59 protein-coding genes, 3 tRNA genes and 1 pseudogene (1 of these 63 only partly in view) are annotated in these 56,805 nt (G+C 36.7%); 31 read left to right on the top strand and 32 right to left on the bottom strand.

Going from position 1 to position 56,805, the window contains the following annotated elements:
- Both C0Z22_RS09100 and C0Z22_RS09095 read right to left on the bottom strand, forming a co-directional pair.
- Positions 1-658: the 5' portion of a hypothetical protein gene (locus C0Z22_RS09100; RefSeq protein WP_103218053.1), read on the bottom strand. It extends 464 nt beyond the left edge of the window; only the first 658 of its 1,122 coding nucleotides appear in the window; it begins with the start codon at positions 656-658; its stop codon lies beyond the left edge, outside the window.
- A 94-nt stretch (positions 659-752) separates the two neighbouring features.
- Complete coding sequence (locus C0Z22_RS09095; protein WP_103218052.1) at positions 753-1,658, bottom strand: DUF6607 family protein; 906 nt, start codon at positions 1,656-1,658, stop codon at positions 753-755.
- Positions 1,659-1,853: 195 nt separating this feature from the next.
- Here C0Z22_RS09095 and C0Z22_RS09090 point away from each other — a divergent pair, with 195 nt between their 5' ends.
- Positions 1,854-4,079, top strand: a complete 2,226-nt coding sequence (locus tag C0Z22_RS09090; protein WP_103218051.1) for an NADP-dependent isocitrate dehydrogenase — start codon at positions 1,854-1,856, stop codon at positions 4,077-4,079.
- Positions 4,080-4,118: 39 nt separating this feature from the next.
- Here the strand turns inward: C0Z22_RS09090 and C0Z22_RS09085 are convergent, their stop codons facing one another.
- Together C0Z22_RS09085 and C0Z22_RS09080 are read right to left on the bottom strand one after the other, a co-directional pair.
- Complete coding sequence (locus tag C0Z22_RS09085) at positions 4,119-4,886, bottom strand: STAS/SEC14 domain-containing protein (protein ID WP_103218050.1); 768 nt, start codon at positions 4,884-4,886, stop codon at positions 4,119-4,121.
- Between the two features lie 84 nt (positions 4,887-4,970).
- Positions 4,971-6,170 carry a lytic murein transglycosylase gene (locus tag C0Z22_RS09080; RefSeq protein ID WP_146037855.1) on the bottom strand — a complete coding sequence of 400 codons (1,200 nt, stop codon included), beginning with the start codon at positions 6,168-6,170 and terminating at the stop codon, positions 4,971-4,973.
- A 225-nt stretch (positions 6,171-6,395) separates the two neighbouring features.
- On the opposite strand from C0Z22_RS09080, the gene C0Z22_RS09075 reads away from it, so the two are divergent.
- Positions 6,396-6,938 carry a hypothetical protein gene (locus tag C0Z22_RS09075; RefSeq protein ID WP_103218048.1) on the top strand — a complete coding sequence of 181 codons (543 nt, stop codon included), beginning with the start codon at positions 6,396-6,398 and terminating at the stop codon, positions 6,936-6,938.
- A 152-nt stretch (positions 6,939-7,090) separates the two neighbouring features.
- On the opposite strand, the gene C0Z22_RS09070 is transcribed toward C0Z22_RS09075, so the two are convergent.
- From C0Z22_RS09070 to C0Z22_RS09055, 4 genes are all read right to left on the bottom strand, one after another.
- Positions 7,091-7,167 (bottom strand) — tRNA-Arg (locus C0Z22_RS09070).
- A 40-nt stretch (positions 7,168-7,207) separates the two neighbouring features.
- Complete coding sequence (locus C0Z22_RS09065; protein WP_233189715.1) at positions 7,208-7,591, bottom strand: DUF2237 family protein; 384 nt, start codon at positions 7,589-7,591, stop codon at positions 7,208-7,210.
- 17 nt (positions 7,592-7,608) lie between these two features.
- Entirely contained in the window at positions 7,609-7,968 is a 360-nt protein-coding gene (locus C0Z22_RS09060; protein WP_103218047.1) for a hypothetical protein, read from the bottom strand.
- Positions 7,965-8,546 (bottom strand): RNA polymerase sigma factor, encoded by a 582-nt coding sequence (locus tag C0Z22_RS09055; protein ID WP_158246871.1) that lies wholly within the window; start codon positions 8,544-8,546, stop codon positions 7,965-7,967. Before C0Z22_RS09055 ends, C0Z22_RS09060 begins: the two co-directional genes overlap by 4 nt.
- A gap of 143 nt (positions 8,547-8,689) precedes the next feature.
- Between C0Z22_RS09055 and C0Z22_RS09050 the strand changes: the two genes are divergently transcribed.
- The gene (locus tag C0Z22_RS09050) at positions 8,690-9,220 is read left to right on the top strand and encodes a hypothetical protein (RefSeq protein ID WP_103218045.1); all 531 of its coding nucleotides are present in this window, start codon (positions 8,690-8,692) and stop codon (positions 9,218-9,220) included.
- A gap of 29 nt (positions 9,221-9,249) precedes the next feature.
- On the opposite strand, the gene C0Z22_RS09045 is transcribed toward C0Z22_RS09050, so the two are convergent.
- The 4 genes from C0Z22_RS09045 to C0Z22_RS09030 all read right to left on the bottom strand — a co-directional run bounded on the left by C0Z22_RS09045 (position 9,250) and on the right by C0Z22_RS09030 (position 14,091).
- A complete protein-coding gene (locus C0Z22_RS09045) occupies positions 9,250-9,987 on the bottom strand; it encodes a hypothetical protein (protein WP_103218044.1) in 738 nt (245 codons plus the stop codon).
- Positions 9,977-10,960 carry a lipoyl synthase gene (lipA, locus tag C0Z22_RS09040; protein WP_103218043.1) on the bottom strand — a complete coding sequence of 328 codons (984 nt, stop codon included), beginning with the start codon at positions 10,958-10,960 and terminating at the stop codon, positions 9,977-9,979. Before lipA ends, C0Z22_RS09045 begins: the two co-directional genes overlap by 11 nt.
- A gap of 83 nt (positions 10,961-11,043) precedes the next feature.
- Complete coding sequence (locus C0Z22_RS09035) at positions 11,044-13,347, bottom strand: RND family transporter (RefSeq protein WP_103218042.1); 2,304 nt, start codon at positions 13,345-13,347, stop codon at positions 11,044-11,046.
- Between the two features lie 186 nt (positions 13,348-13,533).
- A complete protein-coding gene (locus tag C0Z22_RS09030; protein ID WP_158246870.1) occupies positions 13,534-14,091 on the bottom strand; it encodes a pentapeptide repeat-containing protein in 558 nt (185 codons plus the stop codon).
- Positions 14,092-14,191: 100 nt separating this feature from the next.
- Here C0Z22_RS09030 and C0Z22_RS09025 point away from each other — a divergent pair, with 100 nt between their 5' ends.
- The 4 genes from C0Z22_RS09025 to C0Z22_RS09010 are packed head-to-tail and all read left to right on the top strand — an operon-like array spanning position 14,192 to position 18,144.
- Positions 14,192-15,085, top strand: a complete 894-nt coding sequence (locus tag C0Z22_RS09025; RefSeq protein WP_103218040.1) for a LysR family transcriptional regulator — start codon at positions 14,192-14,194, stop codon at positions 15,083-15,085.
- Between the two features lie 42 nt (positions 15,086-15,127).
- Entirely contained in the window at positions 15,128-17,020 is a 1,893-nt protein-coding gene (locus tag C0Z22_RS09020; RefSeq protein ID WP_103218039.1) for a hypothetical protein, read from the top strand.
- Positions 17,021-17,023: 3 nt separating this feature from the next.
- Positions 17,024-17,626, top strand: a complete 603-nt coding sequence (pdxH, locus tag C0Z22_RS09015; RefSeq protein ID WP_103218038.1) for a pyridoxamine 5'-phosphate oxidase — start codon at positions 17,024-17,026, stop codon at positions 17,624-17,626.
- A gap of 17 nt (positions 17,627-17,643) precedes the next feature.
- The gene (locus C0Z22_RS09010) at positions 17,644-18,144 is read left to right on the top strand and encodes a hypothetical protein (protein ID WP_146037854.1); all 501 of its coding nucleotides are present in this window, start codon (positions 17,644-17,646) and stop codon (positions 18,142-18,144) included.
- Here C0Z22_RS09010 and C0Z22_RS09005 read toward each other — a convergent pair.
- A complete protein-coding gene (locus C0Z22_RS09005) occupies positions 18,134-18,526 on the bottom strand; it encodes a hypothetical protein (RefSeq protein WP_103218036.1) in 393 nt (130 codons plus the stop codon). The two genes, C0Z22_RS09010 and C0Z22_RS09005, sit on opposite strands and share 11 nt — an antisense overlap.
- A 104-nt stretch (positions 18,527-18,630) precedes the next feature.
- Here C0Z22_RS09005 and C0Z22_RS09000 point away from each other — a divergent pair, with 104 nt between their 5' ends.
- The gene (locus tag C0Z22_RS09000) at positions 18,631-18,885 is read left to right on the top strand and encodes a hypothetical protein (protein WP_103218035.1); all 255 of its coding nucleotides are present in this window, start codon (positions 18,631-18,633) and stop codon (positions 18,883-18,885) included.
- Between the two features lie 24 nt (positions 18,886-18,909).
- On the opposite strand, the gene C0Z22_RS08995 is transcribed toward C0Z22_RS09000, so the two are convergent.
- Positions 18,910-19,485: a superoxide dismutase gene (locus tag C0Z22_RS08995; RefSeq protein WP_103218034.1), complete on the bottom strand. Its 576-nt coding sequence runs from the start codon at positions 19,483-19,485 to the stop codon at positions 18,910-18,912.
- A 168-nt stretch (positions 19,486-19,653) separates the two neighbouring features.
- Between C0Z22_RS08995 and C0Z22_RS08990 the strand changes: the two genes are divergently transcribed.
- The 6 genes from C0Z22_RS08990 (at position 19,654) to C0Z22_RS08965 (ending at position 24,355) form a co-directional block, all read left to right on the top strand.
- Positions 19,654-20,610 (top strand): hypothetical protein, encoded by a 957-nt coding sequence (locus tag C0Z22_RS08990; protein ID WP_146037853.1) that lies wholly within the window; start codon positions 19,654-19,656, stop codon positions 20,608-20,610.
- A 162-nt stretch (positions 20,611-20,772) separates the two neighbouring features.
- The gene (locus C0Z22_RS08985) at positions 20,773-21,255 is read left to right on the top strand and encodes an NADH-quinone oxidoreductase subunit B (protein WP_103218032.1); all 483 of its coding nucleotides are present in this window, start codon (positions 20,773-20,775) and stop codon (positions 21,253-21,255) included.
- Positions 21,248-21,883, top strand: a complete 636-nt coding sequence (locus C0Z22_RS08980) for an NADH-quinone oxidoreductase subunit C (RefSeq protein WP_103218031.1) — start codon at positions 21,248-21,250, stop codon at positions 21,881-21,883. Before C0Z22_RS08985 ends, C0Z22_RS08980 begins: the two co-directional genes overlap by 8 nt.
- A 21-nt stretch (positions 21,884-21,904) precedes the next feature.
- Positions 21,905-23,050 (top strand): NADH-quinone oxidoreductase subunit D, encoded by a 1,146-nt coding sequence (locus C0Z22_RS08975; RefSeq protein ID WP_103218030.1) that lies wholly within the window; start codon positions 21,905-21,907, stop codon positions 23,048-23,050.
- Positions 23,047-23,565 (top strand): 4Fe-4S binding protein, encoded by a 519-nt coding sequence (locus C0Z22_RS08970; protein WP_103218029.1) that lies wholly within the window; start codon positions 23,047-23,049, stop codon positions 23,563-23,565. The genes C0Z22_RS08975 and C0Z22_RS08970 overlap by 4 nt, the downstream gene beginning before the upstream one ends.
- Before the next feature lie 268 nt (positions 23,566-23,833).
- Positions 23,834-24,355, top strand: coding sequence for a hypothetical protein (locus C0Z22_RS08965; RefSeq protein WP_103218028.1), 522 nt, complete (start codon positions 23,834-23,836; stop codon positions 24,353-24,355).
- Positions 24,356-24,367: 12 nt separating this feature from the next.
- On the opposite strand, the gene C0Z22_RS08960 is transcribed toward C0Z22_RS08965, so the two are convergent.
- The 4 genes from C0Z22_RS08960 to C0Z22_RS08945 form a co-directional block, all read right to left on the bottom strand.
- Complete coding sequence (locus tag C0Z22_RS08960) at positions 24,368-25,087, bottom strand: 1-acylglycerol-3-phosphate O-acyltransferase (RefSeq protein WP_103218027.1); 720 nt, start codon at positions 25,085-25,087, stop codon at positions 24,368-24,370.
- Between the two features lie 77 nt (positions 25,088-25,164).
- The gene (locus C0Z22_RS08955) at positions 25,165-25,611 is read right to left on the bottom strand and encodes a DMT family transporter (RefSeq protein WP_103218026.1); all 447 of its coding nucleotides are present in this window, start codon (positions 25,609-25,611) and stop codon (positions 25,165-25,167) included.
- A 12-nt stretch (positions 25,612-25,623) separates the two neighbouring features.
- Positions 25,624-26,841, bottom strand: a complete 1,218-nt coding sequence (locus C0Z22_RS08950; protein ID WP_103218025.1) for a class I SAM-dependent rRNA methyltransferase — start codon at positions 26,839-26,841, stop codon at positions 25,624-25,626.
- Between the two features lie 2 nt (positions 26,842-26,843).
- Positions 26,844-27,134 (bottom strand): hypothetical protein, encoded by a 291-nt coding sequence (locus C0Z22_RS08945; RefSeq protein WP_103218024.1) that lies wholly within the window; start codon positions 27,132-27,134, stop codon positions 26,844-26,846.
- A 52-nt stretch (positions 27,135-27,186) separates the two neighbouring features.
- Here C0Z22_RS08945 and C0Z22_RS08940 point away from each other — a divergent pair, with 52 nt between their 5' ends.
- The 3 genes from C0Z22_RS08940 to C0Z22_RS08930 all read left to right on the top strand — a co-directional run bounded on the left by C0Z22_RS08940 (position 27,187) and on the right by C0Z22_RS08930 (position 30,872).
- Positions 27,187-28,047, top strand: coding sequence for a hypothetical protein (locus C0Z22_RS08940; protein WP_146037852.1), 861 nt, complete (start codon positions 27,187-27,189; stop codon positions 28,045-28,047).
- An 82-nt stretch (positions 28,048-28,129) separates the two neighbouring features.
- Positions 28,130-29,815 (top strand): energy-dependent translational throttle protein EttA, encoded by a 1,686-nt coding sequence (gene ettA / locus C0Z22_RS08935; protein ID WP_103218022.1) that lies wholly within the window; start codon positions 28,130-28,132, stop codon positions 29,813-29,815.
- Between the two features lie 16 nt (positions 29,816-29,831).
- Positions 29,832-30,872, top strand: a complete 1,041-nt coding sequence (locus C0Z22_RS08930) for an aspartate kinase (RefSeq protein WP_158246869.1) — start codon at positions 29,832-29,834, stop codon at positions 30,870-30,872.
- Here C0Z22_RS08930 and C0Z22_RS08925 read toward each other — a convergent pair.
- From C0Z22_RS08925 to C0Z22_RS16105, 7 genes are all read right to left on the bottom strand, one after another.
- The gene (locus C0Z22_RS08925; protein WP_103218020.1) at positions 30,802-31,968 is read right to left on the bottom strand and encodes an ATPase, T2SS/T4P/T4SS family; all 1,167 of its coding nucleotides are present in this window, start codon (positions 31,966-31,968) and stop codon (positions 30,802-30,804) included. The genes C0Z22_RS08930 and C0Z22_RS08925 overlap by 71 nt on opposite strands.
- 8 nt (positions 31,969-31,976) lie before the next feature.
- The gene (locus C0Z22_RS08920) at positions 31,977-33,239 is read right to left on the bottom strand and encodes a hypothetical protein (protein ID WP_158246868.1); all 1,263 of its coding nucleotides are present in this window, start codon (positions 33,237-33,239) and stop codon (positions 31,977-31,979) included.
- A gap of 247 nt (positions 33,240-33,486) precedes the next feature.
- Positions 33,487-33,777 carry a hypothetical protein gene (locus C0Z22_RS08915; RefSeq protein WP_103218018.1) on the bottom strand — a complete coding sequence of 97 codons (291 nt, stop codon included), beginning with the start codon at positions 33,775-33,777 and terminating at the stop codon, positions 33,487-33,489.
- On the bottom strand, positions 33,761-34,261 hold the full coding sequence (locus C0Z22_RS08910) for a hypothetical protein (protein WP_103218017.1): 501 nt from the start codon (positions 34,259-34,261) through the stop codon (positions 33,761-33,763). The genes C0Z22_RS08915 and C0Z22_RS08910 overlap by 17 nt, the downstream gene beginning before the upstream one ends.
- A gap of 36 nt (positions 34,262-34,297) precedes the next feature.
- Positions 34,298-34,933, bottom strand: a complete 636-nt coding sequence (locus tag C0Z22_RS08905; protein WP_103218016.1) for a hypothetical protein — start codon at positions 34,931-34,933, stop codon at positions 34,298-34,300.
- Complete coding sequence (locus tag C0Z22_RS08900; RefSeq protein WP_103218015.1) at positions 34,920-35,222, bottom strand: hypothetical protein; 303 nt, start codon at positions 35,220-35,222, stop codon at positions 34,920-34,922. The genes C0Z22_RS08905 and C0Z22_RS08900 overlap by 14 nt, the downstream gene beginning before the upstream one ends.
- A 9-nt stretch (positions 35,223-35,231) precedes the next feature.
- Positions 35,232-35,402, bottom strand: a complete 171-nt coding sequence (locus tag C0Z22_RS16105; protein WP_021268293.1) for a Flp family type IVb pilin — start codon at positions 35,400-35,402, stop codon at positions 35,232-35,234.
- A gap of 178 nt (positions 35,403-35,580) precedes the next feature.
- On the opposite strand from C0Z22_RS16105, the gene C0Z22_RS08890 reads away from it, so the two are divergent.
- The 3 genes from C0Z22_RS08890 (at position 35,581) to C0Z22_RS08880 (ending at position 37,638) form a co-directional block, all read left to right on the top strand.
- Complete coding sequence (locus tag C0Z22_RS08890) at positions 35,581-36,294, top strand: SPOR domain-containing protein (RefSeq protein ID WP_103218014.1); 714 nt, start codon at positions 35,581-35,583, stop codon at positions 36,292-36,294.
- A gap of 67 nt (positions 36,295-36,361) precedes the next feature.
- Positions 36,362-37,426, top strand: a complete 1,065-nt coding sequence (locus tag C0Z22_RS08885; protein WP_103218013.1) for a mannose-1-phosphate guanylyltransferase — start codon at positions 36,362-36,364, stop codon at positions 37,424-37,426.
- 8 nt (positions 37,427-37,434) lie between these two features.
- Positions 37,435-37,638, top strand: a complete 204-nt coding sequence (locus C0Z22_RS08880) for a hypothetical protein (RefSeq protein WP_103218012.1) — start codon at positions 37,435-37,437, stop codon at positions 37,636-37,638.
- A 35-nt stretch (positions 37,639-37,673) separates the two neighbouring features.
- Here the strand turns inward: C0Z22_RS08880 and queC are convergent, their stop codons facing one another.
- Both queC and C0Z22_RS08870 read right to left on the bottom strand, forming a co-directional pair.
- Complete coding sequence (gene queC, locus C0Z22_RS08875) at positions 37,674-38,369, bottom strand: 7-cyano-7-deazaguanine synthase QueC (protein ID WP_103218011.1); 696 nt, start codon at positions 38,367-38,369, stop codon at positions 37,674-37,676.
- A gap of 23 nt (positions 38,370-38,392) precedes the next feature.
- Positions 38,393-40,159: a phospho-sugar mutase gene (locus C0Z22_RS08870; RefSeq protein WP_103218010.1), complete on the bottom strand. Its 1,767-nt coding sequence runs from the start codon at positions 40,157-40,159 to the stop codon at positions 38,393-38,395.
- A gap of 124 nt (positions 40,160-40,283) precedes the next feature.
- Here C0Z22_RS08870 and C0Z22_RS08865 point away from each other — a divergent pair, with 124 nt between their 5' ends.
- Positions 40,284-40,532, top strand: a complete 249-nt coding sequence (locus C0Z22_RS08865; RefSeq protein WP_103218009.1) for a ferredoxin — start codon at positions 40,284-40,286, stop codon at positions 40,530-40,532.
- A 9-nt stretch (positions 40,533-40,541) separates the two neighbouring features.
- On the opposite strand, the gene C0Z22_RS08860 is transcribed toward C0Z22_RS08865, so the two are convergent.
- Positions 40,542-42,002, bottom strand: coding sequence for a hypothetical protein (locus tag C0Z22_RS08860; protein ID WP_103218008.1), 1,461 nt, complete (start codon positions 42,000-42,002; stop codon positions 40,542-40,544).
- Between the two features lie 135 nt (positions 42,003-42,137).
- On the opposite strand from C0Z22_RS08860, the gene C0Z22_RS08855 reads away from it, so the two are divergent.
- Positions 42,138-43,457, top strand: a complete 1,320-nt coding sequence (locus C0Z22_RS08855; protein WP_103218007.1) for a putative Na+/H+ antiporter — start codon at positions 42,138-42,140, stop codon at positions 43,455-43,457.
- 31 nt (positions 43,458-43,488) lie between these two features.
- Here the strand turns inward: C0Z22_RS08855 and C0Z22_RS08850 are convergent, their stop codons facing one another.
- Together C0Z22_RS08850 and C0Z22_RS08845 are read right to left on the bottom strand one after the other, a co-directional pair.
- Entirely contained in the window at positions 43,489-44,541 is a 1,053-nt protein-coding gene (locus C0Z22_RS08850) for a branched-chain amino acid aminotransferase (protein ID WP_103218006.1), read from the bottom strand.
- Between the two features lie 15 nt (positions 44,542-44,556).
- A complete protein-coding gene (locus tag C0Z22_RS08845) occupies positions 44,557-44,844 on the bottom strand; it encodes a hypothetical protein (RefSeq protein ID WP_103218005.1) in 288 nt (95 codons plus the stop codon).
- A 126-nt stretch (positions 44,845-44,970) separates the two neighbouring features.
- On the opposite strand from C0Z22_RS08845, the gene C0Z22_RS08840 reads away from it, so the two are divergent.
- Positions 44,971-45,047 (top strand) — tRNA-Val (locus C0Z22_RS08840).
- A 147-nt stretch (positions 45,048-45,194) separates the two neighbouring features.
- Here the strand turns inward: C0Z22_RS08840 and C0Z22_RS08835 are convergent.
- Entirely contained in the window at positions 45,195-46,073 is an 879-nt protein-coding gene (locus tag C0Z22_RS08835; RefSeq protein WP_146037850.1) for a sensor histidine kinase KdpD, read from the bottom strand.
- A gap of 126 nt (positions 46,074-46,199) precedes the next feature.
- On the opposite strand from C0Z22_RS08835, the gene C0Z22_RS08830 reads away from it, so the two are divergent.
- The 7 genes and pseudogenes from C0Z22_RS08830 to queG all read left to right on the top strand — a co-directional run bounded on the left by C0Z22_RS08830 (position 46,200) and on the right by queG (position 55,634).
- Positions 46,200-47,933 (top strand): ABC transporter ATP-binding protein, encoded by a 1,734-nt coding sequence (locus C0Z22_RS08830; RefSeq protein ID WP_103218003.1) that lies wholly within the window; start codon positions 46,200-46,202, stop codon positions 47,931-47,933.
- Positions 47,905-48,690 (top strand): annotated as a pseudogene (locus C0Z22_RS16415) (ABC transporter transmembrane domain-containing protein); the annotation flags it as partial. The gene C0Z22_RS08830 and the pseudogene C0Z22_RS16415, both read left to right, overlap by 29 nt.
- A gap of 228 nt (positions 48,691-48,918) precedes the next feature.
- Entirely contained in the window at positions 48,919-49,665 is a 747-nt protein-coding gene (locus C0Z22_RS16410; protein ID WP_370446912.1) for an ATP-binding cassette domain-containing protein, read from the top strand.
- 79 nt (positions 49,666-49,744) lie between these two features.
- On the top strand, positions 49,745-50,791 hold the full coding sequence (locus C0Z22_RS08820; RefSeq protein WP_103218001.1) for a thioredoxin domain-containing protein: 1,047 nt from the start codon (positions 49,745-49,747) through the stop codon (positions 50,789-50,791).
- Between the two features lie 142 nt (positions 50,792-50,933).
- A complete protein-coding gene (locus C0Z22_RS08815) occupies positions 50,934-52,904 on the top strand; it encodes a hypothetical protein (protein WP_103218000.1) in 1,971 nt (656 codons plus the stop codon).
- A gap of 43 nt (positions 52,905-52,947) precedes the next feature.
- On the top strand, positions 52,948-54,639 hold the full coding sequence (pyk, locus tag C0Z22_RS08810) for a pyruvate kinase (RefSeq protein ID WP_103217999.1): 1,692 nt from the start codon (positions 52,948-52,950) through the stop codon (positions 54,637-54,639).
- Positions 54,636-55,634 (top strand): tRNA epoxyqueuosine(34) reductase QueG, encoded by a 999-nt coding sequence (gene queG, locus C0Z22_RS08805; RefSeq protein ID WP_103217998.1) that lies wholly within the window; start codon positions 54,636-54,638, stop codon positions 55,632-55,634. The genes pyk and queG overlap by 4 nt, the downstream gene beginning before the upstream one ends.
- Here queG and C0Z22_RS08800 read toward each other — a convergent pair.
- A complete protein-coding gene (locus C0Z22_RS08800; RefSeq protein WP_158246867.1) occupies positions 55,626-56,408 on the bottom strand; it encodes an alpha/beta hydrolase in 783 nt (260 codons plus the stop codon). The two genes, queG and C0Z22_RS08800, sit on opposite strands and share 9 nt — an antisense overlap.
- A gap of 108 nt (positions 56,409-56,516) precedes the next feature.
- Between C0Z22_RS08800 and C0Z22_RS08795 the strand changes: the two genes are divergently transcribed.
- Positions 56,517-56,592 (top strand) — tRNA-Phe (locus C0Z22_RS08795).
- Positions 56,593-56,805: the final 213 nt, after the last annotated feature.

The raw sequence follows: 56,805 nt of genomic DNA, 5'->3' as shown, positions 1-56,805 counted from the left end.
TCATGTACTCATCAAAGTGTGCTACTTCTTCATCAATATGCTGGCAGACAATGTCTTGCCTTTTATCAAATGCAAGTAGGTCATAGAGGCCCGTCATTTTTGTATTGTCGTAGTAAGTGAGGTCTTGGATAAGATCACCAAGATTTATCTTCTTCTGTCTATCTAGTTCATTAAGAAGTTCTTTCTCTGCACTTGAGATACCATTGTCTGATTTATTTTTGGCAGCAACGAGTTGCCCTAATTCGTTAATAAGGGGGTAGTTCTCTTTAACTTTGTCTGGATTATTCTTTATGTACTCGATAGCGGCCGTAAGCTTTTGTTCGTCGCTAACATTCTTTATGCTGATATTCATTTCTGTAGCGTGTCGCTTATTAAGGATCCAAAAATTATCATATGATGAGTCTTTGTATAGTTTATCAAAATTTTCGATACTTTCATTTTCAAGGTATTTTGTCAGGGTCTCTCTTATTAGAAAGTCTTTGTAACGAGAACCTTCTACGATTTGAAGAACACGAGATGGCGTTTCTTGGGCAAGCTTATCCATACATTCATTTTGACATTCACCCAGCTCGTATTGAGTGCCATCTGGTGCATAGTAGAGCTTTGCCTGTGTAGAAAGTGTACAAAGTGTAAATAAAAAGAACAGATGCTTTTTCATAAGTGCCCATAATTGTTTAGTTCAAATTATATCTACCTATTTAAAAGCAATTGGAATGCCAAAAAGGGCCCCGCTAGGAGAGGCCCTGTTTTTTCTATCTAAGGATATGGTTTTGAATAATTGTTTTGATTTTTTGAGTTGATTCTTTTGAGTCGTAAGCAGGTCTTGTGCTCATTTGATCATCTAGTTCAAATAGTCTTGCCCATAGAGGAGCACCTGTTTTCTTAAAATCAATCTTCACTGAATCTTCAGAGTAAAGCTCTTTGTTCCATACATTAACGACGTCACGCCAGAAATACTTATGAGTCTTCCACCATTCAATCGCCGGTTGACAACGGCTATCATCAACTTTCTGGTAAGTATTGTAGCTCTTCTCCATTGCAAGTTTAAGCTCCATTCCATTTTCAAGCATATTAACTTTGATATTATCTTGGTCGTGAACGTGGCCATATGAAGTCTGTTCATGGCGATTTGTTCTTCTTAAAACGTTATAGTCTGATCTGATTGAGAATTCACGTCTTGGTAGAGGAGCATTAGCTGTACATTCCCAATATGAGTTTGTATCTGTGTGAATCCATGGTGCAGAACATTCATATCTTGGAGAGTCATCTACTTGATAGACTCTTTGTACCCAATTTCCTTGTGGGTTTTTTACGGCCTTGTTATTCCAATTACTAAAGCCTCTGTAATCGAGAGCATTCGCTGCTTCCCAGTCCCATTGCTGTCTCCAGTGCTTAACGATGGCATGTGGAGTAACTAGAATATGTTGAATATTAACCATGTCTTCATTTTCTGAATCGACAAAGATCCACTCAAGGGCCCCTGAGGCATAGCGATCGTAGAAGTCATAATCATTGCTATAGGCGAAAGTTTCAGACGATTGAAACTTAATGGCATAGCATCCTGTCATTTTTTTAATTTCTTGGATGTCTTTATTCTTATCAATTGTTAGTCCTGCAAGTGCTGGAAGTGCAAGAGCAAGAAGCACTAGAAATTTCATATTTTCTCCCTCGTAATTGGTTACATGTGATATTGAGGTTGGTTATTGAAACTTATGTATGGGTTCTCAAACTTATTTGAGGTAAATAATAAGGATTACTTTTCCGTGATGCGCAGCCAATGGACGAAGTAGTTGGTTTTATTATAGGATAAGACGTTTTATTATCAGTTCATAACAAATAACACGGGATGTAAAATGTCTAATGGATCAAAAATCATTTACACAATTACTGACGAAGCGCCAGCGCTAGCGACTCAGTCACTTCTTCCAATCGTAAAAGCTTTTACGAAGCATGCAGGTATCAATGTTGAAACTCGCGATATCTCTCTTGCAGGAAGAATTCTTGCTCACTTTCCAGAATTTCTTTCTGAAGAGCAAAAGCAATCAGATGATCTAGCTTACCTAGGTGAGTTAGCAAAACAAGCAGAAGCTAATATCATTAAGCTTCCAAATATTTCTGCATCAATTCCTCAGCTTTCAGCTGCAATTAAAGAACTTCAAGACCACGGTTTTAAAATTCCTAATTACCCAGATGCACCATCGACTGATGAAGAAAAAGACATTGCTTCTCGTTATGCGAAAGTTCTTGGTTCAGCAGTAAACCCAGTTCTTCGTGAGGGGAACTCTGACCGTCGTGTTGCTGGGCCGGTTAAAGAATATGCAAAAGCTAATCCACACAGAATGGGAGCTTGGTCAAAAGACTCTAAGTCACACGTTGCACACATGGATGCAAATGACTTTTATGGTTCTGAAAAATCAGCAATCATGCCTAAAGCAACTGATGTAAAAATCACTCTTAAGCAAAATGATGGATCTGAAGTAGTTCTAAAAGAAAAAGTATCTCTTCTTCAAGACGAAATCATCGATGCAGGTGTAATGAGTGCAAAAGCACTTAGAGAATTCTTCGCTAAGAATATTCAAGATGCGAAAGAAAAAGATATTCTTTTTTCTGTTCACCTAAAAGCAACAATGATGAAGGTAAGTGATCCTATTATGTTTGGTCACTGTGTTGAAGTTTACTTCAAAGACGTATTTGAAAAATATGCAGCTGAGTTCAAAGAGCTTGGTGTAAATTCTGCTAACGGACTTGGTTCTGTTTATTCTAAGCTTTCTGGCCTTCCTGCTGAAAAGAAAGCTGAGATCGAAGGTGCACTTGATCTAGCAATCGAGAATGGGCCACGTCTAGCAATGGTTGATTCTGATAAAGGAATCACAAACCTACACGTTCCATCTGATGTTATTATCGATGCTTCAATGCCTGCGGCAATTAGAACTTCTGGGCAAATGTGGAATAAAGATAATAAGCAAGAAGATACTAAATTCTGTATTCCAGATAGAAGCTACGCTCAAATGTACCAAGAAGTAATTTCGTTCTGTAAAGAGAACGGAGCATTTGATCCTAAGACAATGGGAACAGTTCCAAACGTTGGTCTTATGGCAAAGAAAGCTGAAGAGTATGGTTCACACGATAAGACATTTAAAATCCCAGCGGCAGGTGTTGTAGAGGTTACTGATTCAGAAGGTAACACAGTATTTACTCACGAGGTTTCAGAGGGTGATATCTGGAGAATGTGTCAAACTAAAGACGTTGCAGTACGTGACTGGGTTAAGCTTGGTGTAACTCGTGCTCGTCTTACTAATACTCCAGCAGTATTCTGGCTTGATGAAAACCGTGGCCACGACGCTAACCTAATTAAGAAAGTAAATGAGTACTTAAAAGATCACGATACAGCAGGACTTGAAATTAAAATCCTAGATCCTGTTAAAGCAATCCGTTACTCAATGGAGAGAATCATTAAAGGTGAAGATACTATTTCTGTGACAGGTAACGTTCTTCGTGACTACCTAACAGATCTTTTCCCAATTCTTGAACTTGGAACTTCTGCAAAGATGCTTTCAATTGTACCTCTTCTTGCAGGTGGTGGATTATTTGAAACTGGTGCCGGTGGATCAGCTCCTAAGCACGTACAACAATTTACTGGTGAAAATCACTTAAGATGGGACTCTCTAGGAGAGTTCTTAGCACTAGGTGTTTCTCTTGAAGATCTTGCAATTAAAACAGGTAATGCAAAGGCAACTGTTCTTGCAAAAACTCTAGATGAAGCAAATACTGCATTTCTAAAGAATGATAAGTCTCCATCAAGAAAAGTAGGTGAGCTTGATAATAGAGGTTCTCACTACTTCTTAGCTCAGTACTGGGCAAAAGCACTTGCTGATCAAAATGAAGATGCTGAGCTTAAAGAAATCTTTACTCCTGTTGCTTCAAACCTTGTTGAAAATGAAGCAAAGATTGTTGAAGAGTTAAATAGCGCACAAGGTGGAGCCGTTGATATGGGTGGTTACTATCATCCAAATTTAGAGCTTGTTGCAAAGGCAATGAGACCATCAGCTACTTTCAATTCAGTAATTGATTCACTATAGTCGCATATAAAAAAGGCCCTCTTGGTAGAGGGCCTTCTTTCATACGGCACGCATTGTATCTTTCGATTCAATATTTCTCAGCCAATTCCTTGCGTCGTTAATCGCACCGTACTCAAAGACTGCTACATCAACACTTTCTAAATGATCACTTACAACTGAGGCAGAGTTTCTAATCAACTCATTACTTGTGCAAATTCCAACCTTCTCAATGTGCTGTCGATTATCTTTAAGAAACTCAAAGTGTCTTAGGAGAGATCTTAAGTCATCCCAACCTGGAAATTGTTCTGAGTTTAGAATAATTCCTGAAATTACTTTTGTTTCTTTATAAACTTGATTAAGTAAGTTTTGAATCTTTTCAAAATCATTGACTCGCAATGGATGGTAAGAAGTTAGCGTAAGAATGTTGTCATTCTTATCGAAGTGAAATTCGATATCGGACTCTACTTCACGCATAAGCCAGTCTTTGGCCTCATCGAGTTCATTGATTTTATATGACTTAAAATCAATTGGAATGATTGGAGCAAATAATTTTACGGCCCCTGTTATTAGTGCACTATCTGTAACTACTGCACACCTTTTCATAACATTAAAATATTTTAGGCCCATGGCCGTATCTTCAAATACTGCCCCTGGAGTGTATCCTTCGTATGTTTCATTTAAGTAGAAGAGTACACCAACTTTTTCTTCTTTTTTTAGGGCCTCATCTAAAATCGGTTCAAGCACATTAATATAGTCGTCTTTTGTTATACGTCCTGATCCCTCGATACCGACGATACCCTTTTGTAATCCTTTCATTACTTTCAACATATATTCTCCTTTCCGGTGAAGTGTTTACTTAGATAGTGACTACTTCATCGGAAAGGGGATTGATGTTTTGACTTAAGATTTTATTTATTTTGCAAGAATTTGATCGGCCAAATCTTTAGTTAAATAGCCGTCTGGAATGATATCTTCTGATACTTGAAATCTTTGGATTGCTGCTGTCGTTTGTTTTCCTGGAATCCCATCAACTGGCCCAGCATCGAGACCTAACTCGTTTAATTTTGCTTGAATTTTCTTTGCCATTTCAAATGACATAAATGACTCTTCATCTAAATTAAACTTACTAAAATAATCACCACGTTTTGCAATAAGATCAGAAAGAATTCCAATCCCTAGAGCGTACTTTTCTGAATTATTCCATTTAAAGATAGTAAAGAAGTTAGGGTAAACAATAAATGCTGGCCCATTTGCTCCTTGTGGAAGGTAGATTGCAGTTTTCCCACTTGTGTAAGGCAGTTGAGTTCCACCTCTTAATGTGATTCCGCGATCTATCCAATACTGCAGATCTTCTTTATATTTTAATCCACTATGAAAGTAGTCAAAGTCGCTTGGTAGATCAATTTCATGTCCCCAGCTTTCATCACCATTCCAGCCAACTTTTGATAGGAAGTTTGCTGGAGAACCTAAGAAGTCACGTTGGTTTTCCCACATATTTATTTGGCCATCTTTATCGTAGTCAATGGCATAAGCTAGCATTGTTGAAGGCATGAATTGAGTCGAGCCCATCGCTCCTGCCCATGATCCCTGCATACGTTCACTAGGGTATGAGTAAATTCCCTTTTGCAGCATTGTAAGAGCATTAACTAATTCTCTCTTGAAAAATGCTGAGCGGCGACCATCATATGAAAGAGTCGCAAGAGAGCGGATAATATCGAGCTTGCCTGTAATCGAAGAAAAGTTTGTTTCAAGGGCCCAGAATGATAAGAGGAAGCGATCTTGAAAATTAAAATCGTTTTCAATATCGATAAAAATATCTTCAAGCTCGGCCTGATATCTTTGGCCTTTCTCGATTCTTGTCTCACTAATAACGATATCTAGGTATCGGCCAACACTCATGACAAACTCAGGTTGTCTGCGATCATATTTGATAACATCTTCATTAAAAGTAACACCATCAAAGGCATCATCTAGTAAGGCATACGAAAAACCATGCTCTTGATTAAGTTCAATCTTAAGCTCATTAAGCCAATCATTGAACTCAGTTGTAGGAGTAGTGGAAGTGGCAAAAATATTAATTGCCATAAGCGTTATTGTGATTAGTTTCTTCATTGGAAGAAGGTACACGTTGGGGTTCTCTATTTGAAGACGCAGGTAGTCTATTGTCAGTTTTTTTATGAATTAGCATTCTAAGTATCTAAAATCTTATTCTAGTTAAGTGTCTAAACTTTAGAACTCATAGAAACATTTTCAATTTAATCTAGAGTAAAGCTCATAAGTGCTACCTTATTTGTAATTCAATCGGACAAAAACACAGACACCCTAGGGAGACGAAAGATGAAAAAACTTATGTTGGCCACTGCACTTATCTGCTCATTTTCTTCATTTGCAAATGAACTTGACCTTAACCTAGAGGCACAAGCGATTCAAAATGTAGAAGAAAGATATGATGAGTCGGGACTATATTACGACGTAAGATTAAGTGTTCCTATTATACCAAGTGATATTACTGGGGCGGTAGGGTATCGCACTGAGAATGAGTTAATTGAAGTTGAAGCCTATGCTGGTGTACGTGCTATCCGTTATATCTCTGCTCATGATAAATCGTTACATATTCCTTATGGGGCAAGAGTTCGCGTTGCTATAGATAATTCTCGAAGTCTTTACTTAGAGTATCAAAGAGAGGAAGTCGCTGACTTTGGTAATGATGATGGCCTTCTTGAAAAAGAAAATATGTTTTCACTTATTAAGTATAATTCTGATAAGACAATGTACTTTGGTTGTGGTGTAGCAAAAAGTGTTCACCATGCTTGGAGTAATGAGAGTCATAGTCCGGAAGACTCGACTTATGTTGAGTGTAATTTTGGTCGAAAGTTTTAGTGCTTTAAAATTGCCCTTTGGGGCACTTTTGCCGCTTTTCAGATTTACCATATAACCGAAAGCCGCAAACTCGCTACGCTCGTTTTAGCTTCCTTGAGTCACATTCATCTGTGCTTCAAAACTGCCCTTTGGGGCACTTTTGCCGCACGATGTGGCGCGGCCGGGAGGACTCGAACCCCCGACATTCAGATCCGAAGTCTGACGTTCTATCCAACTGAACTACGGCCGCATTCGCTCTATTGTATTCGCTATCTTTAGGCCAGTAAAGCTTAAGCTTTGTTATAGGCCATCTCAGTTAGAAATTGCATTGGAATCACGGCCAGGGTTTCTTCATGGCACGCTTCAAGTATAATTGGACAGGCCTTTCCTGCTTTGTATGCGCTAAGCCATCTTCCTGCACATAAGCACCAGCGATCACCTGGTTTTAGACCTGCAAATTGAAATTGCGGCATAGGAGTTGATAGATCATTTCCATCGGCTTTTGAGAACTCAAGAAACTCTTCTGTAACGATACAGCAAACAGTGTGCATTCCTCGATCATCAATATCTGTACGACAAAAACCGTCACGCCAAAATCCAGTCATTGGTGTACACCCACACATTTGGAGGGGAGTACCTAATACATTGAGGTGGCCATTACTTTCACTTGTCACAGATATTCCTTGGTTTTTTAATAATCACTATATTCGCCGTCAACATCAATGTAATTATATGAGATGGCACTTAGTTCATCAATACTTTCTAAAACCTGGTCATCATTTGTAAAGTTACTTTCAATATAGGCCAAGTAATCTTTCACATTGCTGGCCGAGGAGCTCGGTTGCTCAAGGCTTAGGGTGACAACTACTGCAAGACAGATCGTAATGCTTGCTAGAGCTGCACATAACCACTGGGCCCTCTTCTTTTGCTTAGCTTTCAAATGAGATGTAAATTTTGTCTTGAACGCAGCATTCATCTCCTTTGGCGGATTAATTGCAGCTTTTGTTCTTAAATTTGTTTTCATATTCATTTCTTTATTTGAATCTTTCATAAAGACTCCAATTGTGTTTCAAGTATCTCTTTAAGTTTTAGTTTTGCTCTGTTTATTAAATTCTTAACGGCCTGTCTCGACTTTCCTAAAATCTCTGCAATTTCATCTCCAGTGTACTCATCCATCCACAGGGTAATGGCCTCTCTTTGTGTTGGAGGTAAGTTTGAAATTGCTTCAATTATTATTTCTGAATTGGCCTCTTCAATAAGCTTTTCAAGAGTCGATACTTGCTCATCTTCTATACCAATAATCACATTATCATCGGCAACATTTAATTCTTTTATTTTCTTTAAATAGTCATAACTCTTATTTCTTGCAATCGTCCAAAGCCATGTCGATACTTGATATTCTTTTCGATACATCTTTCTCTTGTCATATAAAGTGAAGAAAGCATCGTGAACAATCTCTTGGGCCTTTTGCTCATCGAGTAGGATATAATAAACATATTGATAAAGCTTTGTACTAAGCCTTTGGTAGAGGACCTCAAAAGCTTGGTGGTCATCATTTTTTGCAACAACTTCCATTAGGTCAGATGAGCCTAGTTTTGATTGCGAATTTGACCAGATAAAGTTCTTCATTATACGCATACCTATTATACGAATATTGCTTACAAAGGTTTCGCACTTTCAATAAAGTGCTATAATATTCACTAGTTACAGGACAGTGAAACCTTTTCCATTACCACCAGTATAACAGTTAACTGGATAAAAAGGAGAAAATGATGAAAACTCTTACTATATTAGCTTTAACTTTTTTATTAGCTTTTTCTACACTCGCAGATGGTGAAAAGAAAAGAGATCGAAAGCATAAGAAAGATAGAAGTGCACGTTATGAAAAGATGACTGAAATGGATGGTGATTTTTCTAAACTTTCTAAAGGGGATCTTAAGAAATTAGAAAGTGAATTTGCTAAGTTTCAAGATGAACAACATAAGAAGAAAGTGGCATTTGAGAAAAAAGTATTTTCAAAAAGAGAGAAGTTTTTAAAAGATAATGAAGCATTAATGCTAAAGCACTTAGATGAAATCTATGCTCTAAAGAAGAAGTTACAATTTGGTAAAAAAGAAGAAAATAAAAATATTAGAAAACAAATTAAAGAAAAGAGTAAAGAATTTAGAAAGTCGATGAAGCAACTACGACACAAAGACCAGCGCGATAGTATTAGAAGTATGAAAAAAGAATTCTTTGAAGAAATGAAGGTCGAAAGAAAAAAGTTTAAAGAGAAAATTAAATCTTATAGTAAGAAATCGTAATAAAGAGAGGGCCAATAGATGGCCCTTTTTTAATTCTTATATATTTCTTTTACGAGTTGATTAATAAAGCGCATACGATATTCTTCGTAGCTAGTATTAAGACCATCAGATGAGATATTTACAAGGGTATTATAAATATCACCAGGAAGGCCACAAGGGAATGTCATCATTAAGGCCTTATTCATCTTCTCTGATGGATAAATATTTAAGGCCATCCCGTGCATTGAAACAAAACGCTTAAGTTGGATGCCCATTGAAGCTACTTTCTTCTCACCATGCCAAAGTCCTAGGAGGGGGCGATCAAAGTCGAGATCATGAATCGTGTTATCACTCGTATTTATAGCGTTTACCGTACTTTTAAAGAGCTTGTTAATAAGCTCAATTGTTCTAAGCTTTTGTTGACCAATATGAACAATAGGGTAGACAATCACTTGTCCCGGATGATGGAAAGTTAGTCCTCCACCGCGCTTAATTTCCACAACAGGAACATCGATCTTTCCGACAAGGGCCTGATCAAAATCAACAAGTCCATGCTCTTCAATTTGATCTCTTTGAAGTCCTCTTCCCATTGTAAAGACTTCTGGGTGAGAGGTAATGATATAAACCATTTGCTCTGGATTATTGTAGATATATTCATTGGCCTTTTCTTGGAAAGCTAGCGCTTCTAGATAGTCCCAATTATCTTTGTGAAAAATATATATTTGGTTCTTCGACTCAAGTGAGTAATCTTTGATACCAAGATCATTAATTAAATTGTTAAACGTCATGACCTTTTGCCCTTAGGTGATCAAGGTAATCCGCTGCCTTGTAACTACTTCGAACCATAGGTCCTGAAGCAACAAATTCAAAGCCCATTTCATAGGCAATCTCTTTGTAGCGATCAAACTCCTGTGGCCTATAGTATCGATCAACGCTTAAGTGTCTCATCGTTGGGCGCATGTACTGACCAAACGTTACGATATCACAACCAACTTCTCTAAGGTCTTTGAGTGTCTCAAGAATTTCTTCATGAGTTTCACCAAGTCCTAGCATTAAGGAAGTCTTTGTCGAGATATGTGGATAATTTTCCTTATAGAACTTTAAGCAGTTTAAAGTCTTTTCATAGCCGGCGCGACGATCTCGCACATCGTGAGTTAGCCTTCTAACAGTTTCAACGTTTTGTGCGATAACAAAAGGGTTACTCTTAGCAAGAGTGTGCATATGTTCTTCGACTGCATTGAAGTCTGGAATTAGAACTTCAACAAGTGTCTCTGGATAGTCTTTATTGATTCTTTTAACGACGTTTGCAAAGTGGCCAGCTCCAAAGTCTGGAAGATCGTCACGATCAACACTTGTCACAACAAGGTACTTTAGTGACATTGTTTCAACCATCTTTGCAGCATTTTCGATTTCATTGAAGTCGACAATACCTTTTGGGTTTCCTGTATCAACATGACAGAACTTACAGGCACGAGTACAAGTACCACCTAGAATCATCATTGTTGCAGTCTTTGCAGACCAACACTCAGACATATTTGGACAACTTGCTTCTTCACAAACTGTGAAGAGTTGCTTTTCTCTTAATTCTTTTCTGACTTCTTTGAAGTTGTCACCAGTTGGGATCTTATTTCTCAACCACTCTGGCTTTCTTTCAAGGTTACGCGCTTCTTGTTTCTTTCCAACATTAAGACGTGCTTTCTTTTCTTGAATTTTCTTACGAGATTCTTCGTAATCCATTTGATTTACTTGGTTATCAGTCATTTATATAATCCTCAAAATATGTCCATGCTTATAGCAATTTTAAGCTCGTAAGTTAAGACATATGATGAGGACCTACGTGTTTTCTATACCTTAGCAGTTTCAGTCTCAACTTTTGAGCTCTTTAAACTTAGTAATGCAGCAGGTAAGATCACTAAGTCGGCCAATAGGGCAAGAGTTAGGATCACCGAGCAGTACACTCCAAATTTTTGATTTGGAACAAAATCACCTAAGTAGAAAAGTCCGAAGGCAATCGTTAACATTGTTGTTGTAAGCGCTAGTGCTTTACCTGTTTGGTGCATTGTTGATGCTAACGCATCATGGCCGTTCATTCCTTGAAGCATTTTTAACTTATAATTCGAAATGAAGTGGATGGTATCATCGACTGCAATACCTAAACACACGGCAAAGACGATAACGTTACCAATATTTAATTCATCACCTGCAAAGTACATAATTCCAGCGGCCACTGATAGTGGAAAGACATTTGGAATTAATGAAAGCATCGCTAATTTTAAATCCTTAAAGACAAATAATATAATTAAGAAAATGATAGGGAGTGAAATACTCATGGATGTTAAAAGAGTATTCACAACAAGGTCATTAACTCGATTGTAGATAGGAGATTGACCGGCTTCATAGATTGTAATGCCAATTTCATCAGCTTTCTTTAAGATTTTATCTGTTTTTGCAATAGCGGCCGTTGAATCATTTACATCCCACATAACAAGGACTCGAAAGCGGCGATTGTCAAGAGATAGCTGGTTTTTTAAATCAAGTCCTTGCGGTAGTCCTAAAGTATATAAGAATAATTGGTCTGCTACTGCACGACGTGTATCTGGAATTGCATAAAATTCTTCATTGTCACCATGAAGAGTTTTATTCATCTGTTTTACAATATCGAGGATTGAACTAACACGAATAATTTTTTCGTCTTTAAGCATCCACTGAACTAGTTCTTCTGACTTCTTTAAAAATGCAGGGTCTTTAACACCTTCTGCCTTCTCTGAGTCAAAAACAAGTTCAATCATTCTTGAGCCACCAAATTCTTTACGAACCATATTAAAGGCCTGCTTAACTGGCGTATGCTCATCAAAGTATTCGATAGGATCAGCGTTAATATAGTTTTGCATCCCAAAGTAAATTGAAGCGATTGTGATAATAGGAGTTAGGATATTGATTACAACCTTATGTTTTTCCGCAAACATGAAGATTCCATCAAAGGCATGGAATTTATCGTCTCGATCTCCAACTTTAAAGTGAACCTTCGTTAACAAGGCTCCCAGGAAGAAGTAAGTGTAGAACCACGCAATACAAGTTCCGATTCCTGATAGGATACCAAGATTGTAGATTGGTTTAATATCTGTTGAAGTTAGTGAGAAGAAACCAATTGCTGTCGTTAGAGTTGTGAGCAGTGTTGGAATAAAGTTCTTCTTTAAAGCTGCAACGGCAGCATCATGTTCATTCATTCTATCGAAAATATAGAAGTGTCTATAGGTAATTAAGATATGAATCGAATCAGCTAATCCAATTGCGATTAGGATTGCTGGCAGGGCCGCAATAATACTTGATAGTTCAATACCAAGATGTCCCTCAATTCCAAATGTCGTTATAATGGCAAGACCAACTAATGAGAATGGGAGAACTATTCCTAAGAGGTTTCTAAAGAATAAGAAAAGGATTAGAGAGAGAACTCCAACTACTATTGGAAAGACAACCATCATATCTCGATCAGATGCTCTTTGGAGTGACTCGTTGATAAAAGAGATTCCACCGAGATAGAATTTCACACCTTCTGTCTTATTGTACTTCTCAAGCAATGCTTCTGTATCAACAACAACCTGATCATAAGGAGGAGTACCTTCAAATGTATCAAGAAAGGCCCTAATATACGTAAAGCGTCCCGATTTAGAAATAATTGAGTTTACAAGCATGCGATCATTAGTTGCGTGCTCTTTTTTTAAATTTAAATTTTCTGGAGTTAGCTCAACTTCTTCATCTAAAAATGGTGTAATAAAAATATCATCATCTTCTGATTCTATTGAGTTGTGATTTGTTAAACTTTCAACACGAACAATATGCTTAATTTGCCAAAGATCACTTGTGATGTCTTGAATCGTCTTAATTGTATTTTCATCAAAAAGACCATCTTCCTTATAGACCATGATATCGATTGTATCCGAACTACCAAAAATCCCTTCATGCTCCTTAAGATCAATTAGACGTTGATCGTGCTCCATTAGCCAACCCTTTACAGAGTAGTTTGCGTGAATTTTCGGAAGGCCACTACTAATGGCAATGAAGAATAAGAATGAGATTAGAAGACAAGTTTTAGTATGATCGACAATATACTTTGAGACTCTTTCTGCTAGTGAGTGAACACGTTTCATATAATCAATTTCCTTTGAAGTTTGCTTAATTACTATATTAAGTTTTATGAAGAAAAGCTAAGAATTTTGGGGGGAGATTATAAGAAATACTTGATTGATGTAGACGCTCTAGCAAAATACTGTCGATACTCTCTACGTGTTCGAGAGTGAACATTGTGTGCTAGAGCGTTAGCGTAAAACTAGTTTTTAGTGGATTCCGATGAAATCCATTCCTAGCTTTTCAATGGCATTCTCTTTCAAGAATGGCATCTTCGTATTGATATTAAATTTAGCACCTTTAAGGTTGCAGTTAATGAAGATCGTTCCCGTTAAATCAACATTAGAAAAGTCACAATCTTTAAGGCTACAATTTTTGAAGGTAACTCCTCGTAGATTTGCCCATCTCATGCTTGTTGCCGCAAGATCACATTCTTCAAATGTACTATCTTCTAAATTTGTACATTCCAAGCTTACATCTTTTAAGTTAATTCTCTTAAAACGATTCTTTGCAAGGTTTGACCATGTGAAGTCAACACCCTCGTAATTTGAATTATTGTGCTTGGCGTATTTGATATTACATTTTCTTAGATCACTTTCGTTAAGATCCGAGTGACGGATGCTAATCTTATCTAGCATCGAGTTATCAAACGAACTCTTCTCAAGCTTAGAGGCACTGATTAATCGTAAGTTATCAACATTCCTAAGATTGATACGATTTTCATTTTGTTTTTTGATTGCTGTAAACATCGTGTTTTGCGTCGTCATTTCCATCCTCTTTGTAAAACTAGGAAGATAGTAGCGATTTTATTTAGCTATATTAAGTCAATTGTTTGTAAATTCGGAATTTCCGAACTATTGTATTTGCATGAACTGGAATCATCTCTATTGTTTTTATGAAGCTGCAAAGCACAAATCCGTAAAGAAAGCCGCTTTGAAAATGGGCCTTGCTTCGTCGACTGTGAGTGAGCAGATTAAAAAGCTTGAGCAAAATTATGGCGTCCAACTATTCGAAAGAAAAGTTAGAGAGATTGTTTTAACTAAAAAAGGTGAGGAAGTTTTCTCACACGCCAAAGGTGTTTTTTCAAATGGGATGCGTCTTGTTGATAACTTAACGCCACATGATGATGGTGGTTATGATGTGACTTTTTCCATTGAATCTCATTTGGAGTCTCCAAATATTGCAACGGTTTTAGCGGATTATTATTCAGCCTATAGTGATTTTGGCCATACAATCACTAAACGTTCTAAGAACTTCTCACAAACTATGTACTACCTTGAAAATGATACTGTTGATGTGGCCATTAGTGATAAGAAGTTATCAAACGAATTATACGAGAATTTCCTCGTTGCTCAAAACTACCTTAAATTCTATGCAAATGAGACGGTAGCCAAGAAATATGACCATCTTCCATTTGAAAAGTTAGTAAAAAAACTACCAATAGGTTTTCTTTCTTCAGATGAGAAAATGATTGTTAGTGCTAAACAAATTCTTAAGGATCAAAAAGTTTATCTAAAAGAAGCCTTCTTTAGTGAGCACCTCCATTATCTTTTAACACTTGCCCAACGAGGGGAAATCATCCTTGCTGCAATTGGCAATGAATCAATATACCAAGAACTCTATTGTCTTGGACCAGAGCATGACATTCATCTTCCAACATTTGCCATTATTAAAAAGCAGAATGAAAATTTACTATTCGCAAGAAAATTAAAAGATTTATTAATGATTGAAGCCGATGCCTCTCACTTAAATCTGCATTAATTTCTATTTGCCGAGCTGTTTAAAACTCGTTAGCATCTATCGATGAATAAAATTTCGCTTATTAAATCCATTGCAATGACAATATTGATCGCCCTTTCTCTACAATCAAGGGCCGAGGATATTGGTTTTCTTAAAGATGGAAAAATCAAAGATATTATCGTTAGGGAAATTGCTAACCTAAACTTATCAACAACAGTAAAGCTTCTTGATTGGAAGAAGATAAAGGGTGTAGGTGTCGGCCTTAAGTATGGCTACGAAATGACGCCATCGTACTTAAAAGGAAAGTTTGCTCGTGTTGATGAGTGGAGTATCAATCGTCATGTAAATCCTGGCTCATATATTGATGCTGTTACGCCAATTAATTTAACATTTTCAAAGAATGATCGTGTAACTTTCATTCGCCATTTCGAAGACCAAAAGAAAGCGATTTTAGCAGTTCCTTATTCTATCAATAAACTACCATATAACGCAGAAAGTACTCTAAAACGATTGGCCATTGGTGACTTCGTTAGTATTCCTGCTCAGATGACATTAAACTTCGGCATGAGCGCATCATATGGTTATGGTGATATTGTGGATGCTAGTGCATTTGCCAATGTTATTACTAGTGGTAATTACAATATCAATATTTACCGCATGGATGAGAGTAAGGTTCGTCTTAAAATCGTAACGAGAACTTCGACTGAAGCCAAAACAGGTGCTCAAGTAAAGAGTGATTTCTTTGTCGCGCTAGTTGAAAAAGTAAATGCTCCTGACTTTGTTTCTAAAAATTTCCAACTGAAATTAGTCGAATACAATTTAGGGCGTGGAATAGGTGAACAGTACGTTTTAGACTACATTTTTGATCTAAGCCTGCCACATGCTAGAGAAGCATTTGATCGTATTATCAAACCTAAGTATAAGCTTGATACAGATAAGATGATTGGACAGTATACTGGACGAAAGTATATTGAGGAAAAGTTAATCTCTGACTTTAGCCTAGCAAATGAAATTGCAACATTTGGTACAGGTGTAAAATTACTTTTTCAAGGATTCAATGAGTATAAGTTCAAGCGTCGTGGTTTTAAGCTTGGTATCTTTATTAGTGAAGTTGACTATGACTGGACTTATTATAAGAATAATATTTCTATTATAAATGGCCCTGATGCAGGTGAGTATTTCTTTCCAAACAAAGTCTACAAGTACAGTGAAGAGTTTAATATCCTTATTCATAAAAGAAAGGATAGGATCGAGGAGTCTTACTTCTCTTTCATTCCAAAAGATAGGGCGACTGAAACTTCTGTTGATTTCGGAACTAACTACATTAGAAAGGATCGATATTTCACAAGTGGAGAGTGGCGATCAACGAAGAAAAAGATCAAGGCCTTGGTTCCTAAATTTATCTTTTTAAAAATGGACTTCAAGGAATTAGATTCAATCAAGACTAATATTACAACCGAAGTTAAGTATCGTCTTGTACTTAGAAAAGAGATTTTTGACTATATTAAAGATGTACCTCTTGATCGAATAATTGATGAAGTTAACAAGATCAAAAAAGATCGTGGCTACCGAGTTGTTTCAAGAAATGGAAAAGGTGACCATATCATAAGTAAGATATTCTTTTGGCAAAGGGCGCATACTCGTCACGTTGCTAGGAGAATTCAAAAAATTCTTAACTCAGATGTCGAAAATATCTATATTAAATTGGAAAAGGTGATCGATAACATCGACAAGAATAATTTTCGTAAGTATTTTTATCGTGTTGTGCAAAGTCTTGTTCCTGTTGATGATCTGCCAAACTTAATGTTTTTTAAGTTGGATATCTTAGGTAACCGTACTCAGCCTGTACATTTTAAGTATGGAGAGCATGAGTTTCCTAAAATATATTATGAGATTTTAGATATTAACCGCGACTTTCACGACTCAAAAAGAGACTTTCAAATTATTACGGAGTAGGTTGTGAGTGATTACAAAAAATTTATAGGTGAGTACAAAGATTCTCCAGTTGAGATTTTTGAGAAATGGTTTAAAGAAGCTGTTGCTACAGAAGAGAATGGACCTGCATTTACACTTTCAACTGTCGATAGTGACGGGCTTCCAAATGCTAGAACTCTCTTATTAAAAGAAGTCTTAGATTTTAAACCATTATTTTTCACAAATTATGACTCTGTTAAGGCCAGCGAGATAGAGAATAATCCAAAAGTCGCTATGACTTTCTATTGGCATCGTCTTGGAAAACAAGTCAGAATTAGAGGTTCAATCTCTAAGTGTGATTCGCAAATTTCGAAGAAGTATTTTCATTCCCGTGCTCTCGAGAGCCAAGTGGCCAGCTTCATTTCTAAACAGTCTTCTTCAATTGAAGACAGAAGTAAATTAGAGCAAGAATATAATGCTGGTCTAGATCGCTATAAGGATGAAGTTCCTTATCCTGAAAACTGGGGTGGGTACCTAGTTGATATCCAGGAAATTACTTTCTTTATTTACGGAGAGTTCCGTTTAAATGATCGTTTTCAATTTATTAAAAAAGGTAATGAGTGGCATTCTCTAAGACTTTATCCATAATTATATTAACAATCTTCTTGTTGGTCTCTAATGGGAATGCATCAGAGCTATATGCTGGAGGTGGAGCATCCTTAAGTGGTGTTATCTCTGAATCTGATTACTATAACGGCGCTACCGCAATTTTTCCATCTGCCAATGTTGGAGTGAAATTTGGTGCTTTGGCCATTGAAGGTTTTTTTAGAAAGGGGACACTTTCTAATGATCATCAAGGCTTTAAGATCGATTTGGACACAAACCAATTTGGTTTTATGTTACGTCTATCTCCTGAAGAATGGCTTGATATGAACTTGGGAGGACATTGGACAATGGTGGAGGGAAGCTCTTCTGTTTATAATGGGCAAGTACTGACAGGTTTAGTTAATCGTACGTATAGCTCAGTTATTTTAGGAATGGGATTTAATATACCGCTTTCAAATCAGTTGCGTGTACGTACTGATATGAACTTCTATTCTGGAAAAGAAATTTTCTCTCTTTTTCAATTTGATATTTCTGTTGTTTATAGCTTTCTTACTTTTTAGATTGGCTGCTTGCTGGCAATCTTCCACTTTCTCTAGTGATAAACTTTGCAAGTTCTGGTGTTACAAGCCCACCCTTATCTAAGGCCGTTGCGAGTTTGTCATTACCAGTTTTAAGTGAACCAATATATTGTTTGGCTTGTTGATTTGCAGCAACTAGGGTTTGCATATTATCAAGTGCTGCTTGATATTCTGTTTTGATTTCTTGAATCGTTTCTTTATGGCGAGCGACCTCTTGCTTTAGATTCGCAATCTCTACCGCCTGACTAATGTGAGCATTTAGATTTTTTTCAAATTGAATTGCATCTTGATCTTTAAATTCACGACCAGCTTTGATTGTGAAAGCGATTAGAACAAGTAAGTTAGCAAAAATAATTTTTTTCATAAATATCTCCATTATTCCATGTACCTATCGACATAATAAAAAAAATCATTAATATTTTTCGAAAACATCCGAAATAATAAGTACTTATACTTTGGGGAAAGAGAATGTTTTTGATTGATGTAAATTTATTTGAAGATGAGTTCTACCTTCTGCCTGTTGAACAGAGGAAAGGTGACCAATATAAAATTGAGTGCCACTCAATTGAGTCGGCAAAATTACTACAAGAAACACTAGGCCAGATTAAGCATCTGCATCCAACTAAGGATAAATCTCGCTTCAGACTTTTGAGGAGAGAGAATCAATTTGGCTTTGAAGTGAAAGTTTTAAGTTATATTGAAGAAGAAAAAAAGGCCTCATAAGAGGCCTTTCATTTAATTAAATAATTAAAGATTTGAGTTTACGAAATCCCAATTAACAAGGTTCCAGAATGCGTTGATGTAATCTGGACGAGCATTTCTGTAATCAACATAGTAAGCATGTTCCCATACGTCGATTGTCATTAGTGCTGTGTGACCATCTGTCATTGGAGTTTCAGCATCGTCAGTATTAACGATTTCTAGTTCTCCACCCTTGTTCTTTACTAGCCAAGTCCAACCTGAAGCAAAGTTAGTTGCAGCTGCATTTGAGAATTCTTCTTTGAATTTATCAAATGAACCCCATTTTGCGTTGATAGCGTCAGCTACTGCACCAGTTGCCGCACCACCTGCGTTTGGAGCAAGACAGTTCCAGTAAAAAGTGTGGTTCCATACTTGAGCAGCATTGTTAAATAATCCACCACTTGATTTCATGATGATCTCTTCTAGAGTCATGTTTTCAAATTCAGTTCCTGGAATAGCTGCGTTAAGCTTAGTTACGTAAGCATTGTGGTGCTTTCCGTAGTGGTACTCAATTGTTTCAGCTGAGATATGAGGTGCTAGAGCGTCTTTTGCCCATGGTAGTTCTGGAAGTTTATGTTCCATTCTTTTCTCCTTAATTCTAGATTCTTAAAATGTTTTTTGAACAGCTCCATTCTAATGCGTTTGTTCTTTAAGTGCAAAACGCAATAAGTTATAGAAATTATTTTTGCCCTTTGGAAATTCTCCTCAAATTTTACTCAAGAATTTAACTTAGATGTCGATTTTAAGATAATGCATTTGCCTGGCCGTCTACCTACATTATTTTTTTCAATCTTAACGAGTTTTCTTGTTTGTTCTAGCGTTGCGGCAAGTAGTTGGGCAGAACGTGGTGGAGTAATTCGCTCGGCTACTAATAAGTATAGTGGAAATTGGAGAAAGCTTTCTTCCACTCAAGAAGGCAGTATCGAGCAGCTTATCGAAATTGTCTCAACTTCAAAGCTAGGAATTCAGCTCATTGACAAGGCCCGTTTAAGAGCTGCCAAGGATCGTAAGCGCCTAGAAGAGGTAATTGATAGTGGAGATGTATCGGTAACCGACACAACCCTTGTTCGAAAATTTAATCCAAGCTCTCCTGAGAGCGTGCGTTTTGAAACAAGATCAACTGTTTATATTGATAAGTCACATTCAACTAAAAATGCCGTTTTAGACCTTATCCATGAGCTCACTCACTATATTTATAAAAAACCTTTCAACCCTTATTTAAGTGAATTCTCAGTTTCTTCCTTTCTTAGCGATACTATTCAAGGCAAAGGCGGGGAAGTGGATGCTTTTATGGTCGAGTGTCGTGTTGGACGTGAAATCTATGGCCTTAAGGCAATTTCTCCACAGTGCCTAAATATTTTAGATGGAGAGGAGTTTTCAAGGGATCTTGCCATAAAGGAATTTTATAAATTAGGCGTTCATTATGATCAATTTAAGCATGAGGCAAGTAAACTAGGCATCTCTGATGAGATTATCCAGTTTAGTTCTCGTGAGGATTCAAGCCTAATATCTTCGGCTTGGTCAAAGCCATACCCAGTAGCAGTTATTGAGGAGTATGGGACCATTATGACTAAGGTCTGTCAAAATGATCTCAAGCGTATGACTTACCTTAGGGAGAGCCAAACCCGTTCAATAGCGAGTGCTAATAAGAAAGTTGGCCAAGTAGAGTCGAAATTTAATGCTCGTTGTCGTTCATATTTAGACTAAATTTTATTGACGACTGAACTCAATAATGTCTCTATGCACCAATGATCACTTACAAAAAACTCTCTTTTTTCCTCGGCTTTAATTGACTACAAAGCTAAGCATTGGTAATTTATAACCTAAGAATTTCATAATTTTATACATCTATAAAAAGGATTGCTGGCAATGCAAGATAGTGTTGTTTTATTAAAACTTGATGACTTCCTTAACTGGGGAAGAAAGAACTCTCTATGGCCAATGACGTTTGGTCTTGCTTGTTGTGCTATTGAAATGATGGCAACTGGTGGATCTAAGTATGACTTAGAAAGATTTGGTTGTGGTGCTTTCATGGCGACACCAAGACGTGCGGACTTAATGATTGTTGCAGGTACTGTAACACTTAAAATGGCCCCAAGAATTAAGACTCTTTACGAACAAATGGCCGAGCCGAAATATGTTATTTCGATGGGCTCATGTGCTAACAAAGGTGGGCCTTACTGGCAACACGGTTATCACGTTCTTAAAGGTGTTGATGAGATCGTTCCTGTTGACGTTTACGTTCCAGGTTGTCCTCCAAGACCTGAAGCCTTAATTGAAGGTTTAATGACACTTCAAAAGAAAGTTGCCAACGAAAGACTTCTTAAAGATAAGTGGGTGAAGCATGCTTAATGAATTAGTAACTTTTATTAATGATAAAGTGAGTGGTGCAAATGCTTCTTTAATTGAAAATGAAGCAGGTGATAAGCCAATCTTAATTGATGCTTCAAAGATTAAAGATGTTTGTTATGCACTAAGAGATAGCTCAGAATATCAATTCAACGTTCTTCAAGTTGTATCTGGTGTTGATTACGAAAATGAAATCGAAGTAAACTATATGCTAGCTTCGTTCATCACGAACTCTGATGATGTAATACTTAAAGTAAAACTTCCAAAAGCAAACAAAGATGATGTTCCAAAGATTGATTCTGTTTGTGATGTTTGGAAGTCAGCTAACTTCTTAGAGAGAGAAGTGTACGATATGAATGGTGTTGAATTTGTTGGACACCCAGATCATAGAAGAATTCTTTGTCCTGAAGATTGGGAAGGTTTCCCACTTCGTAAAGACTACGAAGTTCAAAAAGCTTGGCAAGGTTTCGAAGTAAATCCTGAACATAAAATGAATATTGCAGATCATGAGTTCTTTGCTAAGGCAAGAATTGATGCTGCTGAACCAAAGAAAATCTCTGGTTCATGGGATGGAAAGATTTCTACTGATTTAGAGGCAGCTCTAAATAAGAAGATGGAAGAAGCTAAATAATTAATTTTAAGGATATTTTTAATGGAAGATAATACATTAAAACAAGAACAAGAAGCCTTACATACTGATCTACTGACAGTAAATATGGGGCCTCAGCACCCTGCCACTCACGGGGTTTTACGTGTTGAGATTAAAACAGATTCTGAAATCGTTGTTGAAGCGACTCCATACCTAGGTTACCTACACCGTTGTATGGAAAAGCACAGCGAGAACTTAGACTATCGTGGGATTATTCCTTTCACTGACCGTATGGACTATCTTGGTGCTATGGGAATGGAATGGGGTTATGTTCACGGTGTAGAAAAAATGCTTGGAACTGAAGTTCCTGAAAGAGCAGAGTATATCAGAATCATCGTTGCGGAACTTCAAAGAATCGCATCTCACTTAATGTACTTTGGTACTTACGCAATCGACCTTGGGGCCTTCACTCCATTCTTATACGCTTTCCAAGATAGAGAGCAAATCCTAAGAATCTTTGAAGAGCTTTCAGGTGCCAGACTACTATACAATTACATTTGGATTGGTGGTGTTTGGAATGATATTAATGACGATCAACTTCGTCGTATCGATCAATTCTGTACAACGATGGAAGAAAGCATGAAGAAGTACCACGATCTAGTTGGTATGAACGCAATCTTCCGTAACAGAACTGCTAATGTTGGTATTGTAACTCCTGAGATGGCTTATGAGTACGGTGCAACTGGTGCTGTTCTTCGTGGTTCAGGTGTTGAGTGGGATCTTCGTAAGAAGAAGCCATATGGTTACTACGATAAGTTTGATTTTGATGTTGTTACTGGTAAAGGTGAAATGGGAACTGTTGGTGACTGTTGGGATCGTTACTATGTACGTGTATTCGAAATCTTTGAATCAATCAAAATCCTTCGTCAAGCTCTTGATGGAATTGAAGCTGGACCTGTTATGGGTAAAGTTCCAAAAATCATTAAGCTTCCAAAAGGTGAGATTTATACAAAAACTGAGTGTCCACGTGGAGAACTTGGTTACCACATCGTTTCAGATGGTGGAAAAACTCCTTACAGAGTTAAAGTTAAGTCTTCATGTTTTACTCACACTTCAATGCTACCTGAACTTGGTAAAGGTCAGATGATTGCAGACTTCGTTGCTACAATCGGAAGTATTGATATTGTTCTAGGAGAGGTTGACCGATGAGCACTGATACAACTTACCACGCAGGTGAGCAACTAACGTTAGGAAAATGGTTTAAGAATATCTGGACTGGTATTACTACTGTAACGAAAGGTCTTGGTATTACTTTTAAATATGTGTACGGTGTAAAGCCTGTAACAATTGAATACCCAGAAGTAAGAGAAGAGCTTCCAGCAAACTCTCGTTCACGTCTATTCAACGACGTTGAAAACTGTATTTCTTGTTACCAGTGTGCAACTGCTTGTCCAGTTGACTGTATTTACATTACAGCAGTTCGACGTGAAAAAGATGCTCCAGTACTTAAGACAAGTGGTGGAACACCAATTAAGTTAGATCTTCTTCAATATACAATCGATACAGCTCTTTGCTGTTACTGTGGTCTTTGTACTACTGTTTGTCCTACTGAGTGTCTAACTCACACGACAGACTATGAATTCTCTCAATATACTCTTGATGAGATGAAGTACGACTATCTAGCACCAGATATCAAAAAATGGCGTGAACGCATTGTAAAATAGAAATAAAAAAGGCTCCTAATGGAGCCTTTTTTATTTCTATGCGCAGACGCTTGAAGTGATTATTCTCAATAAATTCAAATAGCTTCAGCTATTTGATGTTTCCTCAGCGCAAAAATCTTCTTCATATAACCGAAAGACGCATGTCCAGGACGGACGGTATGTCGTCACTTCAATAGACACTGTTTAAGATATTTACAATCTAACTACTTAATATTCCGTTAAATTCTTGGCACACAAAGTGCAATTATATATGTATCTGGAGGGAATAATGAAAATGATTCTTAAAGTTACAATTGCACTATTTATCACTTTAAATGCTTTTTCATACCAGCAAATTTTTGCAACTTCAGGTGATCTAAAGATTAGAAGTCAGTACTATGGTGATCAAGATATTAGATCGATTAGAGTCTATGGTGATACAGTAAGTGCTTATTCTAAAGATCCAAACGGAAATGATTATAATGATGTTCTTTTCAAAGTTACGAAGGAATATGCACCGTACAAGGAATTCTTTTTTGATATTCTAGAAAAAGGTGACTTTGTTATTCTTCCAAATGAAACAGGTAAAATCGAAGATCTAAAATTAATCTACAAGGGTAAAAAGTATAGCTTTATTGAAGCGGCACTTTTTCTTAATAAGAAGGATATGTGTGGGTTAGGAATGGAGTGTCCAACAAGTAATGCGGCCATAAATGATGGAAGAAGAACTACTGCTCCAGGAACACAAGGTCCACTTAGAAGAGCTGATGCTAGAAAAGTTGATTACATGACAAGAGTAAATATCTTCTAATAAAAGACTTTATTAGGAAACTTCTTTAGATAATTTATTGATATGGGCAAGCATCATTTCACGAGTCTTGTCCATGAGCTCTCCAATATCATCCATTGTTAAACCCTGTGTCGAAATAGGCTCAAGTGCTTCAATGATAACCTTTCCAGGTTTGAGTTTTCTAAGATCAAATGACTTATCATATTCAGAAAATACAACAGGGTAAATTGGAAGTTGGCCTTGGATAGCAACAACGAATGGGCCTTTTTTAAATGGCAGTAATCCTCGTCCTTTTGAGCGAGTTCCTTCTGGCATAATCCAGACATTACAATTGTCTTCTTTAATTGTTCGAGCAACTTCGGCCATGGCCTTCCAGGCCTTAGTTCTATTTGTTCGATTAATCAGAATATTTCCAGCAAGGTAGTACATTTGACCAAAAATAGGGATCCAGACAAGAGACTGCTTCCCAAGAGAGACTGTTCTTTTTGGCAGGGCCGGCCCTACAAAGAAAATATCGAGATTTGATTGGTGATTAGAAATGATAACAGAATTTCTAATATCCTTGTGACTCTTCTTAACTCTTGCTTCAATTTTTATATTTAAAAAAAGGTGAGTTAGCCACGAGTAGTACTTAGCAATCATGTATGTGTTGCCACGATTTGCAGGACGAAACATGCATATTGGAATCCAAATTAGTGTTCCAATAACTAAGAATAATCCAGCAATGAATAGACGAAAATACATTAAAAGCATTTTTACTTTATAGCATAGGATTTATAGGTGTCAGACTATAAAATTAAAGTGTTTTTAACGCTATTTAAGAGTAACTGTTAAAATAGTGTAATTAAAATTACTGAGCCAATTGCCATTAAGATTCCAAGACCTTTTGGCACAGTAAGAGAGATATTCTCTACGAATACATCCCATAGAACACTTGTCACCATCTGTGCAGCGATTAGTCCGACAGTTGTTTTTACGGCACCAACTTCATAAATACCAAGCGGAAGACCCACAACAAATAAGAAGCCGAAGAACCCAGGAATGACATACCACCACTTAAATTGGAAGTCCTTTAAGCGAACGAATTCAGGAAAGAACTCTGGGTTATATTTAACAAAGAAGAAGAAACCAATACAAACAACTAGAGTAACAAAGTTACCAAGAAGGGCCATCCATGTAAGACCGATATCATTTGTCATTAATCGGTTTATGGCACCTTGAAGGATTCCGATACAACCAATAAATAGGGGAACAATTATGGCCAGGTTATTTGTCATTTATTTTTTCCTTTATTTCTTTAAAAGAGTTAGTCCTTTAAGGTAGTCGCCTTCAATAAAGCCTTTAAGTGACGGACAGTCACCAGTAAGTTTTAGTGATCCAGTGATACTAATCTTGCGGGTACCAATGTACTCTTTAATTTTATTTTCAAATTTCTTGCGTGTAATTGAATGTGTATTTAAAAAGATATGCGCTTTTCCACCTTTATTTAGAATCATATCAAATAGAGGAATCATATCTTTATATGCATCAATAGCTTTCGAAACTTTCTTTCCATCACTTGATGCACTTGGTGGATCGCAAATAATTAAATCAAACTTACGACCTTCTGCCTTAAACTTTTCTAGAGCCTTGATTGTTGGCATACAAAGTGATTCATGATTTTCACTCATTTCATTAAGAACAAGGTTCTCTTGTAGCCAATCAAGATACTTTTGAGAAAGATCCACACTTGTTACATCTGTTGCCCCCTGTTTCAGTCCAAACAGAGAATAAGCTCCAGTGTAGCTATATAGATTTAAAACACTCTTTCCTTCAAAGTCTTCTTTCACGCGGTCCCTAATTGCCGCCATATCTGTGTAGATTCCAATATCATAGAATTGGTTAAGCTTAATTTGATACTTAACTCCATATTCTTCAACGATAAAGTTATCTTCTTTTAGTTGCTTATTTGTCGCGCAATAAAATTCTTTCTTACGCTTTAGATTTCTTTTTTGAACCCAAAGAGTATCTTTAGGAAAAAAGTCTTTAACTATTTTTAGAACGTCATTTTCAAAGTGGTTCCAGAAGTTTGCATAAAATTGAATCAGAATTCTATCTTTTAAGCGAATAATAAAAAGACCTGGCAGATAATCAGACTCGCCAAAAGCAAGGTAGTAGTTTTCACGAGTATCAATATTCCCACGTGCTTCAAAACTTGCTTGCATGCGCTCTCTAAGTTCAAAGTAGAACTCTTTTGGGCCAATGTGAGATGAACCTTCACCAATACGCCAGATTCGTGCTAGCACACTATCGTGAGTCGGATCATTTAGCATAACAACAAACTTCGCATCGTCGTTCTTAACTTCATCAAGCTTTGCCGTAATAAAAGGAGAGCCCTTAGGAAACTTAAGAGAGTACTTATCTTTAGTAATCCAAGGATGACCTTTGAAGAGATATTTGATACTGGCAGGGTGTAGTTCTACCCTAGGTGTACGAATGCGTGGACGACCTGCGGTTTTCTTGTTCATTGTTACTTTTCTTTTTCTAACTTAATACGATATTGAAGGTTGTTCTCTAGTAAGAGAAGAAGTTTATTTGTTATCTCAAAAGGGTTTGAGAGTTCGAGAACACCAAATTCTTGTAAACGAAACTTTGTTTCAAGGTCCATGTCACGATATGGATCAAAATTTTGGCAAAAGAGTTTTAACTCTTCTAATAGTTCATCATTGAGATAGAAATCAGGGTGATTAATATCCTCTGATTGCTTATCAAAAGCGTGGTTTTCATTTCGAATGTGAAATAACTCTTCTTTATTTTCCATGGAGTATTGTTATTTCAGATACATAGCGTTACGTCAAGATAGGAGGTCTATTTTGGCAATAATATCTTTTTTATCAATCACTCTCTTAGCATTACTTATTCCTGCTGAAACCTTAATTGAAAGGTTTAACTCATTGAAATTTCGAATTCGATCTGAATATCAAAGAGGCAAGGACTTGTTAATAGAAGTATCCCAGCTCAATTTGATGGGGGACTTAACGCAACTTTCAAATTACAAGTTTTACGACTCATTAATTTGTGAGATTGCTCAGATTGCAAAAGAATTTGGCGCTGCAACAAGTCGAACTCTTGCAAAAATGCGCCACGCTCTCTCCAATGATCTTCAAATTGAGAAGAAGGCCGCAGGCACAATTAATGAAACACTCTTTCAATTTCTTATGGCAATGGGACTTACATTTGCCCTAAATATCTTTGCAACAAATATCCTTGGCCTCGCAACCGACTATACCTTCCTCGTTTTGGCCCTAATCTATAATCTTGTAGGTGTTCTTAGTTTCATCATGCTTATTAAGAAACTAAAGCGAAAATTTCTGGCCCCTATTAGTAAGATTCTAAATTCATATCTCATATTTAAGCTTATGTACGATGTTGGAACTCCCATCAATCAACTCATTCATCGTTCATCAATCAACTCAATTGTAGATTTAGATCAGGCCCTGGCCAAGGATCTCTTTCGAAGGCTCGCTGCACTAATTGAAGTAAAGAAACACCAAGGTGTGGATATTTGTGAAGACCTTGAATCCATTGAGATTAATCTTTGGGATGATTACCGAAGTGAAAATGAAGTTTTTTTACAACGATTAAAAATCTTCAAATTTATATGGCTTGTAGTCTTCTTCTTTGTGCCTTATGTCGCAAACTTTTTTCGTCTAATAAGTCACCTAAATCTTTAAGTTTGCAGGCACTCTGTAATTGATATTCTATCGTTTTATAGGTACTTTATTTGAGTAATTTTAAAACAAATGGAGTCAATCGATGGCCTATCAAAATGATAAGCAAATTATTTATTCAATGAACCGTGTTGGAAAAGTTTATAAGCAAAAGCACGTTTTAAAAGACATCTCTCTTTCATATTTTTATGGAGCAAAGATTGGTGTTCTTGGTCTTAACGGTGCTGGTAAGTCGACACTTCTTAAGATTATGGCAGGTCTTGATCAAGACCATCTAGGTGAAACACACTTAGCTAAAAATTATTCGGTTGGTTACCTTGAGCAGGAACCAAAACTTGATCCTGAATTAACAGTTAGAGAAGTTGTTCAGCAAGGTTGCCAAGAGACAGTTGATCTTCTTGCTCAATTTGATGAAATCTCTGCAAAATTTGCAGAGCCAATGTCTGATGACGAAATGAATAATCTTCTTGATAAACAAGCTAAGCTTCAAGATAAACTTGATGCTGCAGATGCTTGGACTCTTGATAGTCAACTAGACCTTGCAATGGAAGCACTAAATTGTCCTCCATCTGAAGCAAAGTGTGGAAACCTATCTGGTGGGGAAAAGAGAAGGGTTGCACTATGCCGTCTTCTACTCCAAAAACCTGATATTCTTCTTCTAGATGAGCCGACAAACCACCTTGATGCTGAAACAGTATGGTGGCTTGAAAGACACCTACAACAATATAAAGGAACAGTAATTGCAGTAACACACGATCGTTACTTCCTAGACAATGTTGCTGGTTGGATTCTAGAGCTTGACCGTGGACAAGGGATTCCATTCGAAGGAAACTACACTGGTTGGCTAGAGACAAAAGCAAAGCGTCTAGCTCAAGAAGAAAAGACTGAGTCGAAAAGACAAAAAGCAATGAAAGAAGAGCTTGAGTGGATTCGCTCAAACCCTAAAGCACGTCAGGCGAAGTCAAAAGCTCGTATTAAGGATTACGAAGAAAGAGCAAAAATCTCTAGTGAAAAGAGAAATGAAACAAATGACCTTTTCATTCCTGCAGGTCCTCGTCTAGGAAATAAAGTTATCGAAGCTCATGGCGTTTCAAAAGCATTCGACGACAGACTTCTATATGAAAATCTTGAGTTCTCACTTCCTCCTGGTGGAATCGTTGGGATTATCGGTCCAAACGGTGCTGGTAAAACAACGCTATTCAAAATGATTACTGGTCAAGAGAAGCCAACTTCTGGAACTTTCGATGTAGGTGATACTGTTAAGCTTGCTTACGTTGACCAGGGACGTGATTTAGATCCTGAAAAAACAATCTACGATGTTGTTGCTGATGGAACTGAGTTTATCAATGTTGGTGGCCAAGAAGTTAACTCTCGTGCCTATATTGCAAAATTCAACTTCTCTGGAGAAGACCAGAAGAAGAAAGTTTCTGAGCTTTCAGGTGGTGAGAGAAATCGCGTACACCTTGCAAAAGTTTTAAAAGAAGGTGGAAATGTTCTTCTACTGGATGAGCCAACAAACGATCTTGATGTAAATACTCTACAAGCTCTTGAAAAAGCACTTGTTGATTATGCTGGTTGTGCTGTTATCATTTCCCACGACCGTTTCTTCTTAGACCGTTTAGCAACACATATCCTTGCATTCGAAGGCGAGGGGAAAGTTGTATGGTTTGAAGGAAACTTTAACGAGTACGAAGAAGATAAGAGAAGACGTCTAGGAGATGCAGCAATGAATCCTAAGCGCTACACTTATAAGAAACTTACTAGAGATTAGAAAAGAGACTATAAGCTTGAGAAGTGTATATAAATTTGGTGGCAGTTCAATAAAAAGCGCTGCTGCCATTAAGCAGATTGCAGATTTAATTTTAGCGTGTCCAAATGATGCTCTTGTTGTTTTATCTGCGACGTATAATTCAACTAATGAGCTGGAGTCAATTTACTTTAGTGAAGACTCTAATTTATTAGTTGAAGACTTTTTCACAAAGCATAGAGTGATCATTGAAGAGTTAAACCTTCAAGTTGATCTCTCCAATTTTAAAGAAGAGTTGCTAAGCTATCTTACACTTCCCAAGTCTAGTTCGACTCTCGATTCTATCTACAGTATTGGAGAGCGTATCTCTACATCAATCCTTGCTAGTTATATCCAACAACAAGGAAGAGAACTTTTTCACGCAGATGCCCGTGACTATATTCTCACGAATCGCAATTTTAATGAGGCCAAGGTTCTCTTTAAGAATACAAAGGCAAATTGCAAAGATTTAAATAAGCACTCGCTAATTATCACACAAGGCTTTATCGCACGAACAACCGATGGCCAAACTTCAACTCTAGGCCGAGAGGGCTCAGATTATTCCGCAGCTATCTTTGCTTGGGCATTAGATGATGTACAAGAGCTTGTGATTTGGAAGGACGTTAAAGGTGTTTACGGCCATGATCCAAAGGTTCTTTCAAATGCACCTTTAATTCACAACCTAAGCTACCGACAGACAAAACTATTGACTAATAAAGGTGCTAAAATTCTTTTTCATCGAACGATGAACCCTTTAATCGAAGCAAATCTACCCCTTATTGTTAAAAGTGTATTCTACCCGAATGAAGCTGGAAGCTGTATTAGTGATGCTAAGGAAGATCATTTCTGTGCTATTTCAACAGAAAGAGATGAAGCCTCACGCAATTTTATTACGGTATTTGGCCTTCCTCTTGAAAATGCAAAGTTGTTGGAAAGGTCATTTGAAGTCGATGAAAATAACGATGATTACTTTACGCTAGAAGTTGATGGCCAAGATCTTCGTGAGTGGATAGACCTCTTTGGTGATCAGTTATTTTCTTAGCCTTTGAATAAAGTGTTGAGTAAATCGGACGATCTGCTTCACTACCGTGAACTTCTATAATTTCTTTTACTTCTTTATTTTCAACAAAGATCACGTTATCAACACTTTGACAGATCAGTCGTAAGATTTGATCGAAATCAATTCCGTTTTTACTCTCTGAGAAGATTGAAAATAATGTAGTAAGTCTGAGTAGTGTATCCTTTGCACTGTTAGCATGAATTGTACTCATCATACCTTTGTGCCCAGTATTCATTGCTAATAAAAATGGGATTACCTCACTTGATCTAATCTCTCCAAGAAGAATTCTCTTTGGAGACATCCTTAAAGCATAACTACAATAGTCTTTTAGACTCTTTCCCTCACTAGGATGTGATAAGAGGTGAGTTGAATTGGAAATATCTCCGTCAATCTCTGCAACATCTTCAATAATAACGTGATGTTCATTTTCAAAGCATAGCGCCTTACAAACTCTTAAAAAGCTAGTCTTTCCACTTGCCGTAGAGCCCGCAATAACAATATTCTTATAATCACTAACCAACTTTTCCACAATCTCATGTGCTTCTTTGTCTTTTGAAAAATCGGATATTTTGAAATTCTCTTTTGCATGAACTCTCAAAAATGCTTTTGCTTGTGCTTTAGGGGAAAGACATGGATGTGTGATACTCACTCGCAAGTCAATCTCATTGCCGTCAACTAATCGAGTATTCTTAAATGATGCAAATGGATTATTGAAGTTCCAATCAATTCCTAGTTTTTGAGTTAGAAAAACTAAGCTTAAGACAAAGTCTTCATTACTTAGAAATTCAACCTTTAAATTAAGATGATCCTTCTTTTGTACTTCGATATCACTAGGAGAGTGAATGATAAACTCATTGGCATCATACATTTTTAGAAGATCATCAATGTAACTTTGATGATAGACCTTGTTAAACCAGTCTTTGATTTCGTTTAGATTATCTAAGTCACTTTCTTGAAGATTATTTCTTTCGAGTGTTTCTAGAATAATTTCTTTAAAGTTCAGATGAATTGTTTTCTTTGCTTTCTCACTAAGTAGCATTTTAAATTCATTGAAAAAATACTGATTGATTTGTGACATTTTATTTCCTATTTAAGTTTCGCAATTGCAATGATTCTTTTATATGTTTTAAACTTTGTTGAAGATGAAAAGAGCTTTCCTAGAATAGGTACTTGGCCAAGGATAGGAAGTCTTCTTCCTGCGTTATCATCAGTTGTTAAGTCAATTTCAAACATTTGAATTGGAATTCCCTTTTCAATGAGAAAACTTGATTCTTGTGCACTCCCATTGATATACGTATCCCCATTCATTTGTCCCATTGGCCTAGTAAGTTTCGTTGCGTATTTCACTTTATAGCGATTATTTATTTTCTCTAAAAGTATCTCAATCTTAAGCCCTGCAAATCTCCACTGTGTATTATTTCCGTTGTTATTAGTCGTTGTCGTAAAGGGGATATCAGACCCCATTTGCACTGTTGTTTTATTACTTGTACGAAGTAGAATTTTTTGTGTCGCAAGTGTTGAGACATTATAATCTGTATCTCTAAGTACAATACTTTGACTCTTTGCAAGTGCTGAAGCTCCTTCGTCAAGAAGGTCTGCAAGGCCTACGTCAACTTGATCTAGTCCGAAATTTATTTCTTTTCCGTCCATTCTTTCAATTTGGATGATTCTCATTTCTAGTTTATGGTTCAAAATATTCTCAAACCTTTGAGATAGAAAAAACTTAACCATAAGTTTATTTTGAAGTGGTTTAAGAAATTTTATATCTTTCAATATCTCTTCGTTGGTGAAACAGTGAATATCGATCTTGTTCTTTTGGCAGCGTATATCGTCATAGTAGTTTTGAAAAAAGTGGTGATGAATCTCTGCGATGATTTTCTTTGCTACTTGATCTTTTAGTTCACCTTTGAAGATAATACTCTTATTTTTACTTAACAGCGGTCGTAGGACTAGGTACTGATCAAGTGTTGTAATATCTTGGGTAATAATTAATTTATCTCCCTTGATTTCACCATTGATGTCGAAATGACGTAGATTATTTAGAGCTTCGAGCACCTTAAATTGACCAGACTTTGAAAGTACATAGAATTCGAAGGTCTTCTTGTTGCCAGAGTTTAACCATAGTGTGACAATTGAGTGACCTTGCATTTTACCTTTAATAATGAGTTTTGATTGGGCCTGTAGCGACTTGCTCGATAAAACTTCTTTATTAGATATACTGTAGTTTAAAACATTGTTTAATGAGATTTCAGTTACTTGGCCTATGCCTAGGGTAATTTGCTTCAGGCCTGTAGCGTAAATATTGAAATTTACGACTGATACTAGGCCAATGACTTTGACAAAAGGCAAGAAACTTAGTAAAAACCTATACTCGAAAACTGTTTTTAATTTAGATTTAAATATATTGAGGAGATTTATCATGGTATCAAGAACTCGTATTACAAGAAACAAGCGTAATGCTAAAAAAACAAAAATGGGTGCTAAAAGAAAAGCGCATAACAGAAACAAGGGAACTACTCCTAAGTTTAAAATTCATCTAGATTAATATTTAATTATTTTTCAGATATAGAAAGAGGGCCAAGATGTTGGCCCTTTTTTATTGTCCAAAGGTATTCTGAAGAACTCTTTTGTCTTGTCTAACAATAAATGGTTCAGCTTCCTCGCCTTTAAAACATACGTGAAGTAGGGCACTCTTATAGATGTCTTCACATGGATTCTTCTTTTTAATAAATCGGAAGTCTTCTTTTTTCACTCCATTTTTTGCCATTAACTCGTTTAAAACTTCAAACATGTGGTTCTTTTCAGAGTCATATGTATAAACAATTACTTCACGTGCTTGAATACTTGTAACTAGTAGGATTGTAATAAGGCTAAATTTCAATTTCATAAGCTCCTCCTTTGGATTTAGGTAGATCAGTAACTGGATAGGAATCTAGCTCTAAAGTCTTGTATGGAGCAATTCTATTCAAATCTGAAATAGAAATTTTTACGAGATAGATAGGTATCTCTTCATCGTTGAGTTTTTTTACGATCTTTGCCTTATTAGTGATGTGTGTTGCGCCTGCATATAGGGACACGTATTCTTCACTACCTACAAGATTAGTCATTTCATTGATTTTAAGTTTTAGAAGTCTTTCATCTTTAGCTACTGAAATATGCTTTTCTGGAACTTCCTGTACCGATGGCATTGAAAGAATGTATGTAAATATATTAGTTAGAACTAGCGCAACCCAGAATCTTAGATAAAGCGCCTTTTTCATCTTCTCTTCTTTTTCTTTGTTAAAAAGCAGAGGTGAGGAAGTTGGCTCATTATTTGATTGAGTTCCAGGTTTTGATGAAGTTTTGGATTTCTCGTTGTTTAGAATTTTCAATTTTTATCTCCAGGTTAATCATAAGAATTAATGTACTTACAAAAATTGAAGTCCATAATAGTCCTTCAATTGTTGAATACCCTTTGGTGCCATGTGCTTTGACGAAAGAGTGAAATCGTCTAAAAGTCTTCCCTCTTCTAGTTTGAATTTTAGGGTAATCACGAAAGAATGATTTTCTGATAGGTTGCTCCCAGTATAGTGAAAGGGCATAAAAGCCTTCCATTTCTTTTCAAAGACTGCAGATGTATCGAGTCTTCTCCTGATCTTCCAGAGCTTGCTTCCTAGCGGATCTGTTCTTAGAAGAGCTAAAATATTTGTTGCCTCACATTCATCTATCGTTAAGAGTTTGAAGCGTAGAAAGTATCGAAGAGCGCTTTGCATATACTGCAAGCCTTTTGCTCCATATTTCATGAATGGCTTAAGCCATGCAGCTAAAGGGAAGAACTGTGCATAAAAGATACTCTTAAGCCCTACGTTTATATAAGAAATTCTTTTATAAAATGACTTATATTCAACAATGACTTTTTTCGAGCAGATATATGACTTATTGTAATATTTTATAATTTGTAGCTCTTCATAAGAACGGGCCATATTAGAGAATATGATGGCAATAAAGGCCATAAAAAATAATATAGCGACTAAGGAAGTACTTCCTCTTTCATTTAAGTCCATTTGAAAATCCTAAGCTATGCTTCTCTCTTCGATACTTCAGGTATTTTCCATTTTTATTTTTTACAAACTTAATCCGTGTTTTTGAATCAAGCCACCACTCAAGAGAGAGGAGACTTTTACAAGAGAATGTTTTTACTGATTTTTTATCATCATGTGATTTTATTAATGAATGTACATACGCTTGAAAAACAATACTATTTTTGCAACGATACTTTTCACTAACTGCACTGCTCACAAGAAAGACAAAAACAATTAGAGTAACGCTAAGAGCGTAAGATAGTATTTTCATGATTGTTTATTAATTTACTTTGATACTCTTTGTGATTTTATCGGATGCGTCTTCAAGTCTTTTTTGAACTCTAGTTCCGAGTGTTTTAACAGCAGTAATACAAATAATTCCAACTAGGCTTGTGATGATCATATATTCCATTACGCCTTGGCCTTTATTATTCTTTAAAATCTTCTTCATAATTTTTCTCCCTGTTAAACCTAGTTCATAAGATTTTTGGGTTTATAAAATAGAAAAAGTGCAGAGTCTTTAAGTTGAGTTAGAATGTCGGGATATATTTCACATATGAAATAAAGGATTATTTTTCCTAGTATTTTCAGCAAGTTGCTAATAATTGTGGAGAGATTAAAATATCCTTATGAACGATAAAAGTAACTTCTACGTATTTGAGAAAAAAGAAATCTTATTGGTTGTCATCTTTGTCATCCTGGTTGCCATTACTTCATTCTTCTTTGGCCTAAAGATTGGATCTAATTATGCTTTTGAAAAAGCTGGCCTTAGCAATAAGGAAGAGAAGGCGATTGTTGAGCCATTAGATGAAAAACAGAAGATTGAGCTAACATCTCCAGAAGAGGAGAAGGTTAAAGAAATAGTTCAAGATAAAGAGACCAAGAAAGTTTCTAAAGAAGAATTAAATAAGAGAATTGAAGAATCTTTAAAGCAGAAGATGGTTAATGAGTTTTCAAGTGAAAATAAAGATTTCAATGATGTTGGTGTTCAAGATACGCAAGTACAAGAGGTTGTAGAAGAGAAGGTTGTAGAGCCTGTTCAGCAACCAGCAGTTGAAAGTGAGACTATTCAAGAGTCAGCTTCTAAGACAGATGAATATACTGGAAAATACACAATTGTAGTTGGTTCATTTGAGTCAATTGATGACGCAAAGGAATTTGCAGAAGGTTTTCGAGTTCTTGGTTTTAGCCCAATTGTTAATGAAAAAGAAGTACCTGGTAAGGGAAATCGTTTTCGCGTAAGCCTTGGGGCATTTGAGAGAAGTATTGAAGCGAAGCAATATGTTAAGAAGCATCCTTCTCTTTTTGCAGGGCGTGATTATTTCTTTACAAAATTCGACTAACTCATCATTTAGAACATTTACATTTTTTATGATACGATGCCCTTATACAAATTAAGGGCATTTTTTTATGAATATTTACACACTAATTATGGCCGGTGGGAAGGGAACACGCCTTTGGCCTGAATCAACAGAATCAAAACCAAAACAGTATCTTTCACTGGTTGGAAATGAAACTTTACTTGCACAGACGCTTGAGCGTTTTGAGGAAAGTGTAGATTTGAAAAATCGCTTTATTATCACAACGCGTGATCAAGCTGAGCTAGCTATCTCTTGCTCAAAAAATCAAATTTTAGAAGAACATATAATCTATGAACCTGCGGGCCGAAATACTGCCCCTTGTATTCTCTTATCTCTTGCGGCCATTGAGGCAGCTGGGGCAAAAGATGAAGACATTATTGCAGTTATGCCTTCTGATCATGTGATCTTAAATAAGAGTGGCTTTAAATCCAGCTTTGATAAGGCCGTTAAACTATCAAGTGATACGCAAACAATTACAACAATCGGAATACCACCACATTTTCCTCACACTGGTTATGGCTATATTAAAACAAGTGAAGCTGTAGGTGATGGCTTTAAGGTTGATGAATTTGTTGAAAAACCAAATTTTGAAAAGGCTAAAGAGTATTTATCGACTGGAAAGTATGTTTGGAATGCGGGAATGTTTATGGCACCACTTGGTGTTTTTAAAGAAGAGTTCGCGGCCCACTCTGCTGAAATGTTTTCTTTCTATGAAGAATTAAAGGCATCTCTTGACGAGGAGGCCAAGCTTGAAGAAGTATATAATAAGATTCCAAAAGATTCGATTGACTATGCCATTATGGAAAAATCAAGCCGAATCAGTTTAGTAAAAGCTGAGTTTGATTGGAATGACCTTGGATCATGGGAAGCACTTGAACAAGTAGTTGACCGTGTCGAAGGAAACACTATAATTGATAGTAACGGAACTTTCTTAAAGGATGCGACAGGAAATATTATTTATGCTCCTAATAAGCATGTTTCTTTAATTAATGTTCAAGACTTAGTTGTGGTTTCAAATGATAGGGCCGTAATGATTGTGCCAAAAGATGATTCACAACGAGTAAAAGAAATTGTTCAACACTTAAAAGATAACAAACGCAAAGAATTATTATAGGAGAATTCATGGAAGTTGTTAAAAAAGTAGGCGAGTACACAATTGTTAAAAAAAGATCAGGACGTTTTGCTGTTAAAGCTGCAAATGGAAAGTTCGTAAACAAAGAAGAAAAAGTTAAAATTCTTCTAGATGCTGGTCTTATTACAGCTCCAGCTGTTAAGGTTGAAGAGCCTGCTGTAGAAGAAACTCAAGAAGAAGCAGTACAAGAATAGTATAAATAAAAAAGGCTCCTTATCGGAGCCTTTTTTTATAAGTAATTTGGTCTTTGATCATACTCAATCGGATCTTCAATTCCTGCCTTCTGAAAGCCTCTAAGCCTTAGAGCGCATGAATCACAAACTCCGCAAGCTTTATCTCCTCGAGCATAACAAGAATAAGAAAACTTAAGTGGTGCACCTAGGTCGACCGCTTTTTGCACAATCTCATTCTTTGCCATATCAATTACAGGAGTGATGATCTCAATATCACCATCTTTAGTTCCTTGCTTGATTAGCTCGTTATATGCAGCGTAGTAGCTTGGGCGACAGTCAGGGTAACCTGATGAATCTTCGTTAACTGCACCAATATAAATATTCTTAGCACCAACAACTTCAGACCAAGAAACGGCCATCGCGATGATGTGAGTATTTCTAAAAGGTACGTAGCTATCAGGGATTTCTTCTGAATCACCTTTATATTGTTTTACATCAATTCCATCATCAGTTAGAGAGCTTCCACCAATCTGCTTTAGAAATGAGACATCAATTACTTTACGTAGAGATTTATCGACTCCGTAAAAGTCAGCGATTTTTTGGAAACAATCCAATTCACGTTCTTCTGTTTTTTGTCCGTAGTTAAGGTGAAGAAACGCAAGGTTTTCATGTTTCTCATTTGCAATTGCAGCACAAACTAACGAATCCATACCACCACTAACTAATACAACTGCAAGTTTATCACTTTTCAAAATATAACTCCTAATCTACTGACTTATAGTCCTTCGGCCGTTTCGTTAATAAATGCCAGGATTTCGTCAGTAACTTTTTTTGCCTTTGCTTTTTTCTCAGCTAGACTTCCTTCTTTTTCTTGAATCATAATATAGAACTTAATTTTCGGCTCAGTTCCTGAAGGACGAAGGTAGAGGCGGTTTCCATTTTTGAAGTGGTAACCAATTACGTTACTTACTGGATAATCCAGTTTCGACTCTTCATTAGACTCAAGGTTTTTCACAATACCTGTTTGATAATCTTCTATAGCTTGAATCTCTTGTCCGCACAAGCTTGTAGGAGCTAAGTCTCTAAAATGACTCATGATTCGTGTAATTTTTTCGGACCCTTCTTTACCCTGATAAACAAGATTTAGGAGAGTTTCCTCACTAAAGCCAAATTCTTCGTAAATTTTATCGAGGGCCTGGATAAGGTTTAGCCCCTGTTTTTTGAAGTATAGAGTTACTTCAGACATGAAAGTAATTGAAGCAACACCATCTTTGTCGCGAACAAAATTATGCGGAAGATATCCAAAAGACTCTTCTGTTCCAAATAGGAAGTTTGCCGATGGATCTTCTTTTTCTATCTTATTCATTAGTCCACAAATCCACTTAAATCCTGTTAGTGTCGAGTAAGACTTTACTCCGTACTTATCAGCGATTAATTCTTGGAGTGGAGTTGTTACAACTGTTTTCACAAAATATGGGTTTGCTGGCATTGTGCCATTTTCTTTAAGATTGTGAAGCATGTAGTACAGCATTAGGATTCCGATTTGGTTTCCGTTGATATACTGAATCTCTCCTTCATGCTCAAATGCAACTCCAAGTCTATCTGTGTCTGGATCAGAGCCAAATGCTATATCTGCACCAGTTTCTTTCATAAGATCGACTGCCATCTTCATTGCCGAAGCATTTTCTGGGTTAGGTGAGCTTACTGTTGGAAAAGCTGAGTCTGGTTGTGCTTGCTCTTTAACAACTTCAACATTAGTAAAGCCAAGCTGTGCCAGAGCTGTCGTACAAGGAATTAATCCTGTTCCGTGAATAGGCGTGTAAACGATCTTTAAATCGTTACCGAATTCTTTACACATTTCAGGGTTAACTGTTTTTGATAGGATGTCGTTATAGAAGCTTTGCTCTACATCTTCGCCTACCCAGTTAATAAAACCTTCTTTTTCTGCTTGGTCAAAGTCGATGAATTTAACTGCATCGTATGAAGTAATATCATAGTAGCGATTGATAATATTTTTATCGTTTGGAGGAGTAACTTGCGCTCCATCATTCCAATAAACTTTGTAACCATTGTATTCTGGAGGGTTGTGAGAAGCTGTTACCATAACTCCTGCTTGACACTTATGGTACCTAACAGAGTATGAAAGCATTGGAACAGGATTTAGTCTTTTATAGATATAAGACTTAATTCCATTGGCCGCCATAACGCTACAAACTTCTTTGGCAAATTCAAAAGAGAATTTACGTGAGTCATAGCTTACAGCAATTGATGGATTTGTGATCCCAGTTTTAGAGCTGTGATCTAGTACTTCTCCAGCAAGGGCCTGCGTTGCACGGCGAACTGTATATTTATTAATACGATTATTTCCGGCACCAAGAATTGAGCGAAGCCCACCTGTTCCGAATTCGATATCTTTATAAAATCTTTCTTCGATCTCTTTCATATCATCAGCGTCAATTAGCTTTTGAATCTCTTGACGTGATTCCTCATCAAAGTATGAGTTATTTGCCCATTGAGCTGCTTTTTCAAGGCTCGTTGTCATTTCAGTATTCTCCTGTGAAATTTATATTTGAGTATCTTGTGCTATATTCTCAAATCTAGTAGACTTAGGCAAAATATAATCAATGAAATATTGTGTTGTGTGTTAATAAAATCAAGGAGTTAACATGGCAAATAAAGAAATGAAACATAAAGAAAATGTTGCTGGAAAGTGGTATTGCACAGATCCAGATGATGATAACGGCGAAGGATGCATTGCATGTAACGTATGTTACACAGGTGCTCCAGACTTTTTTGCTGAAGATGAAGATGGAAATGCATACGTTGTTAAGCAACCATCAACACCTGAAGAAGAAGAGCTATGCCAAGAGCAAATGGATGCTTGTCCAGTTGCTTCAATTGGTAATGATGGCTAATTAATTTAATTAGAATTTCATATCAAAAGAAATATAGGCAGAGGTGCGGTTGTAATCGATACCTCTGTCTTGCGTTGAGTGATTTAACTCCATAGTCACAGTAGCATTCTCAAATACCCCAAATGACCTTTTTGCACTGAAGTCAACTTCACCTTGAGCATTGATAACAGTTCCAGTTTTAATTATCGTTTTTCCTTGGAATCTGAAATCATTTGCAATCGTTGCCGTCTGATTAGTGTCGTAACTCATATCAGTTTCAATATCAAAATTTCTAAACTCTGGAGAAGCAACAGTTACTCCTGCTAGAAAGTAGCCGTCAGCTTTGGCCAAGGCCCTTGCTGTCGACTTCCCTTGATGTTTTAAGTCTAGGTTGATTTGTTGGCTATCTGATGAGATATCGGCATTGCCATCAATTGTAATATCATCACTGTAGCGATTAGAAAGATTAAGGTTTAATTGCTGCTTGTTTGGCTTGATATTAATTTCACCGTTTAGTGTTGTGTCTTCAGTTAGCTTACTGTTGAGGTTAACGTTTATTCTTTGCTTTTGGTCATTAATCTCGACCTTGCTTGTAAGTTTAGTTTCTTCTCCAAGCTTACTCTCTGTCTCCATCTCAATTAATGTTAATGAAGTAGGAACATAATAACTCTGCTCAAGTAGCAGTGCTTTATTAATCTTAACTTTTCCAATGAAGGTATCGTATTCTTGATCCTTAACTAGACTCATTTCAGAATCATAATTTGTCTCAAGAGTTACACCTTCAGGAATATTTCTTTCAACATCTGTAGGCTTTGTTGGATCAACAAAAGTGTCATGAGGGTAGTAGATTTGAAAGTATGGTTCTTGATCTTTTATAAAGACTACTTTGATAAAAATATCTTCGCCAACTTCGTCTTGAGATCGAAACCAAGTTATTCTAGTTAGTGTTCCTGAACGAGGAGCAATTGATAGGGAAGAGAATTCACTAAGAGCAATATCTGAAGTAAAAACTAGTTCGAAGTCATCAAAATCTCTTGTGTTATAGCGCTCTTTTCCGCTGTCAAAATCACTTTTAAGACAGCTAATTTCTCCAACCTTATCAACAGTTTCGATATAAGTTGCGATGGCCTTAAGTTTTAGTGCTTTTTGTTTGACCTTAATACTCGGTTCTTGAGAATTTTCATTGGCCTTGGCCACGATATCTGAAATATTAGAAGCGAGCTCGGCGATATCTCTACACTCGATACACAACTCTGAGGCCCCACTGTTATGCCTCGGAATATCGTCAGAAACAGCATCTTCATGCCTAACTGGAATATATTTAGGTGACTTTGATTTTGAAATTCTTACGATATCTTTGACAAGATCCTTGGCCTTGATTTGCTTACCATTAACTTCTATCTCTTCCTTAAAAAAACTAGGCTCTATGGCCAAAGCATTGACTACGACAGAGAAAGTGAGAATAGAGATAGCAAATCTATATAAAAACACAAATTCTTATCGGTGGCAGTTTAGAAAAAGTTTACGAAAATGGTAAATTATTTTAAGTGTCTTAAAATTTCAGTACTTGCGCACCTTTGCCGACAGGAATAAAATAAGGTAGATCACATTTACAAAGGAAGTTTCATGAATCCAACAAATCTACAGCTCGTAGGGACGATTCTATTTGCATGTGCAATTTTGCACACATTCTTAGTTTCTAAAATTCAACATTTAGCTCACAAGTATCCAGAAGGATCAATGATGGAGAACCTTCTTCACTTCTTAGGTGAAGTAGAAGCGGTATTCGGAATGTGGGCAGCTGCATTTATTGTGTACTATAGTGCTACGCAAGGATTTGCAGTTTATGATAGCGCACACCAAGTTGTTGGTGGAGCACTTAAATATCTTGAAAAAGATGTTAACTACACAGAGGCCGCATTCGTATTCGTTATTATGTGTATGGCGGGGACGAGACCAATTATTATGCTTGCAGAAAAAATCATTGGGATGATTGCAAAACTTATCCCAATGCCTGGTAAAATGGCATTCTACGTTTCAGCTCTTATTATCGGGCCGATTCTAGGATCTTTCATTACTGAACCTGCTGCAATGACAGTTACAGCTCTTATCCTTTTAGACTACTTCTTCTCAGACGAGAAAATGAGTTTAAAATTTAAGTATGCAACGATTGGTCTACTTTTTGTAAACGTTTCAATTGGTGGAACACTTTCTCACTTTGCTGCACCTCCTGTTCTAATGGTTGCTTCAAAATGGCACTGGGGATTTGTTCACATGATTACAAACTTTGGTTACAAAGCAACAATTTCGATCATTATTGGAACTCTTATAATTGCTTTCATGTTTAAAGATGAACTACAAGGCAAACTTGAAATTAAACAAAAGCATGAGAATTGGATGGCACCAACTTGGTGGATGACTTTAATTCATATCATCTTCATGGGATTAGTTGTTTTCTCTGCTCACCATATGGTTTTCTTCCTAGGTTTATTCCTATTCTTCCTAGGTTTCACAACTGTTACAAAAGAGTACCAAGACGAAATAAAGTTAAAAGAATCACTTCTTGTAGGTTTCTTCTTAGCTGGTCTTGTTACACTTGGTGGACAACAAGGTTGGTGGCTACAACCAATTCTATCTAAACTTGGTGACTTTGTTCTTTTCGTAGGTGCAACTTCACTTACTGCTATTACTGATAACGCTGCTCTTACATATCTAGGAACACTTGTTGATCTAACTGATTCTGCAAAGTATAACCTAGTTGCAGGTGCTGTTGCCGGTGGTGGTTTAACTGTTATTGCTAACGCTCCAAACCCAGCTGGTTTTGGTATCCTTAAAGGTACTTTTGGAAAAGATGGGATTAACCCAGGTAAGCTTCTTCTTGGAGCACTTTTCCCAACAATCCTTGCAATGGTTATGTTTCAAATTCTTCCAAATTTAGCGAAGTAGAAATACAAAGGGCCTCATCTGAGGCCCTTTTTTATAGATCAACTACCCAGTTAAATGGGTCTTCAATTGTTTTTTCTTGGATACCTAGAAGTGTTTCACGAAGCTCTTTTGACACTGGTCCAAACTCTTCTTGAATATTATAAAATTCACCAGACTCTTCATGTAAAGAGCAGATTGGGGTGATGATTGCGGCCGTTCCGCAAGAGAAGCACTCAGTACATTTCTTAGACTTAATATCTTCAATTAATTCATCAATGCTAATCTTTCTCTCGACAACTTTGTAACCCTTGTGACGTGCAATATCGATGAGTGAACGACGAGTAATTCCATCTAGGATTGTCTCAGTCAATTCTGGAGTGTGAATTTCACCATCAATTACAGCAAAGAAATTCATTCCACTTAATTCTTCAATCGATTTACGATCAGTTGCTGATAACCATAGTGTTTGGTGTAGTCCAAGTTTTAAAGTTCTTACACCTGCGTTAAGAGCACCGGCGTAGTTACCACCAGTCTTTGCCGTTCCCATTCCTCCCTGGCACGCACGAATCATATTTCTTTCAATTAAAAGCTTATAGCTTCCTCCTGAAAAGTAAGACTCAACAGGTGAGGCGATTACCATGAAAAGAAATTCTTCACTTGGCTTAATTCCTAGATTGTTTTCTGTGGCAATCATGAATGGCCTAATATAAAGAGATTCACCACCACGTTTCGGAATATAGTTTTCACCCATCTTTGTGACTGTATTTACAGCTGCAGTAAAGATATCTTTTGGTACTTCTGGCATGGCCATACGTCTTGCTGAGTGATTAAAGCGTTTGAAGTTTTCTAGTGGCCTAAAAAGGTTTGGGCCATTGCCTTTAAAGTTATAGGCCTTCATTCCTTCAAAAATTTCTTGTCCATAGTGAAGAACTTTACAAGTTGGATCGAGTTCTAATTTACCATAAGGCTTGATCTCAAGCTCTCCCCATTCTCCACGTTTATACTCACAAGTCGCCATAATCGGTAGTAGGACCTTTCCAAATCCCACGTGATCAGGCATTGAAAAATTCTCAATTGCTTTCTTTGCGCTATCTAAAATAATCATTCGAATTCCTTACTCTTATTTGCAGTGGTAACCAAGTCCGTAAACTTTCCAAGTGTTTCCTTCGTTTACAGATTCTTTGATCCAGATAGTGTCTCCACCCTCATCAGCAACTAAGTTGACGGCATGGTTAACAGCAAGATCCTTGATACCATTTTCATTTTCACCAACGACATTTGTAAAAGGCTTACAGCTTTTATGACGTGGCTTTTGATATGTTACTTTTACTTTCTCTCCAGCTGGAGTTAGTTTTGTTTTTGAAACAGCACAACTAGATAGAATTAATATCATAATAATATTTTTCATTATTCCTCCATGATTTTTAGTTATACTAGCAAAATTGCAACGATGTTGCTTAGGTTTGTGCGTCAATTTTATCTTTTGACGAGTTTGGTGAATTAGAATATTATTTTTCTACTTTAAGACACTTGTAGGACTATAGCTCAGTTGGTTAGAGCGCTACCTTGACATGGTAGAGGTCTGCAGTTCGAATCTGCATAGTCCTACCATCTTTGATACTTTCAATTACATTGCTTGATGATTTAGTTTGCTGATACCGATATCAACTCAGCGCCAAAACATGCCTTTGGGCATCTTTTGATCGCAGGTTGTAAAGTTCGAATCTGCATAGTCCTACCATCTTTTTCTCAATCTATTTATTGATTCGCTTCTCTTAAAGGCCTTCTCTTTGGTTTAGACTCTGTTTTTTCAACTGTATCCTGATTGCTCTTTGATGCGTTAACGAATGTCATTGTAAATGTTGATCCAATACCATCAATATTATTAAAGGCCTTAATATTTCCTCCGTAGAATTTCATATATTTTTTTACAACTGGAAGGCCAAAACCTGATCCTTCTTCGCCATGAGTTCCTTCGCGGTGAGTTTCATTAGTGAATGAGAAGAGGCTTTTTATCATTGACTCTGGGATTCCTATTCCTTGATCTGTTATATCCACACGGATCACTGAGTTTTGATGAGTTACCCTGACAACAACTTCAGATCCTTCTGGTGAAAACTTTGATGCATTAGTTAGAAGGTTACTAAAGACGCTGTGGCATAGTGACGAAGGCTCTGCCATGGCCTGGATACTGTGGTCATCAAATTCAACACGGATATGTTGACTCTTTTTTTCTAATCTTTTTCGGATAAGCTGAATTGAATTTTCAATAGATTCTTTTAATGGAACAGGCTCTAACTTTATATTTGATTTGCCTGACTCAATGGATTGTATTTTTCGAATATGTTGAATCAGTTCTGCCATATTTTCGATAACTCCGCTGACACGTCCTAGGTTTTGCAAGATTCCGTCTTTGTCTTTCATGGCAAGTAGGGAAGAGTCGCTTAGTAGTGAAAGGAGAGTTGTTGAGTTCGATAGATCGTGAAATAAAACGGAGAGTAAATGTTGTTTTTCTTCGAGCCTTCGCGAAAGGTCGCGACCTTCAACTTCAAGCTGTTTAATCTTAATGGCCTGATGAGTAATAACCATAATAGAACAGAGAATTAATATCATCAGCAGACTTACGAGATAGATCACTTTCTTTCCTTAAAAAACGTTTTTCTTAAAACTTCGTATTTTATGAAACCAATTAATTTTGTAGGATTTTAGCTAGCTTTATTCTCATAACCAAGTTTGAGAAGGTAAATTTAACTTAAATTAAGAATGTTTTTTCACATTTCACTAGGCCTTCCTTTAAACAGAAACGTGACTGATGATTGGATTTCAAGTAGACTTGCTGGAATGAAAGACTATCTTAATAAAAAGTTAACATCGCTGGTAATGACGCAGTTTGTTCACTACTGGTACTACTATATTGGGGCATTCATTTGTCTCTATCTAACTCACAAGATTCAAAGTGAACTTCCTTTTATTGCAAAAGATTTAGCAGAGAAAATTTCAAAAGGAATTTCTATTCCAGTGGGACATCTCTTCTTATTGGCCTTAGGAATTATTGTTTTTAGAACTTCTTCACGACTTCTCTTTTTCTATCCGGCCCGTGTCTTACAAAAGATCTTACGCTTTGATCTCATGAAGAAATTAGAAAAAGTGAGTCCTTCTCGTTATAAAGAATACCCGAAAGGTCAAATCTTTCAAATTATTGGTGGAGATCTTGAGCACGTAAGAGCATTAATTGGTTTCGCTCTTTTACAAATTGCTAATATCATCATTGCTCTTTCGATCCTTGTTCCAAAGCTATTAAGTTTCAATAAAGAGCTGTTTATTGCGCTACTACCGATGCTTGTGGCGTTTGTTCTCTTCAGTGCAATTGTTTCAACGAACCGTAAATTCTATCGCCAAACACAAGACCTTCAGGGTGATGTTCAAAATATCATTATTGAAACTTACGCAGGTAAAAAGACAATTAAAAACTTCCATGCGGAAAAAGCTTTTATTGATCTCTTTGCTAAGAAGTCAATGGAAGAGCTTGAGAATTTTTATGAGGCAGGTAAGCGTGTTGGCATTTCTATTCCACTTATGCCAACTGGAGTTGGTCTTTCATTAATTTGGGGTGCCTATATCATTTTTACGCAACAGCTTGGTGCATCTTCACTGATTTTATTCTCTGGTTTTGTTTATCTATTTTTAGAACCAATTATGTTCCTTGCTTGGATTGGAGTTGTCTTCACTCGCTCTGCTGGAGCGTGGGCAAGAGTAAGAGAGCTTGTTGCTGTACTTGATAAAGAGAGTGAACTTGAGGCAATGCTTAAAAGAGAATTCTCTTTTAAAGAAAAAGAAGAGTCTTTTGAATTACAGCTTCCATTTTGGGACAACGATATCAATTTAAAAATTTGGAAAAATACAAAGAATGCAATTGTCGGAAAAACTGGATGTGGAAAGTCTGAGTTACTCGTTAAAATTTCTGAGGTTTTAAAGATCCAAGAAAGAAGTACGAGTTATGTCGCTCAAGATCCGTATCTTTATAATGGAACAATTCTAGAAAACTTATCCCTGGGTAGAGACTTCAATGAAGAACAACTAGCGAAAGCTTATGATCTACTGAAGATCTTTGGACTCGATTACTTAGCTTCAGATCGCAAGAGTTTGTTTAACCTTGTTGTTGGAGAAAACGGAAAGAGATTATCAGGTGGACAAATCAAGCGAGTCTCTTTGATTAAGTCATTACTTTTTGAAAGTGAGTTTATTATTTGGGACGACCCTTTCTCATCAGTTGATGTCGTGCTTGAAAGAGAAATTTTGAATCAGCTCAATGCTATGAATATTTTTGAAGGTCGCACGCTCATTATGTCGACACACAGGTACACGACAGCGGTTCAATGTGATCACTTAAGTTTAATCTGTGAAAGTGAAGGCTTAAGAGAAGAGTCAAGTGTTATCGATTTTACACAAAAACAAGAAGGAGGAATTTATGAGCACTTTAGAAAACAACTCATCTAAATTCCTAGTATATAAAGGAAGTGGTAAGTATTTATTAAGCATGGTTGTATGTCTTATTATCTCAAGTGCTCTTGGTGCAGCACTACCACAATTAATCGCAAAACTTACTGCAAATTATGAAGTCGAAGAGGTTTATCGTCAGACTCTTGGAATTATGACATTTATCTTTTTGGCAACGGCCTTAAACCGTGCTGTTTATAACCTGATTATTAATCGTTATGTTGTAGGCCTTGTTCAATTCGTCCGCACTCATTGTTACGGTAAGTGGCTCTCAAGTGTTGAGCTTCAAACATCGAAAGAAAACCGCAATGATCGCTACCCTCAAGGAGAGGTCTTAGCGCGTATTATGAGCGATACGGAAAGCCTAAGGGAGCTTGTTACTTCTGGAACTTTTGGAATTGTCATTGATATCTTCTTCGTTGTTGCTTCTCTGATCAGTTTTGTAAGTTTAAATGCAATTGCCGGAGTGTATCTTGCAGTAATCCAATTTGGAGCCTGCTTTATTTTAATTTGGTGCTCTAAGTATATGCGTGCAGTTTTCTTAAGCGTGAGAAATTCACGTGCAAAACTTTACCGTGTTGTTGCGGATCTTATTGGCGGTGTTCGTGAGAATTACTACAACCCTGCAGATCAGTATACATCGAAGAAGTCCTTATTTGTCTTTGATGAATTTCTTAAGAAGATCCTATCTTCAAACGTTTGGGACGCATCGTACTACTCATTTGCCGAGTCTCTTTTTCCAGTCTTCTTAGCTTGTGCAATCTTTATCATCCCAAATAGTGGTATTACTCAAGTCGCATTGATCTTTGCTCTAATTGATTTAATTCAGCGCTCGATTAATCCTATTAAAGATGTCTCTTCGAAAGTTGCAAATATTCAAAGAGCAGCAACAGGAGTAGGGCGTATTAATGAATTTCTTGTTGATTTAGACAAGGAAAAGTCTTCAGATATCAATACAAAAAGACGCCAGTATGATGTTGAAAAGATGCATATTGAAATCCAAAAATTTACGTATCCTGCTAAAGGTGAGAATTCAACACCCTTTACTTTAGAAGATATCTCTTTTGATTGTCGCCAAGGTGATCTTATTGGGATTGTCGGATTATCTGGAAGTGGAAAATCGACTCTCTTAAATATCATGGCCGCTAATATTATTCCTGATGAAGGGAAGGTATTTGTTGAAAATCATAGCGGAGTTAAGAAAGAGTATAATTTTGATTATATTGATGACTTCAATGAGTATCGTGAATTGATTGGGATTGTTTCGCAAGATTCGCATATCTTTTCAGAAACAGTTGAATTTAATATTACGATGGGGCAAGCAGGTTTTGGAAGTTTTGATGCTTTCTGGAGTGAAGTTTGTGAACAGATTTCTTATCTATCGAGATGGGGAATAAAGCCTGATACAGTCCTTGATCAAAATGAGATCTCACTTGGTCAAAAGCAGCTTATATCGGCGATTCGCTCTTGTTACTTAAAGAAGCCTATTGTTCTATTCGACGAAATTTCTTCTTCATTAGATAGTGATCTTGAAGAAGCTCTACGTAAAATGATTCTCTTTGTTCAAAAGCAGGCCGTTACAATTATCGTGGCCCATCGAGTTGAAACAATACTTGATGCCCAACAGATTCTTGTTATGGAAGGTGGAAAAATTATTGCAAAAGGTGTGCATGAAGAATTGAAAAATAGTTCGCCGCAATATGATCTCTTTGTGAAGCAATTATCGAATTGACAAAAAAATGACGTGAACACTAATGCATTATTTCTCTTTTTTACATATAATTAGTTTAAATTGATGTAAGGAGATCATTATGTTTAAAAAATCCAAGCTAGCACTTGGCCTAGTTGCTATTTCTGCAATTGGACTAGTTGCATGTACGAGCGAAGTAAATTCAAAACCAAATTTCTTATTTAAAAAGGCACCAAATGCCACTGCAGTGATTAAGTTCAATGGCAAAGAAGTTAGTCATGATGAGCTTTTTAAAGGCTCAGAAGCAGAGTTATATGAAGCCCAATTAAAAGTATATGAACTAAAACTAGGTAAAGTTAAGGCCTATCTTTTAGAGAATTTTAAAAATGAAGACCCTGCAAGAAGTTCAATGACAATGGAGCAATTCATTGATGTTGTTATTGCTAAGGACGTAAAAGTATCTGATAAAGAAATTAACGAGTTTGCAAAAGAAAGAAATATTCCTGATGTAAATCCTCAGTTAAAAGCTAGAATTGTAGACTTCTTAAGAAACTCGAAAAAGCGTGAAGCTATCGAAGCATACTTAACTAAGAAAACGAAGAATAGCCCAGTTGAAATTTACTTAGAAAGACCTAAAAGACCACGTTTTGAAATTCCTGTGACAGGAAAAGAGCCAATGTTTGGTGGAAAGGATGCGGCCGTAGTTATTACTGAATATTCGGATTTCCAGTGTCCTTACTGTGCTAAGGGTGTTGAGATCATGAATCAGATCAAGAAGACTTATGGTAATAAGGTTAAAATTGTATTCAAGAACTTCCCATTAAGCTTTCATAAAGATGCGGCCAAAGCTGCTGAAGCGGCACTATGTGCAAATGAGCAAGCTGGTGATAAATTTTGGAAACTACACGATTCAATGTTTGCAGATCAGTCAGGACTTTCTGTTGATGGACTTAAGTCTAAAGCAAAGACAGTTGGTTTAGATCAAAAGAAATTTGATGAGTGTCTTGATTCTGGACGTATGAAAGCAGAAGTTGATGCTACAGTTAAAGAAGGGATTGACGTTGGTGTACAATCAACTCCAACTTTTTATGTGAACGGTATGCTAATTAATGGTGCACAACCATTTGAAGTATTTAAAGAGCTTATTGATTCAGAATTAGGTAAATAATTCGCATAATACATTATAAAAATAGTCGGAAAGACAGATAATTAAGAGGCCGGGGCATTTATTCCCGGCCTTTTTATATTGTGCATAATTGATAGAATAGAGGGGGTATATAATATCTTATTGCATCTAAATCGGAAAAAATATGGACGTTAGAGATTATTCAAAGAGACTTTCACAACACCGCGAGAACTTTCAGCAGACAATTGATGAGCAGAGAAAGAATTATAAACGTGAAGTAGGTGAGTTAAAAGACACTCAAGAATATCGCTTAAATAAGCAGCGTCAAGCCTATGATAACTCACTTAATAAAGTTGAAGAAAGGCAAGATCGATTCAGAGAAACGGCCACGGAAGATACAAAAAGAAAAATTGAAGAACAACAAAAAAATTATCTAAGTAAGTTAGATGGAAATAAGCGTGAGTTCGAACGCGATCGTAAGGATAGTAAGGATCAATTCGATACACGTTTTAAAAATATTCGCGAAGCCTATGAGTCAAAAACATTGGCCGAAAATTCGAATATGGATCATCGTCTCTCATCACAACAAAGAAGATTCGATTCAACTATGGGCAAGATGAATGACCACTTCAATGAGACAATTGATAAGGTTTACCGTGACGCTCGTGATACGGCACACGATCATGAGTTAGAAACAAAACAAGATCGCCGTCAGTTGATATCAAATTATGAAAATGAAATCAGGGATCAATTAAAAGAAAGTGGTGAGAAACGCGCACGTCTTTATGAAAGATTTAATGATGATGTTGATAGCTTAAGAAAGAATCATAAGGGTCGAGAAGAGTCTCTTAAAGACTATCAAGAGCAGCGCATTTCAGATATGACTGCTCAAAAAGATAAGCAACTTGCTGAAAACCAAAAAAGTTTCAAGAGTTCTATTGAAGAAATCAATGATCGAAACTCAAGAAAAAGACAGGTGGAGCAAAGAGATTCTTCGCAAAATGCAAAGGATCTTGAGAATCGTCATGCGAAGGAATTATATCGAGCAAGACGAGAGATGAATCAGAAGTTATCTGGTGGAAGTCGTGAAGATGTCTTCAACGATAAGTTAGAGCAAACGGAAAGGGGATATGAGACACGTATTAAAAATATTCGTGATCAAATTGATACGGATCGCTTTAATGCTGATATCCAAGAAAGACGTCGCTCACAATCAACAAAAGAAGCACTTCGTTCTCAAAAACAAAAATCATCTGAGTATATTGCTGATCTTGAAAAAGATATGGCCAAGTTTAAGAGTGATACTCTAAGTGATATTAATATTGAGCTTAATAAAGATGTTGAAGAGCTACAAGGTAACTTCAAGCGCCAAGTAAAAGAAAAAGAGCTAGAAGCTTATAATGATAAAGAGCAATCAAAGAAAATTCTTGAAAGACAAAGAGCACAGTTTGGCGAGACAGTTCAAAAAATGAGTGATCGAAATACGGAAGCTGTTTCTCAGATGCAGGCAGACTTTGCGGATGAATCAAAGAAATTTATTCAAGATACTCATATGAAGCATTCTCAAGAGATGCAAGAAGCAAAAGAACACTTTATTGAAAGTAAGGATAAGCTTGCTAAGTCACTAACACAGAAGATCGAACAATTAGAAGAAACAAACGATAAGTTAATCTCTTCTTATGAATCAAAGTTAAACAGACTTAAGAAAGCAAATGCAAAAGAGATTGAAAGAATTCGATTAACTCAAAGTCTAGAGTCTAATCAACTAAAAGAAGAAACGAGAAATGCAATAGCATTGAAAGATCGTGAAAATCACAGTAACCTAGCTAACTTGAGAGGTGAGTTCGATAAGAGGCTATCTCAGGTTAAACAAAGAGCAGACATTCAAGTTAAAAGAATGGTAGAGTATTATGAAGATATGATTGCTCGAGAAAGAGATGAGTCACAGAGAAAGTATGTTTCCAAAGTTACTGAACTTGAGAATCAATACAATACTCTTTATGAGAACTCAAAACTTGAAAGATCAAATCTAATTAATCAGTATGAAAACCGTATGGAAGAAATTCGTGCGGCAAATGCTGAAGCTTTAGAAGAGAGATCGAGTGAAATTCGTGGCGGTATGTTTACGGATCAACAAGAGTCTCGTAAAGCTTAATTATTAAAAAAAGAAAAAGCTTATAAAAATTCAGGGAGAGATAATGGGAATGGGCAAAGTCCGTCGTGCTAAAATTGTTGCGACATTAGGGCCGTCATCAAATACTGTAGAAATGATTGAGAAATTAATCATTGCAGGAGTAAATGTAACAAGAGTAAATATGAGTCACGGTACTCATGAAGCTCATGCCCAGCTTATTTCAAATATTCGTCAGGCTTCAAAAAATATTGGAAGAGAAGTAGCTGTTCTTATTGACCTTCAAGGTCCAAAGATTCGTACAGATAAACTACCTAATGGATTACAACTTAAAAACGGTGAAACTTGGGTTATTGGACCATCTTCTAAACAAGCGGACTATCCTGAATATAAAGACTGCTATATCCCTACTATCTATGAAAAACTTGTTGATGATTGTCACGATGGTGCAAGAATTCTATTTGATGATGGAAAGCTAATTGCGAAAGCGATAACACGAGATCGTGATGTTTATAAAATTGAAGTTATCGTTGGGGGAGAGCTAAAGTCTAATAAAGGGATTAATCTTCCTGATTGTGAAGTATCTGCTCCTGCATTTACTGACAAAGATGAAGCAGACTTAATGTTTGCTCTAAAACATAATATTGATTATATCGCTCTATCTTTTGTACGTAAGAAAGAAGATATTATGACGGTAAAGGCCTTACTTCATAAATTAAAAGTTAGAGTGCCAATTATTTCTAAGATCGAAAAACCTCAAGCATTAGATAATATTGAAGAAATCCTAGATGTTACTGATGTTATTATGGTAGCTCGTGGAGATATGGGTGTTGAAGTTGGAAACCATTTAGTTCCTTCAATCCAAAAAGAGCTCATTCAAAAATGTAATGACCGCATGATTCCAGTTATTACTGCAACACAGATGCTTGAGAGTATGACTGATGCTCCAACTCCGACAAGAGCAGAGGCAAGTGATGTTGCAAACGCTATCTGGGATGGAACTGATGCTGTAATGCTATCTGGAGAATCTGCATCGGGGATGTATCCTGTTGAAGCCGTGCAGATGATGAATGATATTATTTTTGAAGCGGAGAAGACTCCTAAAGAGCGTCCGCTGTTAAGAAATATTGACTTGTCTTCAGTGAACTCATCTGTAATGGTTGCCGCTTCAATGATTGCAGAAAAAGTTGAAGCAAAGAGAATTCTGGCCGTAACAGAAGGTGGAAATTCTTGTCGTAAGGTTTCGATGTTTAGGCCGCAAACTCCTGTTGCTGGTGTAACTCATAACCTTCGTACAGCAAGACGCATTTGCTTATACTGGGGAGTTTACCCATATCTTGTTGATGAAGAGGTACAAGATACTGGCTCATACGTTAAGTATGTTGTTAACCAGGCAAAAGAGAGAATGGGTCTTTATAATGGTGACAAAGTTGTTGTGACGCTAGGTGATGGGAAGATATTCTCGAAAGGATATTCTAACTCTGTTAAGGTTGAGATTATCAAAGAAGCTCCTCACGAAGATGCTAATAAAGATACTTTTGAAGTTGCAGAAGATAAAAAAAAAAGAATCCTGCTAGATCATAATATCTGCTCTACTTGTCAGAACTGTGTTTCAATTTGCCCTCATGAGATTTGGGTTGCAGATAAGAAGACAAAACTGACAAAGCTTAATAAGGATCAAATTGGACACTGTACGCTTGATTACGAATGTATTCGAGTCTGTCCAACCGGTGCAATTGAGATTATCGACAAGTCATGATCAAAAAAGACGACATTCAAAATATTTTAAGAACTCTAGATCTTGAAGTTTGGGGTGTCGTCACTGAATCTAAACCTAAATCATTAGAACGTTTCAAAGCTTGGATTAAAGATGGACTTCATGGCGCTCTTGGCTACCTCGCCGATGAACGCGCTATCAAAAGAGAAGATCTTAAAAATTATTACCCTGATATTAAGTCAACACTAGTTATCGCTTTTGATTATTCTCATATAGCTCGTAGTGCAAAGAAATTTTATGAGAGTGGTGAGAGCAATGGGCTTAAAATAGCTAATTATGTAGTGGGCTTCAAGGGGCGCGATTATCACTATGAAGTGAGAGATAAGCTTCAAGCAATTGGAGAAGAGCTGCAGAAGCTAGATCCTGAGCTAGATTTTAAGTTCTCTCTTGATACCCAACCAATTCTAGAGCGCGACTTTGCCTATCAGTCAGGGCTAGGTTGGTACGGAAAGAATTCTATGCTAATCAATCGCCACATTGGAAGCTACTTTATCATTGGCTCACTTCTTTTAAATAAGGAAGTAGAAGCACCTAGTGAGAAGTTTGAAACAGATCACTGTGGCCAGTGCACGCGTTGTGGTGATGCATGCCCAACGGGTGCAATTGATATCGATAAAAGAACGATTATTGCTGATAAGTGTATTTCAACTTTCACTATTGAACATTTTAAAGAAGTCTTTCCTCCAAGTGGGATCGAAAATGCAAATGGTGAAATCTTCGGTTGTGATATTTGTCAGGATGTATGTCCATGGAATAGGCGACTGGAAAGAAAGCTTGAGGCCGACTCAACTGCCTTCAAAGAAAATGGGAAACAATTCATCGACTTCTTTTTAATGAGACCCCTAGAAGATATCTTCTGCGATCTGGAAGAAATGAGTAATCGTGAATACCGTCGTATCTTCAAAGGTACTCCACTTGAACGTACTGGAAGAGTGGGAATGCTTAAGAACCTAAGGCTTTATTTGAAGCTAAAGTAGCCCAATCCTCTTTGCATGCTTCTTGATAAAACTTCCGGCCATATCTGGAAGGTGGTGGCCAAGCTTACCTGGCTTCTCCATTGTCACAGTATTGCCAAGGTTCTCTAAAATCTTTGCAAAGTTTTCCATTCCTTCTTTTCCAACAACCACATCATCTTCCCCTGAGATCAGATGCACTTTGTGTCCTGTTAGAGTTAGGTGAAACTTTTGATCTTTGATCCAAGGAAACATGATTTCTGGTGCTAAGTGTTTTGAGACAAGTTCCGCTCGTGCTTTAACTGTCGCTTGGTAAAATGGCGTATCAAAAACGTGTGTGACACCTTCTGGTGGGACACCAAAGCCAACGCCACAGTGGTGTACGTCAAAGCCTTCAAAGTAGTTATTTTGAACTGCAAGAATTGAAGTCAGGGCACCTAGAGAGTGACCTCCAATGAGAAGTTTATTTTGTTGAGAAGGGTAAGCTTCTTTTAATTTATTTAGTGCATGGATAAATAACATCGGCGCGTCATTTTTGAAGTCCTCAAAAGATGCCACGTCATGAAATGAGCCAGTAAAATGACCTGGTTGGTCAAAGATTACTGTTGGGATTCCGTCATCACAAAGCTTTTGTGCCCATGAGAAAATACTGATCTTGTGAGATGTGTAACCATGAGTAAAAATGGCGTATCCCGTATCTTTTAGCTTCTGACTAGGAGGTCTAAAGAGGAGGGCATTAACCGTTGTTGATCCTTGAGTTAAAATAATTTTATCGATGCTTAAAAACTTTTCATTCATAGCAAACATAATAATTAAAGATATCTCAAATTAAAATTAAAAAACTTTTTAATTTTCTATTGACGAAAGAAACATAAACCATTAATTTAATGGAACCAAATCATTTATGCCCTGATAGCTCAGTTGGTAGAGCAAAGGACTGAAAATCCTTGTGTCCGTGGTTCGAATCCGCGTCGGGGCACCATAAAAAAGCTACTTCTTTGAAGTAGCTTTTTTTTTGCCTATTTTTCACCTTATCGTACTAAAATAAGTTCATGCAAAAAGTTTTTACCGTTTTTGAAGAGCACGGCCTGGGCCTGGAAAGGGATAACAAAGTTCGTCTTGTAGATCATAATAATAAATGGCGTGATGTCTTCAAGTTTGAATCTAATCGAGGTTCTACTCCCTTAATGGTGGA

The organism is Halobacteriovorax sp. DA5 (assembly GCF_002903145.1).
In the GTDB taxonomy this organism is placed as follows: domain Bacteria; phylum Bdellovibrionota; class Bacteriovoracia; order Bacteriovoracales; family Bacteriovoracaceae; genus Halobacteriovorax_A.
Note: the sequence above shows the minus strand (reverse complement) of the source record. Positions and strands in the feature narration are given on the sequence as shown.

Excerpts from the sequence above, each read along its gene's own strand:
- C0Z22_RS08950 (WP_103218025.1), bottom strand. The coding sequence starts at position 26,841 with ATGAACAAGAAAACCGCAGGTCGTCCACGCATTCGTACACCTAGGGTA.
- C0Z22_RS16105 (WP_021268293.1), bottom strand. The coding sequence starts at position 35,402 with ATGAAGAAGATTTTAAAGAATAATAAAGGCCAAGGCGTAATGGAATAT.
- C0Z22_RS09060 (WP_103218047.1), bottom strand. The coding sequence starts at position 7,968 with ATGAAAGATTCAAATAAAGAAATGAATATGAAAACAAATTTAAGAACA.
- C0Z22_RS09000 (WP_103218035.1), top strand. The coding sequence starts at position 18,631 with ATGTTTTTGATTGATGTAAATTTATTTGAAGATGAGTTCTACCTTCTG.
- C0Z22_RS08945 (WP_103218024.1), bottom strand. The coding sequence starts at position 27,134 with ATGGAAAATAAAGAAGAGTTATTTCACATTCGAAATGAAAACCACGCT.
- C0Z22_RS08880 (WP_103218012.1), top strand. The coding sequence starts at position 37,435 with ATGGAAGTTGTTAAAAAAGTAGGCGAGTACACAATTGTTAAAAAAAGA.
- C0Z22_RS08990 (WP_146037853.1), top strand. The coding sequence starts at position 19,654 with ATGCATTTGCCTGGCCGTCTACCTACATTATTTTTTTCAATCTTAACG.
- lipA (WP_103218043.1), bottom strand. The coding sequence starts at position 10,960 with ATGACTGATAACCAAGTAAATCAAATGGATTACGAAGAATCTCGTAAG.
- ettA (WP_103218022.1), top strand. The coding sequence starts at position 28,130 with ATGGCCTATCAAAATGATAAGCAAATTATTTATTCAATGAACCGTGTT.
- C0Z22_RS09005 (WP_103218036.1), bottom strand. The coding sequence starts at position 18,526 with ATGAAAAAAATTATTTTTGCTAACTTACTTGTTCTAATCGCTTTCACA.
- C0Z22_RS08820 (WP_103218001.1), top strand. The coding sequence starts at position 49,745 with ATGTTTAAAAAATCCAAGCTAGCACTTGGCCTAGTTGCTATTTCTGCA.
- C0Z22_RS08980 (WP_103218031.1), top strand. The coding sequence starts at position 21,248 with ATGCTTAATGAATTAGTAACTTTTATTAATGATAAAGTGAGTGGTGCA.
- C0Z22_RS09080 (WP_146037855.1), bottom strand. The coding sequence starts at position 6,170 with ATGAAGAAACTAATCACAATAACGCTTATGGCAATTAATATTTTTGCC.
- C0Z22_RS09035 (WP_103218042.1), bottom strand. The coding sequence starts at position 13,347 with ATGAAACGTGTTCACTCACTAGCAGAAAGAGTCTCAAAGTATATTGTC.
- C0Z22_RS08965 (WP_103218028.1), top strand. The coding sequence starts at position 23,834 with ATGAAAATGATTCTTAAAGTTACAATTGCACTATTTATCACTTTAAAT.
- C0Z22_RS08815 (WP_103218000.1), top strand. The coding sequence starts at position 50,934 with ATGGACGTTAGAGATTATTCAAAGAGACTTTCACAACACCGCGAGAAC.
- C0Z22_RS09045 (WP_103218044.1), bottom strand. The coding sequence starts at position 9,987 with ATGACGTTTAACAATTTAATTAATGATCTTGGTATCAAAGATTACTCA.
- C0Z22_RS08995 (WP_103218034.1), bottom strand. The coding sequence starts at position 19,485 with ATGGAACATAAACTTCCAGAACTACCATGGGCAAAAGACGCTCTAGCA.
- C0Z22_RS09085 (WP_103218050.1), bottom strand. The coding sequence starts at position 4,886 with ATGTTGAAAGTAATGAAAGGATTACAAAAGGGTATCGTCGGTATCGAG.
- C0Z22_RS08925 (WP_103218020.1), bottom strand. The coding sequence starts at position 31,968 with ATGTCACAAATCAATCAGTATTTTTTCAATGAATTTAAAATGCTACTT.
- C0Z22_RS08855 (WP_103218007.1), top strand. The coding sequence starts at position 42,138 with ATGAATCCAACAAATCTACAGCTCGTAGGGACGATTCTATTTGCATGT.
- C0Z22_RS09095 (WP_103218052.1), bottom strand. The coding sequence starts at position 1,658 with ATGAAATTTCTAGTGCTTCTTGCTCTTGCACTTCCAGCACTTGCAGGA.
- C0Z22_RS08865 (WP_103218009.1), top strand. The coding sequence starts at position 40,284 with ATGGCAAATAAAGAAATGAAACATAAAGAAAATGTTGCTGGAAAGTGG.
- C0Z22_RS08885 (WP_103218013.1), top strand. The coding sequence starts at position 36,362 with ATGAATATTTACACACTAATTATGGCCGGTGGGAAGGGAACACGCCTT.
- C0Z22_RS09030 (WP_158246870.1), bottom strand. The coding sequence starts at position 14,091 with ATGACGACGCAAAACACGATGTTTACAGCAATCAAAAAACAAAATGAA.
- C0Z22_RS09020 (WP_103218039.1), top strand. The coding sequence starts at position 15,128 with ATGAATAAAATTTCGCTTATTAAATCCATTGCAATGACAATATTGATC.
- C0Z22_RS08975 (WP_103218030.1), top strand. The coding sequence starts at position 21,905 with ATGGAAGATAATACATTAAAACAAGAACAAGAAGCCTTACATACTGAT.
- C0Z22_RS09050 (WP_103218045.1), top strand. The coding sequence starts at position 8,690 with ATGAAAACTCTTACTATATTAGCTTTAACTTTTTTATTAGCTTTTTCT.
- C0Z22_RS08800 (WP_158246867.1), bottom strand. The coding sequence starts at position 56,408 with ATGAATGAAAAGTTTTTAAGCATCGATAAAATTATTTTAACTCAAGGA.
- C0Z22_RS08985 (WP_103218032.1), top strand. The coding sequence starts at position 20,773 with ATGCAAGATAGTGTTGTTTTATTAAAACTTGATGACTTCCTTAACTGG.
- C0Z22_RS08890 (WP_103218014.1), top strand. The coding sequence starts at position 35,581 with ATGAACGATAAAAGTAACTTCTACGTATTTGAGAAAAAAGAAATCTTA.
- C0Z22_RS08870 (WP_103218010.1), bottom strand. The coding sequence starts at position 40,159 with ATGACAACGAGCCTTGAAAAAGCAGCTCAATGGGCAAATAACTCATAC.
- C0Z22_RS16410 (WP_370446912.1), top strand. The coding sequence starts at position 48,919 with ATGCATATTGAAATCCAAAAATTTACGTATCCTGCTAAAGGTGAGAAT.
- C0Z22_RS08960 (WP_103218027.1), bottom strand. The coding sequence starts at position 25,087 with ATGCTTTTAATGTATTTTCGTCTATTCATTGCTGGATTATTCTTAGTT.
- pyk (WP_103217999.1), top strand. The coding sequence starts at position 52,948 with ATGGGAATGGGCAAAGTCCGTCGTGCTAAAATTGTTGCGACATTAGGG.
- C0Z22_RS08955 (WP_103218026.1), bottom strand. The coding sequence starts at position 25,611 with ATGACAAATAACCTGGCCATAATTGTTCCCCTATTTATTGGTTGTATC.
- C0Z22_RS08915 (WP_103218018.1), bottom strand. The coding sequence starts at position 33,777 with ATGAAATTGAAATTTAGCCTTATTACAATCCTACTAGTTACAAGTATT.
- C0Z22_RS09075 (WP_103218048.1), top strand. The coding sequence starts at position 6,396 with ATGAAAAAACTTATGTTGGCCACTGCACTTATCTGCTCATTTTCTTCA.
- C0Z22_RS08850 (WP_103218006.1), bottom strand. The coding sequence starts at position 44,541 with ATGATTATTTTAGATAGCGCAAAGAAAGCAATTGAGAATTTTTCAATG.
- C0Z22_RS08905 (WP_103218016.1), bottom strand. The coding sequence starts at position 34,933 with ATGGACTTAAATGAAAGAGGAAGTACTTCCTTAGTCGCTATATTATTT.
- C0Z22_RS09055 (WP_158246871.1), bottom strand. The coding sequence starts at position 8,546 with ATGAAGAACTTTATCTGGTCAAATTCGCAATCAAAACTAGGCTCATCT.
- C0Z22_RS09090 (WP_103218051.1), top strand. The coding sequence starts at position 1,854 with ATGTCTAATGGATCAAAAATCATTTACACAATTACTGACGAAGCGCCA.
- C0Z22_RS08970 (WP_103218029.1), top strand. The coding sequence starts at position 23,047 with ATGAGCACTGATACAACTTACCACGCAGGTGAGCAACTAACGTTAGGA.
- queG (WP_103217998.1), top strand. The coding sequence starts at position 54,636 with ATGATCAAAAAAGACGACATTCAAAATATTTTAAGAACTCTAGATCTT.
- C0Z22_RS08845 (WP_103218005.1), bottom strand. The coding sequence starts at position 44,844 with ATGAAAAATATTATTATGATATTAATTCTATCTAGTTGTGCTGTTTCA.
- C0Z22_RS08900 (WP_103218015.1), bottom strand. The coding sequence starts at position 35,222 with ATGAAAATACTATCTTACGCTCTTAGCGTTACTCTAATTGTTTTTGTC.
- C0Z22_RS08830 (WP_103218003.1), top strand. The coding sequence starts at position 46,200 with ATGTTTTTTCACATTTCACTAGGCCTTCCTTTAAACAGAAACGTGACT.
- C0Z22_RS09025 (WP_103218040.1), top strand. The coding sequence starts at position 14,192 with ATGAACTGGAATCATCTCTATTGTTTTTATGAAGCTGCAAAGCACAAA.